Origin of the sequence: Sphingomonas sp. PL20, from assembly GCF_017875905.1 — a bacterium.
In the GTDB taxonomy this organism is placed as follows: Bacteria; Pseudomonadota; Alphaproteobacteria; order Sphingomonadales; family Sphingomonadaceae; genus Sphingomonas; species Sphingomonas echinoides.
The window spans coordinates 1,966,058-2,021,626 of record NZ_JAGINH010000002.1; the positions used below are offsets into that span (position 1 = coordinate 1,966,058).

A 55,569-nucleotide genomic window follows, 5' to 3' on the forward strand; every position below is an offset into this window, starting at 1 on the left:
CCGCGCTTGCCAGCAAACCCGCGCGGCATGATTTCGATATCGCTGCGGCCGCCCCTGCCGTCGCGCGGCATATGAGCGTCACCGGCGGATGACCTCGCTGCAGCGCCGCGCACTGGTCGCCTCGCCGACCCCACAGGCGCAAGAGGCGGCGGCCGTCCTTGCCGACGCGCACGATTGGGTGCCGCCCGAGGAGGCCGAACTGATCGTCGCGCTCGGCGGCGATGGCTTCATGCTGCAAACGCTCCACGCGATGCTGGAACGCCGCAAGCCCGTCGTGCCCGTATTCGGCATGAACCTTGGCACGGTCGGCTTTCTGATGAACGAATGGCGTCCGCACGGGCTGGATACGCGGTTGGACCGGACCAAGGCGTTCAAGGTCGTGCCGCTCGCAATGAACGCGACCACCATCGATGGGGAAACGCACGCGCTGCCCGCAATCAATGAAGTGTCGTTGCTGCGTGAGACGCGCCAGACCGCGAAACTGGAAGTGACCGTCAACGATCGTGTCGTGATGCCCGAGCTGGCCTGTGACGGCATCTTGGTCGCCACCCCGGCCGGTTCGACCGCCTATAACCTCTCGGCACAGGGCCCGATCCTGCCGCTCGGTTCCAACATGTTGGCGCTAACCCCGATCAGCCCGTTCCGGCCGCGGCGTTGGCGCGGCGCGATCCTGCCCGACAAGACGCGAATCACCTTGCGCGTGCTCGAACCCGCCAAGCGCCCGGTCAGCGCGGTCGCCGACCAGCGCGAGATTCGCGATGTCGCGGTGGTGGAGATCATGATCGATCGCACGCGCGAACTGACATTGCTGTTCGATCCCGAACACGCCCTCGACGATCGCATCACGATGGAACAGTTCCTCTCCTGACGCGGGGCGGACCCACCACCAGGCAGCAGCATTGCGTCCGACAAACAGCGTCGAAAAATGCCGTGTTTGGTAGCAAAGGCACCAAGCGCGTCAAAACGTCCGGGCCAGAGTGTTCGAGGGGGGGACACCCCGTAAGCTCCGTTTTTGTTTTCCGTAAGCAGCCCTTTATTAAGGCGATTGGTTTAGCGGCGGACTTACAAGTATCGTGGCCGATGAGTAATTTATGGTGCTCTCAAAGTTTTTTGGCAATCGTCGTCGACGAGAAGAGGACCGACCTACCCAAACGGTGATGGCCGGAATCTTTCGCACCGCCGTGGGCGATCTTGGATCGCCGGATTCTATGCCCTTGGCGCTATATTGCGTGTCCGTGATTGCCGGGCACGCCATGCAGCAAGGTGCGCTGGCGGAACGGATTGCTCAGGGGCTCTCACACCAAGCGCCGGATGTCGTTCCCGTAACGTCGTCTGCCGGGCGCACCTATGTCTTTGGCGATTCTGTCGCAGCAGCGCTTCTCCGAAAGGGAGACAAGCCAGGTTTCATCGACTGGATGGCTGTCCACGGAAAGCTCGTCGCCGATGATCAACGTCTTTCGACCTGGTTCGGAAAATCCGCAGCTACGGTTGGCGGCGAAGACTATGGTCGGCCAAGCCCTCCCTTAGATCGCTTCGGCTGGCCGACGATCGTCGATGTGATGGCTAACGCCGACGCTGTAGTGGCGTATCTCCGAAGCGGCGGATTAGTGCCCGGTCAGTTTGGAGATATTCTGACCAACGCCGCCCGGGTCGCGCTCCTTCGCGCCGCCGACCACCGACAGCTTGGCTCACTTGCAGACTTCGCAGTCCTGGCGATCGAGGCCGCGATAGCAGGCTCGCATATGGTACCCGTGCGGGGTGCTGTTAGCGCAACCTGATATTCTAGCCCGTCCTGCGGGCGGCATAACCAGGTGAGTTTGATCGGCTCAGTGGCGCTTGGCGTGCTTGCCGCCGGATACCGCAAAAAATGGCTCCCTGAGTAGGATTCGAACCTACGGCCGCTCGATTAACAGTCGAGAGCTCTACCGCTGAGCTATCAGGGAACACTGCGGAGGCGGGCCTATAGCAGCGAGATTCGCAGACGCGCAAGGCCCGTTTTCAGCTTTTATCGCGATGGGCCAAAACCACCGAGGCCATGGAGATATTGGGTCTTGATATCGACCACGGCGACACCGCTACCCACATCGATCGCGGCATCCTCCACACGCGGGCGCGCGCGACCGATCCTGGCGTTGCTGCGCAACCCGACACCGTCTTTCCAGAAATCGAATTTGTCCTGCGCGCGCCGCGAATGCAGGAACAGCACTGCGTAGCGGCCAGGGTGCGGCACGCGGATGCACAACGACACTGGCCCTGCACTCGGCGCATCGATCGTCACGCGCCGGAACGTCTTGCCCTCGGCCAGCAGATCCATGTCGGGGCGCATGAAATCCTTGTCGTTGGCGGGATAGAGTTCCAGCCGGAGCAGGCCAGTGCGGTCTTTCAAGTCCGAAACGTTGACTTGAATGGCGGGTCCGCGTCCCGAAGCGCAGTGGCTGGCGTCCGCCCCCATCACGCCGCCCGCGAGAGCCGCGCCGGGGCACGCCGCGAGCGCGACCAGCGCTAGAGAGAATGCCGATAACATCACTTTCATGATCGGTCCTGAAATCGCTCGGCCACGCAGGCCCGTTACGAAACGACACCACCGAACCCATGACCTGCGGCGAATCGCGCCTGGTGCGGCATGGTTAAAACGGTCGTATCATTCGAACGACGCCGTCCACCGGCGGAAACCACCTCAGCCGCCTTGGCCAGTGCGACGGAACGTTCCGTTATGAGGTCGAACGGAAACGCGCTCCTTTCGTCGTGCGTCAGTCTCCGTTCAGCTACAACGGTTTATGCGATTCGCGACCAGTGCGATTGTCCGGAGCCTTGCCACGGGTGGATCGTTCTGCGCTTCATGGCCTTGGCTTCGCGGCAGGGTCGGCATATCAGCCGGTCGCCGTCGCGTTTTTGGAGATCGACATGCCGCTACCTTCTTCTGCCTTACGCAAAACCCTCGCGGTAGCGCTCGGTGCCGTTACGCTGTTGACGTCGGCGTGCGCGACCGAATCGACCTATCGCCCCGCGACCGGCCATGGCTTTGAACGCTCGGGCTATAGCGATCGCCAGATCGAGGATAACCGCTTCCAGGTTAGCTTCTCGGGCAACAGCTATACCTCGCGTGACACCGTCGAGAAGTATCTGCTGTACCGCGCCGCCGAGCTGACGGTGCAGCGCGGCTATGACTATTTCATCTTTGCCGACCGCGATGTCGATCATCGCTCGCGCGTCTATTCCACGCCCAGCGTCGGCGGCGGTTATGGCTTTGGCGGCTATTGGGGCCCGAGCTGGCGCTACCGGGGTCGCGGCTTTGGCTGGCGCACCTGGGACCCGTTCTTTGGTGACCCCTTCTTCGATCGTGGCGTCGATATCGATACGATCGACAAATATGAGGCCAATGCCGAAATCATCGTCGGCAAGGGCCCCAAGCCGCGCGACAACATCAAGGCGTTCGATGCCCGCGACGTGATTCACAACCTCGGGCCGAGCATCGTCACCCCCAAATAAGCGCCCACGAAAAAGGCCCCCTTCCGGTCACGGAAGGGGGCCTTTTTTTGTGCCTGGGATCAGCGCCGTGCGGCGGTCACATCACACCGCGCCGTGGCAATGCTTGTACTTGCGGCCGGAACCGCACGGGCACGGGGCATTGCGGCTGACCTTGCCTTCCCATTCCGAGGGATCCTGCCCGAAATCGCTGCCATCGGGCAGTGGGATCGAGAGCGGTGCCAGGCGGGTGGTGATGTGGCCGCTGGTGCCGCCATCCTGGTCCATCGTGTCGTCCTCGCCCGTGAACGGGTCAAAATGCGAGGTGATGAAATCGGGCAGCGTCGGCAATTGCGGCGCTTCCTGGATCTGGAACTGCGCAAAGGCGATCGTGCGCGTCACATCCTCGCGAATGTTGGCGAGCATCCGCTCGAACAGCGAGAAGGCTTCCTGCTTATATTCGTTGATCGGCGTCTTCTGCGCATAAGCGCGCAAGTGGACGACCTGCCGCAACGCGTCCAGCGTCGACAGATGCTCTTTCCAGTGATGGTCGAGATTTTGCAGCAGGATCGACTTCTCGACCCGCACCCAGGTTTCCGGATCGAGCGAGGCGGCTTTCTCCGCAATCGCCTCGTCGGCCATCGTCTGCACGCGGCTTTCGATGATCTCGGGGTCGATCGCTTCCTCTTCCAGCCACGCCTCGATCTGAGGTTCGAGGTTGAGCGTCTCGGCCAGGGCGGCCTTCATGCCGGCAATATCCCACTGCTCGGGATAGGTGCCCGGAGGACACGCGCCGCCAACGATCGTGTTGACCGTCTCCGCGCGCATATCCGCGACCACGTCGCCCACCGTGTCGGCATCCATGATGTCGGCGCGCTGTTCGTAAATGACCTTGCGCTGATCGTTCATCACGTCGTCATATTCGACGACTTGCTTGCGGATGTCGTAGTTGCGCGCCTCGACCTTCTTCTGCGCGGTCTCGATCGCCTTGGACAGCCATTTGCTGCCGATCGCCTCACCATCGCCGATGTTGGAGCGCATCATCTTCGCGAACAGCGTGTCCGGCCCGAAGATCCTCAGCAGATCGTCGTCGAGGCTCAAATAGAAGCGGCTGAGGCCGGGGTCACCCTGACGGCCCGAGCGACCACGTAGCTGGTTATCGATACGGCGGCTCTCATGCCGCTCGGTGCCGAGCACGAACAGCCCGCCCGCCGCCAGCACATTGGCCTTTTCATTCTCGATCTCGGCCTTGATCCGCTCGATCGCGGCATCGCGCTCGGGGCCTTCCTCGAGATCGGTCAGCTCGTCATTGATGCGGAATTCGAGATTACCGCCCAGCTGAATGTCGGTGCCGCGCCCGGCCATGTTGGTCGCGATGGTGACCGCGCTCTTGCGGCCCGCCTGCGCGACGATATGCGCTTCCTGCTCATGGAAGCGCGCGTTGAGCACCTTATGCGCGACGCCTTCCTGGACCAGGAAGTCGCTGAGCAACTCCGACTTTTCGATCGACACCGTGCCAACCAGCACCGGCTGGCCGAGATCGGCGTGATGCTTGATCTTCTTGGCGATCGCGCGGAACTTGTCGGCGGTGTCCTTGTAGAATTCGTCTTCCTCGTCGATCCGCTTGACCGGCACGTTGGTCGGGATGGTAACGACGTTCATCTTGTAAATGTCGTAAAATTCCGCCGCCTCGGTCGCTGCCGTGCCGGTCATACCGGCCAGCTTGGGGTACATGCGGAAATAGTTCTGGAAGGTGATCGACGCCATCGTCTGGTTCTCGGGCTCGATCTCGACGCCCTCCTTGGCCTCGATCGCCTGATGCAGACCGTCCGACCAGCGGCGGCCATCCATCATACGGCCGGTGAATTCGTCGATGATGACGACCTTGCCGTCCTTGACGATATAATCGGTGTCGGCCTTGAACATCATGTTCGCGCGCAGCGCCTGGTTGGTGTGGTGCACCACCTGCGTGTTCTCGAAATCATAGAGGTTCGCGCCCTCGAGCAACCCGGCATCCTCGAGCATCCGCTCGACCTTCTCGGTACCGTCCTCGGTCAGGATGATCGACTTCTGCTTTTCGTCTTTCTCATAATCCTCGGGCGCGAGCTGCTTCACGACCAGGTCGACCGAGCGGTACAGGTCAGACTTGTCGTCGGTCGGCCCGGAGATGATCAGCGGGGTACGCGCTTCGTCGATCAGCACCGAATCGACTTCGTCGACGATCGCCATCGCGAACGGGCGCTGCACCATCGATTCGCGATCATACTTCATATTGTCGCGCAGATAATCGAAGCCGAACTCGTTATTGGTGCCGTAGGTGATGTCGGCGGCATAGGCCTGGCGGCGCTGTTCGTCGGACAAGTTCGGCACGATTACGCCCACCGTCATGCCGAGGAAATTATACACCTGCGCCATCCAGCCCGCGTCGCGCGCCGCCAGATAGTCGTTGACGGTGATAACGTGTACGCCCTTGCCGGGCAGCGCGTTGAGATAGGTGGCGAGCGTCGCGACGAGCGTCTTGCCCTCGCCCGTGCGCATCTCGGCGATTTCGCCGCGGTGGAGCACGATGCCGCCGATCATCTGCACATCATAATGCCGCTGGCCGAGCGCGCGCTTGGCCGCTTCACGCACGGTGGCGAAGGCCTCGGGCAGCAAATCGTCGAGCTTCTCGCCCGCCGCGAGGCGTTCGCGGAATTTGGCGGTCTGGCCCGACAATTGTTCGTCCGACATGGCCGAGATAGCGGGTTCGAAGCCGTTGATCTTGGCGACGATCGCGCCGAGCGATTTGACGTACCGGTCGTTGGACGATCCGAACAGGGATTTGGCAAGGCCGCCGAGCATGGAGAATTCCTGATAAGAAACGCATCTGCCGCAGGATGCGCGGCGACGCTGAAGGTCGATGGAAAAATCGGTTCCGCACACGCGGCGGACCGCGTCAGAACGCTATTCGCGACGCCGCGTTGCGTAGAGCGGGCTTGCGGGTGCCAGCGCAAACGCTGCCAGATCGGGCGCACGACACAGCGCCACCAGCGCGGCCATCACATTGCTTGGCCGCAATACGCTGGAGCGCGTTGGCGCGATTCGCGCCGCAGCCTGCATCACCGCCGCCGCCTGATGCAGCTGTACCCCAGGCACGCGCGTCCCCGTCGCCCCGGTCAGGGCGCTGAGCAAGGCGGAGAGGATCAGCAGCAGTTCCAAGGTCGCACGTCACCCGTCGGTGGAACGCAGCCGCTTAAGGCCATTTCCGCCGGGCGTCCAGCACCGCGCGCCAAAAGCCGAATGGTTGCAATATAGCGGCGAGCCCCCATTTCATTGTGCATCGCAGCATAAACTGCGGTACACTCCCTCATGAAAGAAACCGCGTCCCACGTAATGGGCCGGATAGAGACGTCGCATGCCTGGTTTATCCGAAACGCTGTCCCGGCTCGCCGCCGCGCGCGCCAACGCCACCCAAATGCCGATCCCCGACTCGGACCGGCTGGCGGACATTGCGAGCTTCGGCAGCGACCCCGGCAATTTGCGCGCCCGCCATTATATTCCGGCCGGATTCAAGGCCGGGGCACCGCTGGTGGTGGTGCTCCACGGCTGCACCCAGAATGCGGCGGGTTACGATCACGGCTCGGGCTGGTCGGCGCTGGCTGACCGCTACGGCTTTGCCTTGCTCTATCCCGAACAGCGCCCGGCCAATAACCCCAACCGCTGTTTCAACTGGTTCGCCGCCGACGATATCACGCGTGACCAGGGCGAGGCGCTTTCGATCCGTCAGATGATCGCGCACATGATTTCCGACTATCATATCGATCCGACGCGGGTGTTCGTGAACGGGCTGTCGGCCGGGGGCGCGATGACGATGGTCATGCTGGCCACCTATCCCGAGCTGTTTGCCGGTGGCGCGGTCATCGCTGGCCTCCCTTATGGTACGGCCACCTCGGTTGGTGCGGCGTTGCAGCGGATGCGCGGCAGCGGCCTGCCCGACGCCCCCGCCCTCGCCGAACTGGTGCGCGACGCCGCCCCGACCCCGCTGCGCTGGCCGCGTCTGTCGGTATGGCATGGCACCAGCGACCAGACCGTCGCGCCCGACAATATGGAAGCGATCATCGCGCAATGGGCGGCGCTTCAGGGCCTCTCCGTCGAGGCTGCCCAACACGACCGAGTGGATCAGCAGGCGCGTCGGCGCTGGATCGGGCCGCGCGGAACGGTGCAGATCGAAGCCTATAGCATCGCCGGGCTCGGCCATGGCACGCCGATCGATCCGGTCGGCGACGGAGCCTGCGGCACGGCGATGCCGTTCATGCTTCCGGCGGAAATCTGTTCCACCCGCCACATCGCGGCATCCTGGGGTATTGCCGACACTGCCCGCGCAAAACCCGCCCCGCGCCGGGCCGCGCCGCCTCCGCCACCGCGCGCAACCGCCCGCCCGGTCGCGCAGGGTGGTGTCGCGAAAGTGATCAGCGACGCCTTGCGCGCGGCCGGTCTGATGCGCTGATTCGGCAGCTTGTCTCGCCCGTGCTGCGGGGTATGACGGCGGCATGACCCGCTCCCCGCTCGCTCGCCCGTTCCCCAACCTGCCGTCGATTGCCGGGGTCACGCCGCACGTCGCGCGCGCGCACTATAAGACGTGGGATCGCTGCGACCTGACCTTCATCACGCTCGATCCCGGCACCGTGGTCGCGGGCGTGCTGACCCAGAGCAAATGCCCCTCGCCCGAGGTCGAATGGTGCCGCGCCGCGCTCCCGCTCGGCCAGGCGCGCGCGATGGTGGTCAATGCCGGCAACGCCAACGCCTTTACCGGCCAGCGCGGCCGCGCCGCGGTCGAGGCGATCGCCGCCCGCGCCGCCGGGCATCTGGGATGCCAGCCCTCCGACATCTTCGTCGCCTCGACCGGCGTGATCGGCGTGCCGCTGCCGATCGACAAGGCCGAGGCCGGGCTCGACGCCGCCTTCGCCGCCGAACCCTGCACCTGGGAAGACGCCGCCAACACCATCGGCACCACCGACACCTTCGCCAAGGGGGCTGTCACCACCGCCGTGGTCGATGGCCGCACCGTCACGCTGGTCGGCATCATCAAGGGCTCGGGCATGATCGCGCCCGACATGGCGACGATGCTCGGCTTCCTGTTCACCGATGCCGCCGTCTCCCCCGCTTTCCTGCAACGTGCGCTGAGCGACGCCAACCGCGCCAGCTTCTCGTGCATCACGGTGGATAGCGACACCTCGACCAGCGACAGCGTGCTTGCCTTCGCCACGGGCACAGCGGGCAACGCGCCGCTGACCAGCGACGAGGACGCCGGAGCCGACGCCTTCCGCGCCGCGCTCGCCGATCTCTGCCTGCAGCTCGCGCATCTGGTGGTGCGTGACGGCGAAGGCGCATCCAAATTCATCGAAATCGCCGTCACCGGTGCCGAGAGCGACGCCAGCGCCCACAGAGTCGCGCTCAGCATCGCCAACTCGCCCCTGGTGAAAACCGCCATCGCGGGCGAAGACGCCAATTGGGGCCGCGTGGTGATGGCGGTCGGCAAGGCCGGCGAACCCGCCGAGCGCGACCTGCTCAGCATCCGCTTCGGCGACACCCAAGTCGCCACCGGTGGCCTCGCCGTCACCGGCTATGACGAAGCCCCGGTCGCTGCCCACCTCAAAGGGCAGGAGATCGAGATCGGTGTCGATCTCGGCCTGGGCGAGGGCAAGGCGACGGTTTGGACCTGCGACCTCACCCACGGCTACATCTCGATCAACGCCGATTACCGGAGCTGACCGCCCATGCTCACCATCTGGGGACGGCTCAATTCGCACAATGTGAAGAAGGTCGCGTGGTTCGCGGAAGAACTGGGCCTCGCTTATGTCCGCCATGACGTTGGCGGGCAGTTCGGCATGAGCGACGCCTATCTCGCGCTCAACCCAAACGCTCTGATCCCGACGATCGAGGAGGACGGCTTCGTGCTGTGGGAATCGAACGCGATCCTGCGCTATCTGGCGGCGCGCCACGGCGGCACGCGCTGGTGGCCCGAAGACCCCGCGCAGCGCGCCCAGGCCGATCGCTGGATGGACTGGCAGTTCGACTATGCCGACGCGCAGCGCGGGGCCTTTCTCCACCTCATCCGCCGCCCGCTGGCGGAACGCGACACCGCCGTGATCGCGGCGTCAGCGGCGGCCTGTGCCGCCAAGATGCAGATCCTCGATCACGCACTGGCGCAGACGCCGTGGTTGTCGGGTACCGCGTTCGGCATTGGCGATATCCCGATGGGCACCTACGCCCATAGCTGGTTCACCCTCGACATCGCGCGCCCATCGCTCCCGCATGTCGAGGCATGGTATGCCCGGCTGACCGAACGCCCAGGCTATGCCGCGCAGGTGATGATCCCGCTGACTTGATCGGGGGCGGTGGCGCGGTACGCCTCGGAAAATCGCGGTCCCGCGCCACCGCAGGCCAACCCACCCCCAACCCCTCCCTTTCAGGGAGGGGAGGTAGAAGGAAAAGGCCGCGTCTCCCCTCCCTGAAAGGGAGGGGCCGGGGGTGGGTCGCTCTCCGTATCGTGAAACGGCCCGGCAACGCAGAACGCCATATCCCTCTCCCCAAGGGAGAGGCATATCCTGTCGTGAACGGATATATGCAAAGGACCGCTGGCGCCCACTAGCGAACGTTATGGCCCGCCGAACATAGGCCACTCTTTGGGGTTCCATCCCTCGCTACAGTGGGAGTATTTCGCTTTGCACATTGGAGCGCTGTCCATGATCGAACGGACCTCACTAACCCGTTGGCACGACGCTGCTGGAGATACTTCAAGGACAATCTGCGGCACCGGATTTAAACCGCTGGCTTCCACCATATAAGAATGCAGTTTCTTGTTTGAGATCGCGGTCTTGTTCCAGATGACGGTCCCGTCCGATGTCAGGAAAACTGACATCAGCGGTACGAGATGACCCACTCCATCTTTTTCTGTTTTCCAGTTAGACAAAGGAACGGCACATGCTGCGGCGTAGGTTCTCGGGGGCCTTTCGCACCCCGAAAATGTAGTTCCAATGATTAAGAGGATGATCAGACTGCGCATCATGGCTGCATGATGGTGCCGAGATGTGGTTTGGGCAATGCCAGCTTCTCACCACTTTCCCCGCTCCCAGTGGCGATCAACGTTAGATTAAGGCGGTCCGTCGGCTCCCGCCCACTTTCGGACATGCGAAATAAGTTTATGGTCGATCTATGGAGCCGAGGAAACATCGCCCTTTGCGGTTCAATCATCCCGGTGACTGGTTCGTGGAAGGGCGGGGAAAACCGTATTTCCCAGCCACATGGGAGGGCTGGGTCATATTCCTCGGTATATTGCTTGGCCCGTTCATCGCCGCCGCGTTTAGTTTAGGCGGCTGACGACCGCTTTCCACCACTTTCCACCCGTCCGAACCACCCGCGCTTCATGCCGCGCAGGGTATAGGTCCACTCACCCACCCCCCACGCGGCACCACCCGGCAATCTCAGCCCAGCGCACCTTCCAGCCACGCCTTCAACCGACCCTTCGGCTCAGCCCCCACCTTGGTCGCGGCGGGGACGCCGTCCTTGAACAGGATCATCGTCGGAATACCGCGCACGCCATATTTGCCCGGCGCGTCGGGGTTTTCATCGATGTTGAGCTTGGCGATCGTCACTTGCTCGCCCAACTCCTCCGAAATCTCTTCGAGGCTCGGCCCGATCATCTTGCACGGGCCGCACCATTCCGCCCAGAAATCGACCAACACCGGGCCGCTCGCATTGGTGACGTCGGCGGCCCAGCTGGCGTCGGTGATCTTCTTGGTAGCCATGGTAAATCTCCTGATGTTGCTGCGAAGGTAGGGTGTCGGGCGCGTCCACTCAAGCGGGTGCGTGCTAGCTTTGCTCTGCGGCGGCAAAGCCCGGCTTGTGCGCGGCCAAGAGCGGCGCTGGCAGCACGTGCAGCACCGGCCCACCAGTGTAGAGCAAGGCCGCTTCGACCCGCCGCCCGGGGAAAATCACCACCAGCGCCGCGACATACGCCGCCATCTGGCGCAGATGATAGGGTGGGATCGCATCCGGCGTGGCGGGCACGCTGCGCCCGGTTTTGAAATCGACCACACGCACCAGATCGGGCGTGACCAGCAGCCGGTCGACCGTCCCCGACACCACAAAGCCATCGGGCAGCACCGCAGCGATGGGTGCCTCGGCCAGCGCCGCTGGCCCGAACAGCCCCGCCAGATCGGGATCGCCGAGCACTGCCAGCACCGGCGCGGCAATGTCCGCGCGTGCAGCGGGTTCTGCCACTGCCCCGGCGGTCGCCAGCCAGCGCTCGGCCGCCGCCGCGCGCGCGTCGGGCGCAACCGTCGGCAAGCGTTCGAACAGCGCATGGATTAGCCGCCCGCGCTCGGCCGCCGCGCGCATCGCCGGGGTGGGCGGCGCATCGGCCACCGCATCATCGCCCAGCGATGATGGCGCGAGCGGACGCGGCGGTCGTGCCTCGACCGGTGCCGCGCGGCGTGCCCAATCAGGTACCGGCTCGGCAACCACCACCGCCCGCGCCGCCTTGCGGTCTGGCGCGACCGGTTTTTGCGGCACGCGCCCGGAGAAGTTGCGCTCCTCGCCTTCCGGCACCTCCAGCGCGGCCATCGCGCGCGCCGCGGCGGCGTACCAGCTTTGCGCGGGAGCCTCGCCCTGCGCGCGCGGGCCGACCGATCCGGCGATCACCAGTCGTTCCTCGGCGCGCGTCGCAGCCACGTAGAACAGCCGCCAATGCTCTTCCAGGTCGCGCGCCGCCGTCTCCTCGACCAGCGCCGCCAGCGGCCCGCTCGCCTCGCCCTTGCGCGGGCGGATCACCGGCAGTTCGTTCGCCATGTCGCCCGCGCGCCATTTCAGCGTGGAGCGCGGCGCGCGCGTCGGGTCCACCGCCGCATCGGCCAGGATCACCAGCGGCGCCTGCAACCCCTTGGCGCCATGCGCGGTCATCACCCGCACCGCATCGAGCGGGGCGGAAGGGTCGCGCTTGATCTCGACATCGCCGCGATCGAACCAGTCGAGAAAGCGCTGGAGCGAGGGCGTACCGAGCGCTTCGAAATCGAGCGCCGCGCTCAGCAATTCCTCGATCGGGTCGCGCGCTTCCTGCCCCAGCCGCCGCACCAGATTGCGCCGCCCGCCGAGCGGCCCCGACAGCATTTCCTCCAAAAATTGGTAGGGCGTGGCGATGTCGGCACGGTCGAGCATCGCGAACAGCGGCGCGATCTCCGCGCGCGGCTCGGCGCGGGCAATGTGCCGCCACAGGCTGACCGCGCGCTTGGGCGCGGCGTGCATCAGTCGCTCCTGGCTCCACCCGATCAGCGGCGACACCAAGAGCGACGCCAGCGACAGATCGTCATCGGGTTGCAGCACGAAGCGGATCGCGGCGAGCAGATCCTGCACCGACAGCGGCGCGTTCAACCGCAACCGATCGACCCCCGCGACCGGCACGCCCTCGGCATAGAGCCGCGCAACGATCAGCGAAGCGAGTTCGCCGCGCCGCTTGACCAGGATCATGATGTCCTCAGGGGCCAGCGTGCGCCCCTTGCTCTCCAGCATCAGCGTGCCGATCCAGCCCTTGATCGTCCGCGCGATCCTGCGGGCGAGTTCGCGGGTGGAATCGGAAATCCAGCTTTCCTCATCCTCCTCGCTGCCGCCCGCCACCACCAGCGGCCACAGCGTGACGGTGCCCGGCCCCGGCACTTCGCTCGCATGCACTTCACGGTCGGCGATAGCCCCCAGCCCCGGCTCGGGCAGCGTTTCGATGGCGGCGTCGACGAATTCGAGCACGGGTCGGGTCGATCGGAACGATTGCGTCAGCGACAGCCGGTGCCATGGCCGCGCGCGCATTGCGCCGGTCTGGCGGCATTGCTCCTCATCAGCCGCCCATGCCTCGCGCGCCAGCGTGCCGATGCGCTGTTCGGCGGCGGCGAAATAGCGCGGGTCGGTGCCCTGGAAGCCGAAGATCGCTTGCTTGAAATCGCCGACGGTGAACAGCGTGCGCAGCCGCTCGCCATGGCTTCCCTCGCCCGCGAAGAATTCCTCGACCAGCGCGCGGATGATCGCCCATTGGTCGGGATTGGTATCCTGCGCCTCGTCGATCAGCACATGCTCGGTCGCCTGGTCGAGTTTGTAGCGCACCCATTCGCCCATGCCCGGCTGGCCGAGCAACGCGATCGTCGCGCGGATCAAATCGTCGAAATCGACCGCGCCGAGCCGCCGTTTCGCTTGGTCATAGGCCGCAGCATACTCCCGCCCGACCGACAACGCCGCCGCGAGCAGATCGGCATAGGCCGCCCGCTCACGCAAACCCAGCAGATGCGCGCAGGCGTCGCCCACTTCGATCGCCAGATCGGCATAATCGGGGTCGGCGGCGAGCAGCTTTGCCGAATATTTGCGCGGCTCGCGCTTGGCGGTGAAGGGCACACCGATCAGATCCCCTAGCATCCGCGCGCGCATCTCGGGTGCCGCCTCGATCCAGCATTCGGCGATGTCGGCGTGGTTGCCGCCCGTCGCCGTGCCCCACGCACGGTTCGCCGCCGCCAGCCGTGCAACCGCATCCACATCAAAGGCGCTGTCGCCACAGGCATCGGCGATTTCCGCCTCGATCTCGCCCGCCGGCAAATCAAGCGCGCGGCGGATGAACGGGCCGATGCCCGCGCCCATCGGCAGTTCTGCCATCGCCGCCGGTGCCCGTGCGCACGCCAGCAGGAACTTCTCGGCCTCGCCCTCACCCAAGCGCAAGCTCAGCGCGCCGACGGTGGTGACGGTCGCATCGCGCCCTTCGGCCTCTGCCGTTACCAGCATTTCGGCCAGTGCATCGCGCGCCATTACCACTTCTTCGCGTGCCTCGATCGGGCGGAAACCGGGCACCAGCCCGGCCTCGACCGGGAAGGCGGCGAGCAGGCTCTGGCAAAAACCGTGGATTGTCTGAATGCGGATACCGCCCCCCGGCGCATCCAGCACCTTGGCGAACAACGTGCGCGCACGCGCGCGCAGTTGCGGCGAGGGATCCTCGCCCAGCGCCACCAGATCGGCGACCAAATCGGGCTCGGGCATCCGCACCCATGCCGCGAGCCGCTCGCCGATCCGCCCCGCCATCTCGGCCGCGCCCGCCTTGGTGAAGGTCAGACACAGGATCGCGCCGGGATCGACCCCGCGCAGCAGCAAGCGATAGACGCGCGCGGTCAGGACTTGCGTCTTGCCGGTGCCAGCCGAAGCCGACAGCCAGACATGGCCGCCCGGATCGCTGGCGCGCGCCTGCGCGTCCTTCAGGACCGGGAGGGGTCGGCGGGTGTGAGCGCCCTCACTCACGGCCATACCATTCGTCCCGCCGCATCAACTGGTCATATTCGGCATAAGGTGCATAGTCCGGGTGCAGCTTCGCCTCGAACGCGCGCGTGCCCGTCAGCCAGTCCGCCACGGCATCGCTGAAATGCCGCGCGGCGAGCGTGGTGAAATCCTCGGGCACGACCTTGTCGCCTTTCCCCTCGGCATCCACGGGCGAGGTCACATAGCCGAACGCGTCCCCTTTTTTGGACAGCGACCAATATTCAAAGCCGCGCGCCTTGCCCGCAATCCCGGCATAGCCGCCGCGCTCGGCGATCAGCCCGAGCAGCCCCAATTGCAGGCTGAACCCCTCGCGCACCGCCGCAGGCGATGGCGGCTTGCCGGTCTTGTAATCGATCACCGCCAGCGCCCCATCGGGCAGCCGGTCGATCCGGTCGAACTTGCCGGTCAGCGTAACCCCCGCAATCGCGATCTCGCCCGATTGCTCGACCGCAAGCACGGTGCGCCCCGCGTCGATGTTCCTGCCCATCTGCGCGACGATCCAGTCGATCGCCTCCATCAGACGCGGTCGCCAGAGCGCGCGCTGCATCGGATGCGCGCCGTCGAACATCGCACGCGCGCGGTCGTGCAGTTTGTCGAGCGCGCAGGCATCTTCGCGCGCCCAGCGCTCCAGAATGTCATGCACCGCCGTGCCGCGCCACGCCGCGCTCGGATCAGCATCGACCGTGTCGAACTGCGTCAGGCCGAGGATCCGCTTGGCGTAGAACGCATAAGGATCGGCCTTCAGGCGATCGACATCGGTCACGGCAATCGCCTTGGGGCGGCGTTCGGCGGGGGGCTCGGGCATCGGCTTAGCGGCGGGCACATGCTCGCCCGGATCATCAAGCGCCCGCGCCCAGCCTTCCAGCGCGGTAGCGCGCTCGAACCGGTCACCCGCCAGCGCCTGCAAGCGCAGCCAAAAGCGCGAGGCGATCGCCGGTTGCGTGCCGCCACGCCGCGCTCGCGTCATCAGCGCGGCGGGCGCGCCCAAGGCCTGCGCCAGATCATGTGCCGCCATGCCGACGCCCCGGTCCAGCCCCGGCAACCCCAATTCGGTGCGGATGCGCGGTGCCAGCCACGGGTCAGGCGCGGGCAGGCCGGGCCAGGTGCCTTCGTTCAACCCGCCCAGAATCATGACGTCGGCGGTCTGCAAGCGGGCCTCGATCAGGCCGTAAATGGCCAGACGCGGATGTCCGCCTTGCTGTGGCCGCACCGCCACCTCATCCATCAGCGTCTTGAGCAACGGGCCAAGGCTGGCGGGCTCGATCATGGCCGGGCCATGCGCGGCATGATCCTCGGCCTCGCGCAGCAGCTCGGCAGCGGCGCGCCCGGCAGGGCCGGCCCACAAAGCATCGCCACATAAGGCCTGCGCCGCCTCGCGCAGCGCGCCGAGCAAGTCGGCAATCGGTCGCGCGCCGCCATCGAACACGCGTTCGATCGGCTCGAGCAGCGTGCGCGCCTCCCCCCACCACGCCGCCGCCGCTTCGGCGCGGCGCGCGGTGCGCAGATGCAGGTCGATCCCGGCCAGCCCGGCCGCCGGACGCGGCCCGCGCAACACGCGATCAAGCGCCCGCACCCCATCGAGCCATTCCCGCCGCGCGTCGCCAAAGCGCACAAGCGGATGTTTGAGCAAGGTCAGCAGCGCGAGCGGCGCAAAACGCTGCGTCGCCGCCTCGGCCAGTGCGGTCAGCAAGGTGCCCGAAGGCAGGATCGATAATGGCCGCCCCGCCGAATCATCGATCGCGATCCCCCAGCGCGCGCAATGCGCTGCGACGCGCCGCGCAAGGCCGCGATCGGGCGTGACGAGCGCGCCGGTGCGCCCGGGCGTCTCCGCCACCTCGCGCAAGGCCAGCGCGATCGCTTGCGCCTCCTCGCCCGGCGTTGCCAGTTCGGCGGCGGCAATGCCGCCCAGCCGCCGCTGCTCGGGTCCTAGCGTCGTCCATTTCGCGGTAAATTCCGCCGAGGCCAGCGCATTGGCGACCGCCTTGCCGCGTGCGACGGTGGCGTCATGGTCGCTGCCGTCGCGCCAAAGCCGCACTTCACTGCGGTTGACGCTCATCCGTTCGAGCAGGAGCTTCAGGTGGAATTGCGGGTGCGTCTCGATCGAGCGCCGGGTGAGCCCGGTCACCGGATCGGGGGCGTGCGGCCCGAGCGCTTGCCATTCGGCCTCGTCCATTGCCGTTGCGAGATCGGCTAGCACCACCATTCCGCGCGGGCTGTCCGCCACGCAGCGCAGCAGCCGCGCAACGGCGGGCGCACTGTCGGTGATGCCCGCAGCGCATATGAAACCGGCGGGCGGGTCACGATCCCAACGCGCCGCAAGCCGCTGCAACAACAGCCCGCGCCGTTCGGCGGCGTCGATCCGGCCGATCCGCTGCAGCTCGGCCGGCCAGCGATCCAGCACCACCGCGAACAGGTCGAGCGCGCGCTGCCAATGCGCCGACATCGCTTCGTTGAGCTCAATCTCGCGCAAGCGGTGCGGCGCGATCTCCTCGACCAGCAATTGGTCGAGCGTGCGCGCCAATTCGCCCGCCAGCCGCACCGCCTCCGCCGCATCGATCGCCTGGCCCGCGCGCGCGCGCTCCTCCGAGACCAGCCGCGCGAGGATCATCCGCCGTTGCAGCGGCGCGACTGCGGGCGGGACCGGCACCGGATCATCCGCCGGATCGAACGCCGCGCCCACCGCCTCGTCGAGCGCGGGATCGCCGATCGCGATCATTCGCGGCAACAACAGCCCGCCCGCGCTTGCCCGGACAAAGGCATCGGTCAGCGCGCGCTTGGCGCGGTTGTTGGGCAGCAGCACCAGCCCGCGCGCCAAACCAAGATCGTCGCCGCCAAATTGCCGGATCAGCCCGGCGGCCAGCGCATCCGCGAAGGCGCGATGCGCAGGGATCGTGAAGAGCCTGGGGCCCTTCGCCTCAACCATCGGCGAGCATCGCCTCCGTCAGCGGAACGGCCCCCGGCGTGCCAACGTCAAACCACAGTCCCTGATGGACCAGCCCATAAGCGCGCCCGGCCGCAATCGCCCGCTCCCAGAACAGCATCGTTGAGAACGGCCCCTCGGGCCAATCCGCAATCACGCGCGGCGACAGGATTTGCACCCCGGTATAAACGAACGGCGCAAGCCGCCCAGGCGGCCGCCGCCCCAGAATGCGGCCATCGGGCGCGAGGCGGAAATCACCGCGCCCGCCATGGTGATTGGCGCGGGCCAGCGGGACCATCAGCAACAGCGCATCCATCGTCGCGTCATCCCAGCGCGCCGCCAGCATCTTGATCGCATCCGAGGGCCCGTCGACCCACAGATTGTCGCTGTTCACCACCAGAAACGGCGCGTCGCCGAGCAAGCCACGCGCCTGCACAAGCCCGCCGCCCGTTTCCATCAACCGGCCGCGTTCATCGGAAACGACGATGTCGATGCCGGTCTCGCGATTGTGCAAATAGGCTTCCAGCGCATCGGCAAGATAGTGGACATTCACCACAGCCCGCTCGACTCCGCTTGCGCGCAACCGGTCGAACACGTGGCCGATCAACGGCTTGCCTGCCACTTCGATCAACGGTTTTGGGCGCGTTGCGGTCAACGGGCGCATCCGCTTGCCAAGGCCGGCCGCCATCACCATCGCCGTCTTGGGCACGGTGCCACCCGGCTCGGGCCGGATGTTGAGCGTGCGCTTGGGCTTCATCATGCCGCCAACACCATCGGATCGCCGCGTAATTCGGGCGGAATGGTCGCGTCGAACCAGGCCTTGACCGGGGCGAGCGCGGGATGCTCGAGATCACGGTTGAGATAGCGCCAGACGCGTGGGCACAAAGCGGCATAGCGCGGCTTGCCGTCGCGCTGCCACAGCCGCGTGAAAATGCCGATGATCTTGGCGTTCCGCTGCGCGCCCAGCACGTGATAGGCGATATCGAACGCTTCGCCCGCGCCCGTCGCCGCCTTGTACCGCGTCATCATCGCCACTTCGACGCGTTCGTCGACGTCACGCCGCGCATCCTGCAGCAGCGAGACCAGATCGTAGGCGGGGTGCCCCGCCAGCGCATCCTGGAAATCCAGCAGGCCCAGCGTATCGCCGCCGATCAGCATCAAATTTTCCGAGTGGTAATCGCGCAAGACCGTAACCGCAGGACCGGCGAGAGCATGATCGAACACGGCATCCCACGCGGCCTCATAGGCGGCTTGGTCGGGCACGATCCCAAGCGCCGGGCAATACCATTCGGTCAGCAAATTGGCTTCCCGGTGCAGTGTCGCACGATCATACGGCACCGCCGTTGCCGGGTCTTCGCGGTGCAGGCGTACCAGGAGATCGATCGCAGACCCGTACAGCGCCAGTTCCCGCGAGGCATCGCCATCCACGGTCTCGCGCATCCGCACGTCGCCAAAGTCCTCGAGCAGCACCAGGCCGAGGTCTAGGTCGATCCCGTGGATCGCGGGTGCCGCAAAACCGCGTTCGCCAAGCCAGCGCGCAATGTCGATAAACGGCCGCGGATCCTCTTCGGGCGGTGGCGCGTCCATCAGGATCGCGCTGCGCCCATCCTTGATCGCACGGAAATACCGCCGAAAGGACGCATCCCCCGCGACGGGTTCGATCGTGGCATCACGCCACCCATTCGCGACCAGGAACGCGGCGGCCGCCGCCGGGGGGATCATATCTGCTGCCATCGATCCTTCCAGCCAGCGGGCACGTCGGCTGTCAAGCGGCGGGTGCCATCGGGCAGCATCTCCAGGACGAGCCGCAGGGCATCGGGCCACCAGCCGGGCGCACGTTCCGGCCATTCGACCAGCAGCACCGAATCATCGGCGGCGTCGTCCAGCCCCAATTCGGTGATCTCGTCGGGCTCCTCGATGCGGTACAGATCGATATGCAGTACCGGCATGCGCACCTCAGGCGGCGCATAAGGCTGCACGATCGCAAAACTCGGGCTCGGGGCCTCACCCTCCAGCCCGAGCGCGGCGAGGAGCCCACGCGCGATGCTGGTCTTGCCCGCCCCAAGCGGGCCCGACAGCGTCACCACATCGCCGGGGCCGAGCACCGCCGCCAATCGTGCCCCAAAGGCTTCGCTCGCGTGAGGATCGGCCAGAATCATCGCAACATCCCGTTAGAAACACATCGTCCGCATCCGCCTTAGCGACGCGGCAAGATCGCCGTGATCAACGTCCCCTGCCCCGGTTCGGAGACGAGCTCGATCGTGCCGCCATGCGCCTCGACAAACTGCTTGGCGAGCGGCAAGCCCAGCCCCAACGCCCGCTCCCCGTCGCGCGTGATCCCCGGTTGCGCGAAACGATCAAAGGCGCGCGTCACCGCCTGCGGGCTCATCCCCGCGCCGTCGTCGGACACCACGATCCGCGCGGCGGTATCGGTGCCATCGGTATGGAGCAGCACCCGCCCACCGGCCGGCGTCCCCGCCACTGCGTGGCGCAACAGATGCTCGATCACCTGCTGCAGCCGCTTGGCGTCGCCCGTTATCGCACCCGTCGTTGGCAAAATCTCGATGGCGAAATCCAGTTTTCGCTTGCTTGCCAGTGGCGTAACCACGTCGGCAGCGGCCCGCGCAACCGCGCCAAGATCGATCGACTGCCGTTCCAGTTCGGGGGCCTTGCCCTCGGCCTGGGTCAGGTCGAGCACTTCATCCACCAACATACCAAGACGTTCGACCGATTGCAGAATCGCCTCGACATAGCCCGATGCGGCAGGGGTCAGCTTTCCGGCATAGCCCTCGTTGAGCATTTCGGCGAAACCGCTGATCGAGGTGAGCGGCGTGCGCAACTCGTAACTCATCGTCGCGACGAAGGAGGTCTTGATCCGATCGGCAGCCTCCAGCGCTTCATTGCGGTCGCGCAACGCGCGCTCGATGCGACGGCTGTCGGAAATATCCAGCATCGTGAACAGGCCGTTGCCATCGGGCAAGGGAACCGCTGCAAATTCGAAATGTCGGCCATCGGCGAAACCAACGCGCCCGCCGCGCTGCTGCCGCTCGACGGTCGCGGCGCGGACGAGGTCCGCGATCAACGACGCCCGGGCCGGGTTGGCGAGCTGCCGCGATGCGGCCTCGGCGAGCACATCGACGCGAGGATGCGTCGCGAGGAATTCCTCCTCGAATCCCCATACCAGCCGGAATTTGTTGTTCCACAATTGCAGCCGCCCATCGGCGGCAAACACGCCCAATGCCTCATAGAGATTCTCGAAGGTCGCGGTGCGCACGCGCAACAAGGTGTCGCGGGCGCTGGCCAATTGTACCTGCTCGGTCCGATCTTCGAAAATCAGCAAAAGGCCGCCATCGGGCAAGGGCTGCGCCACGACGCGCAGATGCGCGCCGCCAGGCAGATGCCATTCCTCCTCCTGCCCGCCCCCTGCCGCCAGGAACCAGTCGCGTCGCTCCGCTTTCCAGCCGGGAAAGTCGCGCACCTCGGGCAAGCGCTTGGCTTCGCGCATCCGTTCGAGCACCCGGTCGAACTCGGGGCGGTCCGCCAGCCATTCCGTCTTCATCGCGAACAAGCGACGGAACGGCTGATTGCAAAAGACGAGCGAGCGGTCGGGGCCAAATTGGACGACGCCCGCCGAAAGCCGATCGAGCATCGCGCGCTGCGCATCATCAAAGCGCTTCAAGCGTGCGCGGGCCTGCTCCAGATCCTCGATGTCGATGGCAAAGCCGGCAACGCCCCCGGTGGACAGCGGGGCGTCGTAAACGCGCAGCATCCGTCGCTCACCGCGGATCGTCGCGGGCATCGTTTGCGATTGCACCGATCGCGCGTCGCGCGCCAACACGGCATTGCCGAGCGGCCCGCCAACGCCCGATCCCTCCACCAGCTCCAGCCCGCGCGCGATCACGTCTTCGGCCGAGCTCGCTTCGACGGCATGAACATATTGCGAATTGACCATGGCCAGTCGCAAGTCGGCCCCGCGATACCACATCGGCATCGGTGCCGCCTGGATGACCCCGCTCAAGTCCTCATACAGCGCCGTCGCATGGCCGATCGCCTCGCCAAGCCGCGCAATTTCGTCCTCGGTGTCGGTCGCGTCGAAAACCCACAGGATAACCCCGCCGGGTGCCTGAAACGCCTTGGGAACGCGTGCGCCACGGATCATGAGCGAGCGCGCCGAACCCTTCACCCGCAGCGCGCGCGAGAACGCCCGTCCGGATTTTTGCGCGGCCGTCACGTCTGCCGAAAGCGCGGCCAGATCTTCCGGCAACAGGCCGGCGTCGCTTGCGGCCAAATCGTCAAGGTAACGGGGCACGATCGCCAAACCCAACCAATCGGCCAGGCGTTGAGGGCATTCTACCCGACCATCGCCTCGAACGATCATTGCCAAAGCCGGGGCCGAACCGAGCATCGCTTCCAGACGGGCGTTTTCGGCAAATGCGCCCGCAGCCTCGCGCCGTGCACGTAGACCAAAAAAAAGACTCCAAGCGGCAGCACCAATCAACGCCGCCAAGGCGACACCGATCCCGGTCATGTTTGTCGCCGAAAGCTCGTTCACCGCGCGGGGTCCTGATCCATAGAGGACCCATAAGCCACTCTCGCTGCGTGCGGGAAGGCCCCATAGCAAAACGGCCGCCGCGATTTCTCGCGGCGGCCGTTTTTACTTCCATAGATTCGATATCAGTAGCGATAGTGATCCGGCTTGAACGGCCCCTCGACCGGCACACCGATATACCCCGCCTGCTTCGGCGTCAGCTTGGACAGCTTGACGCCCAGCTTTTCGAGATGCAGCGCCGCGACCTTTTCGTCGAGGTGCTTCGGCAGGACGTACACTTCGTTCTTGTAATTCTCACCCTTGGTCCACAGCTCAATCTGCGCGAGCGTCTGGTTGGTGAACGAGGCCGACATCACAAACGAAGGATGGCCCGTCGCGCAGCCCAGATTCACCAGGCGACCCTTGGCGAGGATGATGATCTGCTTGCCATCGGGGAAGGTCACCAGGTCGGTGCCCGGCTTCACTTCGTCCCATGCATAGTTGGACAAGGCAGAGATCTGGATTTCGCTGTCGAAATGGCCGATGTTGCACACGATCGACATCGGCTTCATCGCCTTCATGTGATCGGCGGTGATCACATCGGCGTTACCGGTCGCGGTGACGAAGATGTCGGCGCGCGTGACGGCCTCTTCCATCGTCACGACCTCGAAGCCCTCCATCGCCGCCTGCAGCGCGCAGATCGGATCGACTTCGGTGACCATCACGCGCGCGCCGCCGTTGCGGAGCGACTGGGCCGAGCCCTTGCCGACGTCACCGAAACCGGCGACCGCAGCGACCTTGCCGGCCAGCATCACGTCGGTCGCACGACGGATCGCGTCGACCAGCGATTCCTTGCAGCCATAGAGATTGTCGAACTTCGACTTGGTGACGCTGTCGTTGACGTTGATCGCCGGGAACGGCAGCTCGCCCTTCTTCGCGATCTCATACAGGCGGTGCACGCCGGTGGTGGTCTCTTCCGAAACGCCCTTCAGGTTCTTGACCGTCTCGGTCAGATAGCCCGGATATTTGGCGACGAACGCCTTCAAGGCGCGCTGGAATTCGACTTCCTCGTCATTTTCCGGCTCGCCCATCGTATGACCGGCTTCGAGCTTGGCACCCCAGAGCGCGAACATTGTCGCGTCGCCGCCGTCGTCGAGGATGATGTTGGCGGTTTCGCCCGAGGTGCCCGCACCCCAGTTGAAGATATCACCGACATAATCCCAATACTCAGCCAGGCTCTCGCCCTTGATCGCGAACACGGGAACACCGGTCGCCGCAATCGCGGCCGCGGCATGATCCTGAGTCGAGAAGATGTTGCAGGTCGCCCAGCGCACTTGCGCGCCGAGCGCGGTCAGCGTCTCGATCAGCACTGCGGTCTGGATCGTCATGTGCAGCGAACCGGTGATCCGCGCGCCCTTGAGCGGCTGCGACGCACCGAATTCCTCGCGCAGCGCCATCAGGCCCGGCATTTCGGTTTCGGCGATATTGATCTCCTTGCGGCCGAAATCGGCAAGGGTGATGTCGGCGACGACATAGTCGGTCGGACGGTCAAGAACGGTGGCCACGCGGGTATCTCCGGTTTGGTTGATGACGCGGCCCGTACCGTGGGTTCGTCTGCAAATCAAATATAAAGATGTCTTTATATGTTGATCGCAGAGTGCGCCTCAGCCAATCCCGCTTCTAAGTCAACAATCAGGCTCGGTCGGTTTGAGCGACGCCCGCAGATTGACGATCCGATTCAGCAAATCGAACCAGAACGGCGCTCCGAGCATAGCGGCGAATGCCGCAATCAGCCATCCGCCCAGGCTTTTCAGGAGCCCGTCCCCCTTATTATAGCAACTATTCTGGTCGGGCGTGGAAAACACGAAAATATCGGCTGGTTTACAATCGCTGCTCCATCCGATCGGCAGCCCGACAGCCTTGAACTGACCGGTGATGGCGTTCACCGCGTCCGGATCAAGCGTGCCTGTTTGATTCATATGGGGAGCAAACGCGACGACATCGGCACGCAGCTGCTGGTCGCTCGCAAGGCGATTGCCGATCAGCAGCGGATTGATGTTCATGACGGCTGCGGCGAGAAAACCGACCACGATAAACCAGAGCTGTGACTGCCGCTTATAGCTCCCGCTCACGCGGTCCATCGCGCTGTTGAACCACGCCTCAAGCCTGCTGCGAACAGCATCAGCTTCCTCATTTGCTCCCGCGATGAACGGTGCGAGCGCAGATTGGACTGGTTGTGGCAGCGATGCCGGCACCTTAACAAGGTCGATCAGGGCAGCAGCGAAATTGGCTGCCGGAATATAGGATGGAAGATTTCGCCCCTTTGCGACATAGTCCCCTGGAAAGAGAGCGTTAATAGCGGGATTTTTGTAGAAAGCGCTGAGGGCATCCGGGTCGCGCCCAAGCATTTCCTTGATCGTTTTTTCCAGCAGCCTTGCCCGCGTCTTGAGCAGGGCCTCAATCCCTTCGCGGACCGATGTCATGATAATACTGAAAAAGCTGAATATCAGTATTACGCCCAAAGCAACTTCAAGAACGACAGACCCGAACATGTTTTCGCTCCCCCGAGTCTTTGATAAACCGAAGGAGATAACATTTTCGTGTCGAATGCAATGCATCGCGCCTGCTTTGGCCAAACACCTGCAAGCAAAGCGGCACGAAAATCGTGATCAATCGCGGACGATCACATCACCCAGCATCTTAAAGCGACGTATTTTAAAATCGTTATCCAACGACCAGCTAATCAAGGGGACCTTACGCCCAGCCCGTCTCGTTCGCGAGCAGACGCGAATCGATGCCTGCGCTGGCGAACCCCGCCTCCCAACGTCCTTCGGCATCGCAGCCGTATAGCAAATCAAGGTCACCCGGCACGTTCAGCCAACCGTGCCGCGTCATCTCGCCGTCGAGTTGCCCCTCGCCCCAACCGGCATAGCCCAAAGCGACCAGCCAGCGCGACGGACCGCGGCCAGCCGCGATCGCCTTCAGCACATCGGTCGTCCCCGACAGCGCCCACAGCGCGCCCGCATGCCCGACCACCTCGATCGTATCCTGACCAGCCCAATCGAGGGCATGGACGACGAAACCGCGCCGAGGCTCGACCGGCCCACCGAAATGCACCGGAACATCGGGTGCGACGCCAAGCTCGATCTCCAACTGCTGCAGCACCGTGTGCAACCCGACCCCCGCAATCGTCGCGCCGATGCCAATGCCGAGCGCGCCCTCCGCATCATGCGCGCACATCGCAATCACCGCGCGATCGAAGCGCGGATCGCCAATGCCCGGCATGGCGAGCAGGAATTGGCCAGTGAGATTGCGCGCGGAGTCCATACTCATAGCATAACCGCGGACCGCGTCCGTCGCCACGCTTGAAATTCGAGCGCGCTTGCACGAGGTACACCGCGCCGCACCTTCCAGTCGGGCGGCCCCATCAGGAGAGATTCCCATGACGATCAGCGTCGGCGACCGCATCCCCACGATCACGCTCACCAAAGTCACCGCCGATGGCCCCAGCCAGGTCAGCTCGGACGAGTTCTTCAAAGGCCGCAAGGTTGCGCTGGTCGCGGTTCCCGGTGCCTTCACCCCGACCTGCTCGGCGCGCCATCTGCCTGGGTTTGTCGACAAGGCCGATGAGATCAAGGCGAAGGGCGTGGACGAGATCGCCTTTACCTCGGTCAACGACGCCTTTGTGATGGGCGCGTGGGGCAAGGCGAGCAACGCCGACGCCATCACCATGCTCGCCGACGGCAATGCTGACTTCGCCAAGGCGGTGGGCCTGACCTTCGACGGTTCCAAATTCGGCATGGGCGAACGCAGCCAGCGATATTCGATGCTGGTCAATGACGGCGTGGTCGAACAGCTCAACGTCGAAGCGCCGGGTGCCTTCGAAGTGTCCTCGGCCGAACATCTGCTGAGCGAGATCTGATCCGTTCGGCCCGGCTCACGCCGGGCCGACCGATTCTTGCGATTTGCAGCGGAAAGGGTGGAACCGCCCATGCCCCCAAGCGGTTGCAAGAGGACGTTCCAGGAAAGGCCCAAGCCATGACCGATACGACCCGCGATTCGACCACTCCCCCAGCTAACGACACGATCATCGAGCAGGCCGAGGGCTTGTTCGAGCAAGCCAAGGGCGCGCTCAACGATGCGTTCGAGGCGACCGTCGAGGCGGTGAAGGAGCACCCGCTCGCCGCCGTTGGCATTGCTGCCGGTGCAGCCGCCGCGGTGGCCGGTGCCGCCTTTGGTGCCAGCAAAATCCTGTCGAAGGATGAGGCGACCGCGACCACGCCGAAAAAGGCTTGATCACCCAAGGGGCGTGTCTGCGATACGCCCCTTGGTCTTGCGCGCGTAACGATAGCGGCGTAGCGGCTATCCATGACGCACGCTTCCAGCCCCGCCGCCGCCATCGTCGCCGAGCTCGACCGGCTTTATCGCGCTTCGGTCGATCGCCTACAGGCGGCGCTGACCACCTATCTCACCACCGGGACCCCGCCCCCGCCCGCAAGCCGCAGCGATGGCAGCTTTGCTTACCCTGAAATCCGCCTGCGCTATCGCGGCGGCAGTGACCGCCCGACCCCGGGACGCTCGTTCGGGCGGCTGGTGACGGAGGGCGATTACGCGATCAGCGTCACCAAGCCCGCAATTTTCGCGGATTATCTGACCGAGCAATTGACGCTGCTGATCGAAGATTATGACGTCACCGTCGAAGCGGTCGAGGGCCGCCAGGAAATCCCTTTCCCCTATGTCATCGATCCCGGCCATGCACTGAGCCTGGACCAGGTTTCCGCGCTGGAGCTGGCGCGCCACTTCCCGGCGACCGACCTGGCGCATATTGGCGACGAGATTGCCGACGGGCTCTACACCGTCGCCGACGGCGCGCGACCGCTGGCGCTGTTCGATGGCTTGCGCACCGACTTCTCGCTCGCACGGTTGCGGCATTATACCGGCACGCCGCCCGAACATGTTCAGCGCTATGTGCTGTTCACCAATTACCACCGCTATGTTGACGAGTTCGTCCGCTGGGCGTGTGCGCAACTGGAGCCCGGTGAAGACGGCAAGCCGAGCCGCTACACCGGCGTTTCGGGTGCCGGCGGCGTGGTGATGCGCGCAGGCGACGATGTCGAGGCGATGCTGGCCGATAGCAGCGCATGGCGGCGGCACCAGATGCCGGCCTATCATTTGATGGCCGAAGACGGCACCGGCATCACGCTGGTCAATATCGGCGTCGGCCCCGCCAATGCCAAGACGATTTGCGATCATCTGGCCGTGCTGCGGCCCGAGGCGTGGCTGATGATCGGCCATTGCGGTGGCCTGCGCCCGAGCCAGCGGATCGGCGACTATGTGCTGGCGCACGCTTATCTGCGCGACGACCATGTGCTCGACGATGTGCTGCCCCCGGCGATCCCGGTGCCCGCCATTGCCGAGGTGCAATTGGCGCTCGCCCGCGCCGCCGAGACGATCTCGGGCCAGTCGGGCGACGAACTCAAGCGCCGCCTGCGCACCGGCACGATCGTCACCACCGACGACCGCAATTGGGAATTGCAATATTCGCGCTCCGCACTGCGCTTCTCGCTCAGCCGCGCCGTCGGCATCGACATGGAATCAGCGACGATCGCGGCACAGGGCTACCGCTTCCGCGTGCCCTACGGCACGTTGCTGTGCGTGTCGGACAAGCCGCTGCACGGCGAATTGAAGCTGCCGGGTCAGGCCAACCGCTTCTACGAACGCGCGATCAGCGAGCATATGCGGATCGGCATCGAGGCGTGTGAGGAACTGCGCCGCGAGGGCAAGAAATTGCACAGCCGCAAGCTGCGCGCCTTCAACGAACCGCCGTTCCGCTAAACGCTTGAACCGGGCCGGGGAAACACCCGTCCCTTCGCGCGTTACGCCTGCTCAACGAACAAGGGAGCCGCTCATGGCCACGCCGCCGAAAAAACCGACCGACACCGCGACCAAGCCCGCGACGCCGCGCAAACCCGCAACGCCGCGCAAGCCTGCTGCTCCGCGCAAGGCGAACGCGAAAAAGGCTCCGGCGACGAAGATCGCCGCGACGCCGACGCGCAACCGCTGGGGCTTGGCCGCGATCATTGGCGGCGTGGCGGCAGTCGGCGCGGCTGCGGCGGCGCTGTTCACCCTGCGCAGCAGCACGCCCAAGGCCGAGGCGCTGAACCCCGGCGAACATGCGCATCAGGCCGATGGCAGCGATTCGAGTGCCTCGTTCCAGGCGGGCATCGCCGATGAAGGGACGATCCCCAACTGAGGAGACCTATCGCCCGGCCTCGCGCCGGGGGCCAAAAGGTTTGGGGGAAGGCAGACCGACCTTCCCCCCCAAGCATCACCACCCCTGCGGCTTGCCCTCATTCTGCTTGTCCAGCCACGCCTTTAGCGGCGCGAAATAATCGACCATCGCCTGGCCCGAAATCTCGCGGGAGCCGGTGAACACGGCCAGCGCCTCGGGCCACGGCTTGGACTGGCCCATTTCCAGCATGGCGTTCAGCTTCGCGCCGACCTCCTTATTGCCGTAGAAGGAGCAGCGGTGCAGCGGGCCGGTCCAGCCCGATTGCTTGCACGCCGCCTGGTAGAATTGGAACTGATAGAGCCGCGCGAGGAAGTAGCGCGCGTAGGGCACACTCGCCGCGACATGGTATTTCGCGCCGGGATCGAAGCGCGTTTCGTCGCGCGCGACCGGCGGCACGATCCCCTGATATTTCAGGCGCAGGTCGTTCCAGCTCTTTTCATATTGCCCCGCAGGCGTCGCGCCTGAGAAGACGCCCCAGCGCCATTTATCGACCAGCAGGCCAAACGGCAGGAAGGCGACCTTGTCCATCGCCTGCTTGAGCAGCAAGCCGATATCCTTGTCGGGGCTCGGCACCTTGGCCGGATCGAGCAGGCCGATCTTGACCAGATAATCGGGCGTGATCGACAAAGCGACGAAATCGCCGATCGCTTCGTGGAAGCCGTCATTCGCGCCATTCTCGTATAGGAAAGGCTGATTTTTGTAGGCGCGCTGGTAATAGTTATGGCCCATCTCGTGATGGATGGTGACGAAATCATCGCCATTGACCTTGGTGCACATCTTGATGCGCACGTCATCCTTGCTGTCAATGTCCCAGGCCGAGGCATGGCAGACCACTTCGCGGTCGGCGGGCTTCACGATTTGCGAACGCGCCCAGAAGGTGTCGGGCAGCGGCTTGAAGCCGAGCGAGGAGTAGAAGCCCTCGCCGGTCTTGAACATCTTGATCGGGTCATAGCCCTTGGCCTTGAGCAAATCGCCCGTGTCATAGCCGACATCGCCCGCGCCCGCCGGGGCCACCACATCATAGATGTTGCCCCATTCCTGCGCCCACATGTTGCCGAGCAGATCGGCACGGATCGGCCCGGTCTTGGGCTGCACCGCGTCGCCATATTGGGCGTTGAGCTTCCAGCGGACATAAGTGTGGAGCGCCTTGTAGAGCGGCTCGACCTGCTTCCACAGCGTGTCGGTGGTGGCCTCGAACTGCGCCGGGGTCATGTCATAGCCCGAGCGCCACAGCGCGCCGACATCGGCATAGCCAAGGCCCTTGGCACCCTGGTTGGCGATCACCACTTCGCGCGCGAAATCCTTGCGCATCGGCGCGCCGACCGCGTCATGCCAGCTGACCCACATCTCCTTCGACTTGGCAGGATCGCGCACCGTGCCCATCGCCGCCTCGATGTCGCTGCCGTTGATCGGCTTGCCGTCGAGCGTGCCCTTGCCCTTGCCATAGTCCGACCCCAGCTTCGTCACGATCGTCGAAAGCTCGGATGCGGCACCGGGTGTGGTCGGCGCAGGCAGCGTCAGGCCGTTGCGCAACAGGTCGATCTTGCGCTTGGTATCGAACGACAGGCCGGGCACGCCAGCATATTTCGCCGCCTCCAGTGCGAAGCGAACCCCCATCTCGGTCCCCTCGGCACCGAATTTCGCGGCGATTGCGTCGGTATCATCGGTGATGTAGGTCGCGTTGATCCACGCCGCCTGCTGCGCCGGGGTGGAGAATTCGGCCAATTCCTTTTCGGCACGCGCGACAAAGGCGTCCGCCTCGGCAGCCGTCGGCGCGGCAGTGGTGGCAGCGGGCGCGGGTGCCGGGCTGGCGAAAGCCGATGCCGCCGCCAGCGACAGAATAAGGGCGAGCGACGAAATTCCAGTGCGGATCATGTGAGTCCCCGTGTTCAACGATGGCGCAACCTGTGCGCCACCGCGCGCCCGGTCAAGCCGCTAGAAATGCCGCAATCGCCATGCCCAATTCGGGTTTGAGCACCGCGCTCATATGGTTGCCGGGGACAGCCTGATAGCGCGCATCGGGCAGCGCCGCCGCGAGGTCCTGCGCCGAGCCGTTGTCATCATCGTCCTCGCCGGTCAGGATCAGCGTCGGCGTGGTGATGTGGCCCAGCGCATCGCGCGGCGTATCGACGAAGGTGTCGAGAATGTGCAGCAACGCCACCGGATCGCCCCCGGTCGTCTTGAGGAATGCCTCGGTCAGCCATTCGCTACTGCCGCGCGCAAAGCTGCCGAGGTTGGTCAGGACATTGTGGAAATAGCTGCCGCGCCCGGCGGTATCGACAATGCCCTGCAACCCCATGCCGGAGATGACCGCGCGGCGTGGCGTCGCGCTATTGGCGAGCATCCGCATCGCTGTGCGGCCACCGAGCGAATAGCCAGCGAGATCGTAGTCGCTGAGGCCAAGATGCGCGATCAACGCAAAGCCGTCGCGCATCAGCACGTCGGGCGGATAGGCGGCAGCATCGTGCGGCTTGGCGCTGTCACCATGCGCGCGCAGATCGGGCATGATCACCCGGAAACCCGCCTCGGCGATGCGCGCGGCATGGCCGTATTTGATCCAGTTGATCGTCGCGTTGGAGAAATAGCCGTGGATCAGCACCACGGGCTGCCCCTCGCCCATCTCGCGCCACGCCAGACGCGTGCCGTCGAAACTGTCGAAGAACTGCGGTTCAGTCGGGGAGTTTGCCAATAGCTTTCATCCAGCGCTCGACCGTCGACGGATTATCCGCCACCCGCGTCGTCGGCAGGTCCTTAGTGTCGAGCCACGCCTCATGCCAAGTCTCGGGCGAGAAATGATGCATCGGACGGAAGCGATACGGATCATCGAAGCTGCCGACCGTCAGATCCATAGTCTCACCGGGCTCGAGATATTCGAAGGTCAGCGGCGTGCCGCACGCAGCGCAAAACCCGCGCTGCGCGATCGGCGAGCTTTGATAGCGATCGGGTTCGCGCTCCCAGGTGACATTGGCGATCTTGACACCCTTAAGCGCGATCGACACGCCCCCGGTCGCACGCTGGCACATCCGGCAGTGGCACAGATACGCATCGTCAGTGTCGATCGCGACGCTGTAGCGGATCCGACCACATTGGCAGCCGCCGGTGACGGTTTCGGTCATTCCAACCTCCCAGTCTACGCGGTCATGCCTCATCGGCTAATGACCGCGTTCGACCGGAGGCTAACAGGCGGTCAGGGGGCGCTCAATCCGCCTTCTTCAAATAGCGCCGCCCTAGCAATTCCGCGATCTGCACCGCGTTCAGCGCAGCACCTTTCCGAAGATTGTCCGACACGCACCACAAGGACAGGCCGTTCTCCACGGTCGAATCCTCGCGCACGCGGCTGATGAAGGTGGCATATTCGCCGACGCATTCGACCGGCGTCACGTATCCGCCGTCCTCGCGCTTGTCGACGAGCATCACGCCCGGTGCCTCGCGCAGGATCTTCTGCGCCTGGTCGGCCGAAATTTCATTCTCGAACTCGATGTTGATCGCTTCCGAATGACCCACGAACACCGGCACGCGCACGCACGTCGCGGTAACCTTGATCTTGGTGTCGAGGATCTTCTTGGTCTCGACCACCATCTTCCACTCTTCCTTGGTCGACCCGTCGTCGAGGAAGCTGTCAATGTGCGGGATCACGTTGAAGGCGATCTGCTTGGTGAACTTCTTGGCTTCCGCCGAATCGCCGACGAAGATGTTGCGCGATTGCTCGAACAACTCGTCCATACCCGCCTTGCCCGCGCCCGACACCGACTGATAGGTCGCGACGACGACGCGCTTGATCTTGGCGAAATCGTGCAGTGGCTTGAGCGCCACGACCATCTGCGCGGTCGAGCAGTTCGGGTTGGCGATGATGTTGCGCTTGGTATAGCCCGCGATCGCATCGGGGTTCACCTCGGGCACGATCAGCGGCACATCCGGGTCCATGCGGTAGAGCGACGAATTGTCGATCACCGTGCAACCGGCGGCGGCAAAACGCGGCGCGTGGATCTTGGTCGCGTCAGACCCGATGGCGAACAGCGCCATGTCCCAGCCGGTGGGATCGAAATTGTCGATATTCTGCACCTTGAGCTTGCGCCCGGTCTCACCGAAATCGACTTCGTCGCCCTGGCTGCGCGACGATGCCACCACCGCAATGTCCGCCAGCGGGAATTCCCGCTCCGCCAGAATATTGAGCATCTCGCGCCCGACATTGCCCGTCGCGCCCGCGACCACGATCCTGTAACCCATGTAATCCTCCAATTCGGACCGCGCCCGTAGCGACATTACGCGCGGACGTCCAATCGCTTTGCTAATCGTGCGTGCGCGCTTGCCACGTCGCATGGGAAATTCCATGAACGGTAGCGAGATGATCGGTCAGCGCGTCGAGCTCGCTGCCTGCAATATTGGTACGCACTAGCTTGGCTACAATCTCCACGCGATCTTCGCCGCGTGCGACCACGTCGAGTTCGGCCACCGGGAGTTGCGCGGCTTCCAGATGCTCGGTCAGCAGATCGCCCATCGGCCCTGCTTCATCGGCATCGGTGGTGATCGTCACGGTATAGGTCGCCTCGACGCTGCGCCCTTCGATCGGGATGCGGTTGATCGCATCGACCAGCGGGCGCAGCATCGTGTTGGCGAGGATGACAAAGCCGGTCAGCAGCACCGCTTCGGCGATCAGGTCGCTCCCCGCGATCGCACCAACCGCGGCCGAGCACCACAAAGTCGCCGCGGTGTTGAGCCCGCGGACGTTCATCCCCTCCTTCATGATCACGCCCGCGCCGAGGAAGCCGATCCCCGACACGACATAGGCAATGATCCGGATCGACTCGACGTCGCCGCCGAGCCGCTGCCCGAGATCGACGAACGCCGCCGACCCCAAGGCGACCAGCGCATTGGTGCGCAGCCCCGCGGTGCGCTGACGATATTGCCGCTCGGCCCCGATCAGCGTGCCGAGCAGGAACGCCGCCAGATAGCTGACGACCGTGTCCAGGAACGGCCAAAGATGAAAGGTGGTGAGGAAGCGCATGATGCTCGCGCTTTATGGGAGCGCGGTGGCCGAGGCTAGAGGGCGGTGGCAAGACGGCACTAAACTACCCGTCACCCCGGGCTTGTCCCGGGGTCCACCGCGATCCCATCCTCCCAGCGTTGATATAGCCGCCGAGTGGACCCCGGCACGAGGCCGGGGTGACGGAAGCGGCATAGGACAGCCCGGCATCCGCCGGGGAAGCGCATTGCGTTACCGCACCGGCTTGTCCTTCACGTTCCGGTCGAGAAACGTCAAAATCGTCCCCCACAGATGCTCGCTGATGCCGGGCCCGCCAACGCGGTGGGTGTAGCCGGGGTAGAACATCATCTCAAACGGCGTGTCGGTCGACTGCATCCGCGCGGCGAGCGCGGTCGAGTTGGTGAACACGACATTGTCATCCGCCATGCCATGGATCAGCAGCAGCGGATCCTTGATCTTGGGCGCGTTTTCCAGCGCGGCCGAGGCGGCATAGGCTTTGGCGTCGCTCACCGGCGAACCCATATAGCGCTCGGTATAATGCGTGTCGTACAGGTTCCACTGCGTCACCGGCGCGCCCGAAACGCCTGCGGCATAGACGCCCTGGTTCGCCTCCAGCATCTTCAGCGTCATATAGCCGCCATAGGACCAGCCATAAATCGCCACCTTGTCGGGATCGACGAAGCGCTGGCTCTTGATGAACTTCGCGCCCGCCAGTTGGTCGGCAACTTCGACCGTGCCCATCGCGCGGTAGATATGGTCCTCAAACGCTTTGCCGCGATTGTACGACCCGCGATTGTCGATCTGGAAGAAGATGTAGCCATGCTGCACCAGATATTGCGGCAACGCCCCACCCCAGCCGCGCGTCACCTGCTGACCGGTGCCCGGACCACCATAATGCTGGAAGAACACCGGATACTTCTTCCCCGGCTCCAGCGGCGGCGTGATCATCTCATAATAGAGATCGGTGCCGTCCTCGGCCTTGATCGTGCCGAAGGTGGTTTGCTGGTGGCTCGCGAGATAGGGATAATAAGGGTGCCCCGGCTTCACCGCATTTTCGTTGATCCACGACAGCCGCTTGCCGCTCGCGTCGGCCAGATAGACTTGCGTCGGCTGGGTCGGGTTTGAGCGGCCCACAATCATCCGCGTCGCCGCGTGATCCATGCTGGCACCGTTCCACCAGCCGGTCTCGGTCAGCCGCGTGACGACGCCCGGATGCGCGATATCGACCGAATAGACATGCTGCTCCAGCACGCCATCCTTATTGCCAGTGAAGAACAGCCGCCCCTTGGCTTCATCGACACCGATCAATTGCTGGACGACCCAGTCGCCCTTGGTCAGTGCGGTCCACTTGCCCTTGGCAAAGCGATAAAGATGGCCATAGCCGGTCCGCTCCGAACGCCAGATCAAGCTGCCATCCTTCATCGGGCGATAGGCCTCGGTGAGGTTGAGCCAGCTCCGCGTGCCGGATTTCTCGGTGAACAGGATGCTGCTCTTGCCCGTTTCGGGATCGACCGTGAGCATGTCGAGCGTTTTCTGGTCGCGGCTTTCGCGCTGCACCAGCAACGTCTTGCCATCGGGTGTCCAGTCAACCCGGGCGAGATAGATGTCGGGGTTTTGGCCGAGATCGACCTTCACCTTGCCCGAGCCATCGGCCTTCATCACATACAGTTCGACCGCGACATTGGGCGTGCCCGCCGCCGGATAGCGCTGGTCATAGACCTTGGTGCCGCTCGCGCCGATCGCGGCGCGGGTGACGATGCCGACCTGAGCTTCGTCGAAACGCTCGACCGCGATGTGGGTGTCCTGCGGGGACCACCAATAGCCGGTGCGCCGGTCCATTTCTTCCTGCGCGACGAACTCGGCCTCGCCCCAATGTACCGTGCCCGCACCGTCCTGGCTGATCTGGCGCGCGTCGCCGCCGCCAAGCGGCTGCACGAACAGGTTCTGCCCCCGCACGAAGCTGACGAACCCGCCCTTGGGGCTGATAATCGGGTTGAGCGCGCCGCCAGGCGAATTGGTCAGCCGACGGATCGCGCCGTCGAGCGTCGCCAGATACAGGTCCCCGTCCAGCGGCACGAGGATGGTCTTGCCATCGGGGGCCCAGTCATAGGCCACGATCCCCTTCGATCCGGCGATGCGGGCGCGTTCGCGCTGCATCTTTTCGGCCTCGGACAATTCCGCGCCGGAACCGACCTTTTTGGAATCGACCAGCATCCGCTCCTGCCCGGTGCGCGTGTCGAGCGCCCACAGGTCAAAGCGCTCTTTCTCGTCGGCGCGCGGGCGCAGCGAGGTGAGCAGCGTCCCGTCCGGCGACAGGCGTACCCCGCGCGGTTGCACGCCCGACAGATCGGGGCTGCCGAACACGCGCGACAGCGTCAGCTTGGCGGGTGCGTCAGCCGCCATCACGGGCACCGCCGCACAAGCGAGCATCACGCCCGCAAAAGCCCAACTCGCCCGCATCCTTCATCTCCAATCCCGCGTTTTTCCTCGCCCGACGAACGCGGGCGGCGTCGGCGCTTATCGCGGCGCGCGGGGACTGCGTAAAGAGGGCAAGCGCGCCGTGGGGAATCGCATCCGAATTGCAGCAAAATTTGCTCGGCTGCGAATGCGTCGATCGCGCCGACACCCGGCTTGCCGTCGTTACGGATCAACTTCGGCCTGCGCTTTCCCCATTGGTCGCTAAGCTGACCGGGCAACGCGCGCTGCACCACAACAATAGACATCTCAACTTTCCCCTTTCAGGAGAAGAGCAATGCCGTTGGAAACAAGCCGCTTATCCCCGCGCGAAGCCGCGCTTGAAATCATGGACGGTTACAAGGCGCGACTGGGCATCGACCTGGCCGGAATCGCCGGCAACGAAGCGCTGACGGTCGAGCAACGCCGCCGCAAGATGATCGCCAAGCTGTTGGAGGCGACGCTCGCGGGCATCGATGAGTATAACCGCGCCGAGGGCATTGAACTCGCGTCGCACGAAGACGACGCGCTGATCACCGCCGCCTTGGCCGAAGAGGCCACGGAGATCGAACCAAATATCAGCCTGACCCAGCACAATTTCGAGATCGTGCGCGGCTATCGCGGGCAGGAAGTGACCGACTATGTGTACGGGCTGTCCAAGCGGCTCGAAATGATGCAAAACGCCAAGACACCGGGCCAACTCGCCATCGAGATCAGCGTGAGCAGCCTGTTCAGCATCGGCGTGTCGATGGCCAAATTGACCTGGACCGCATGGCGCGGCGGGGCGACCTTCCTCAACGCGCTGCGCTCCGGCATTACTTCGATGGGCATGAAAACGGCGATCGCCGTGATCGTGATCGTGCTGGTCGCCTTCCTGCTCTATCTGTTCCTCGAAAACCCGAAAAAGGTGCTGGCGCTGGTGTTCAACGACACCGAGGAAAATCTCGTCGTCACCAATTGGCGCGCCGGGGTCGACGGCGGTACGGGCAGCAACCTCTATGTCGCGCACGGGCACATGGAGAATTTCATGCAGGATTTCGCCGACGGTGATCTCGCTTCACCGATCATACAGATCCGCCAACGCTTCTTCTTCGAACCGAATGATCCCGACAATGTCGTGTTCGGTGGGATCTATTTCGCCGATCGCAACTTCGGCCTGCGCGGCAGCGAGGGCGTGATGCTGTTCACATCGCTGAACAGCACTTTCTCCGCCGCGCATCTCTATGCCGTGCCCTATGTCAACGATAACGGCACCAACATGCGTTTGATGACCGGGCAGAAACCCAATCTGGAAGCGCTGTTTCGCAACATGTACGATACGCGCAAGGTGCGGGTCGATTTCGCCGAGGGCGGGTATCGCTTCACCTCGACCGTCAACAGTGCAAGCGGCGGCGTGGTCGCGTTGATCGGCACGATCTCGAAGACCTGATCGAAAAGCGGCAGGGCAGGTCGGACGCAGTCCGGCACGCCCTGCTGTCTGGTCGCGGCGCGATCCGCTTGATCCAATCAAGCGAGCGCCGGGCTTCCCTCGGCGTGCGGTTTCACCCGCGCCCCCTTGCGCCATGGCAGCACGCGACGTTCCACCAGCGACCGCCACGCCCATTCGACCGGTGCGATATCGAAATGCCGCACCCACAGATTCGCTCCGACCAGCAAGGCCGCGTTGATGAGGAACGCCGTCACCATCAATGGCCCCCATGTCATCTTGCCATACAGGCCAAGCATGAACGGCGGGTACAGCACCCACAGGCAGATCAGCGTCTGCGCGATATAGATGGACAGCGCGGTCCGCCCGGCCGCGACGAACGGCCGCAACAGTCGCGCCCCGAAGGCGCTGCCGACGAGCAGGTTGATCAGCGCGACATGCCCCAGCGTCATCGCCTGCCGCGCAAACTCGTAACTCGCCCAAAAGGTATAGGGGCCGTCGCCAAACTGCATCTGTTCGGACGCCCCAATGACGCGAAGCGTGATGCCGACGGCATAGGCGATCAACGCGGTCCAGGCATAGAAGCGCCGAGAGCGCCGCCCCTGCAGGATGCCGAGCTTGTAAAGCGCGGCACCGATCAGCATCACGCTCGCCGCTTCCCATACGAACAGAATCTCCAGGAACTGCGATTCTATATCGAGGAAGGACGCCCATTGCGCCTTGGTCCAGGAGCGGAAATTGCCCTCGCGCGCTTTGTCCTCGGCGGCAATGTCGTTGTGCGATTTGGCGCGGGCCTCGGCGCGCTTCTTGTCCTTTTCGGCTTTCTCCTTCAGCAGTTTGCGCTCTTGCGCCGTTGGCTTGGCCCCAGCCGCCACCTTGGACTCGATCGCGGCGACCTGCGCGCGCGTCTGCAGCGTCAGATAATAGCCGAAATACCCCCCGCCCCCCAATTGGAACAAAGCGAGCGTCAGCCCGATCATGATCAGCCATTGCGGGCGCAACCGCCGGAACAGGAACGCGACCAGCGCCGCAATGCCATAGGTGTGGAGGATGTCACCCGGCCACAGCAGGATGAAGACATGCACCAACCCAAAGGCGAACAGGATGAGATTGCGGACATAATAGCGCCGCATCACCACCCAGCCATTGGCCTTGTCAGCCGCACGATCGGTCAGGATCACCATCCCCGCGCCGAACAGCATTTCCAGCATGCAGCGGGCGGTGCCATTGGCAAACACTTCGCGCAGCCACCAGGCGATCCGGTCGGTCTGCGACCAGCCGAGATGCCGGATATCGTCGAACGACGCGTAAATCGACTGCCCCATGTCGTTGATGTTCATGAACAGGATGCCAAGGATCGCCACCCCGCGCAGAATATCGAGCACCGCGATGCGCGGCGCACCATCGGGTTCGGCGGCGGTGGTCATGGTGACGTCGGACATATTTCCCCCCGGAATAGTCGGCGGCCGACCATAGCGAATCATGGTGTATCGTGCAAACATGACACTTAGGTCGAGAATGGATGCGCGGGGATAGCGAATGCGACGGATCGGGCCGGCACAGAGAGGCTTCGCGGCGATCGTTTTGACGATCCTGCTTCTCGCGGGGGCGACCCCGGTGCTGAGCCAATCGATCCACGACCGCATCTATCCAGCGCCGACCACGCCGATCGCGACCGCTGCCCTCCCCGCTGGGGCCGAGCGCGTCGCCGTCCACACCAGTGACGGCCTGTCGATCACGGGTGCCGCAATCGCCGCCGCGCCGGGCAAGCCGACGCTGCTGGTGTTCCACGGCAATGGCTCCAGCGCGATGAGCACGCTCGACTGGTTCGCCCCCGCCATCGCCAAGGGCTATGGCGTGGTGGCGGCGGAATATCGCGGCTATTCGGGCAATCCCGGCCGCGCCGACGAAGCCGGGCTCGCGCACGATGCAGATGCTTTCTATGCCGAGGCTCGGCGACGTGCCGGCGGCGGGCGGGTGATCGTGGTTGGTCACAGCCTTGGCGGCGGCGTCGCCTTCGGCCTCGCATCGCGCCAAAAGCTCGATGCGCTGGTGACGATCGGCACCTTCACCAGCCTGCGTGCGATGGTGCCAAAGATCGCCCGCGCGTTTGTCAGCGACCGATATGACAATCTCGCCACCGTGCCGACACTGGATGAGCCCTATTTCCTGATCCACGGCCTCGCCGATGACACCGTGCCTGCGGCGATGGGACAGGAACTGCACAAGGCGGCTTACGCGGCGAAGCGCACGGGGTTCAGCCTCGTGATCCAGGGGGCCAACCATCATCCCGATGGCGCGTTGCTGGCCGCGATCCTGGAAATGATCGTCGCGCATCTCGATCATCCCGATGCGGCACCGCTGGCCTTGCCGGATACGGTGAAGATGTACGGCTTTGGTTGAGCTGATCGCCGCGATCGTCGGCACCCTATCTTGACTGTCCTCCGAATGTCGTCAGTCTCCCTCGCTCTGATTGGGAGCGGACAATGGCAGGAAATCGGTTCGTTTTTATAGCCTTGTCCCCGCTGCTCCTCGGCGCGCAGAGTCCACCCCAATCGCCCGCAATCGATGCCGCAGATACGGCTTTGTCCAAAGGGCGTTATCTCGAAGCTAGTGACGCCTTGGCCGCCGCAGCCTTTGGCCCTGACGGCAAAGTCCGTGACGACTTCGCCTTCCAGATGTGGGAACAGATCAGCCCAACCATAACGAACGAACTCGACCCAGCCGTACTGGCCCGCGCAGAACCTGGCTCACCTCCCGACCCCAGTTGGGCGACGCGCGTAGCAGCGGCCACTCCACACGATGCGATTGAAGAGATCGTCCGACGCGCGCGCGACACCAGCATCGTTATCTTGAATGAAGCCCATAATAGTCCCCGAGATCGTGCCTTTGCTTTGCAAGTGGCGCGTGCGTTAAAACCACTCGGTTACTCGATCCTGGCCGCAGAAACGTTTGATAACGATCCGGCGGAACCCGGCCACGCCTCGATGATCGACAAGCTCAGGCAGGACGGTTTTGTCCGGATCAGCACCGGCTATTACACGCGAGACCCTGTTTTTGCGGGCTTTGTGCGCGAAGCAATGGCGTTAGGGTATCGCCCCGTTGGCTATGAAGAAACCAGCAAACAGCGCCCGAAAGAGGGTGGCATTGCCCCGCGCGAGAAAGCGCAAGCCGAGAATCTAGCAGCAGTGCTTGCGGCTCAACCGACGGAGAAAACGCTGGTTTATGTCGGTTATAGTCACGTCGCCGAAGCTCCGCTTCAGTCCCATACAGGCAAGATCGACTGGATGGCGACCCGCCTGAAACGGCTGACCGGCATTGATCCCCTTACCATTGACCAGACGACCTTAACCGATCTCTCGCCGCACGAACGCCCGGCTTACGCCACTGCCTCGGCGCGTATCGGGAACCGACCGAGCGTTTTCCTCGAGGGCAGCAATCCGCTCATTCTCGGCACCTATGCGGGTGCGGTTGACCTGCAAGTGGTCCACCCGGCCAGAGCGTATCGCTACGGACGTCCCCAATGGCTGGTCGAAATGGGCGGCAATCCACTCGCAATCCCGAAAGAACTGGTGCCGACCTCGGGGCGTCGCCTGATCCAGGTTTTTGCCGCAGATGCGCCGCCGGATGCCGTCCCGCTCGACCAAGTTGTGGTACAGGCGGGTGCCCCCTTGCCGATGCTGTTCGCGCCCGCCGTACCGGTGCGCTTTGCCATCGGTTCATAGCAAGCCGCTTTGGCACAAACAAAAAGGGCGCGGGGGCCAAAGCCCCCGCGCCCTCCTGTTAGCCTGATGGCCAGCCGTCCGATTACTCGGCAGCGGCGCCCTTGGCCGGACGGGTGTCGCGGCGCTCGGCGATGCGTGCCGACTTGCCGGTACGACCACGCAGATAATAGAGCTTCGCACGACGCACCGCGCCCTTGCGGACGACTTCGATGCTGTCGACGTTGGGCGAATAGAGCGGGAAAACGCGCTCCACGCCTTCACCGAACGAAATCTTCCGCACGGTGAAGTTCGAGCCCATGCCCTTGTTGGAACGCGCGATGCACACGCCTTCATAATTCTGAACGCGGGTGCGCTCGCCTTCGACCACCTTCACGCCGACCTTGAGCGTATCGCCAGGGCGGAATTCGGGGATCTTCTTGGTCTCGAGAAACTTGGCAATGTTCTCGGCTTCGATCGTCTGGATGAGATTCATCTCATGCGTCCTTGTCTGTCTGTCGCGCGCCAGAGGGCGACTGGACCCGAGCACCCTCATGGCGCTCCCACAGGTCCGGCCGCCTTAGCCGTGTTTCGGTCTCGGCCATCGACTTGCGCCATGCCGAAATCCTCGCATGATCCCCCGATCGCAACACTTCGGGGATCGTGCGCCCTTCCCATTCAAATGGTCGGGTATATTGCGGATATTCGAGAAGCCCCGTTTCGAAGCTCTCGTCCACGCCGCTATAAGCCGCGCCCATTACGCCGGGGAGCAGCCGAATGCAAGCGTCGAGCAGCACCAGCGCCCCCATCTCGCCGCCCGACAGAATGTAATCCCCGATCGACACTTCCTCGATGTCGCGCGCGGCGAAGATGCGCTCGTCAAACCCCTCGAAGCGGCCGCACAGGATGGTGACGCCTGGCCCCTCCGCCAGGCTGCGCACGCGGGCCTGGGTGAGCGGGGCGCCGCGCGGCGTCATGGCGAGCAGCGGACGTCCGGTCGGCACGCTGTCGATCGCGGCCGCCAGCACATCAGGGCGCAGCACCATCCCGGCCCCGCCGCCCGCCGGGGTTCCGTCGACGGTGCTGTGCTTGTCGGTCGCGAAATCGCGGATGTTGCGCGCGTCGAGGCTCCATCGCCCCTCGGCCAGCGCCCGCCCGGCAAGAGAAATGCCGAGCGGCCCGGGAAACATGTCGGGGTAAAGCGTTAAGACGGTGGCGGCGAACGGCATTGGGCTCCTTCCCCCGCCCGCCTCCGAAAGGCAAGACGCGTGGACGACTGCATCATCATCGGCGCTGGCCCGGCCGGGCTCACCGCCGCCATCTATCTCGCGCGCTTCCATTTGCGCATCCGCTTGTTCGATTGTGGCAGCAGCCGCGCCGCGTTGATCCCGCGCACGCATAATCATGCCGGTTATCCCGGCGGGGTGAAAGGCACGGAATTGCTGCGCTTGATGCTGGAGCAAGCCCAGGAATTCGGCGCGACGCGCGAACAGGCGGACGTCACCGAAATCATTCCAACAGGCGACACGTTCGACGTGCGTGTGGGTGACAGACGCTATCCGACCCGCTCTGTCCTGCTGGCAACCGGCGTGGTCAACAACCGGCCAGACATGGCCGCGGAGGTGCATGACGAAGCGCTCTCGCGCGGGCTGCTGCGCTATTGCCCGATCTGCGACGGCTATGAAGTCACCGACAAACGGGTCGGCGTAATCGGCACCGGCGACCACGGAATGAAGGAAGCGCTGTTCCTGCGCGGCTTCACCCGCGATGTTACTTTGATCGCACCCGGTGCCGCGCATGAGCTCGACGCGTCCTGCCGCGCCAAACTGGAAGACGCGGGCATCGTTCATGTCGACGGCCCCTGCACGCCGATCCGCATTGCCGGGGACGCGATCGAGGTGACCACGCCCAGTGGCGCGCTGCGCTTCGACAGCGTCTATCCAGCGCTGGGATCAACGATCCGCTCCAGCCTCGCGGTTGCAGCCGGCGCGCGGGCGACCGCCGATGGCTGCCTCGAAGTCGACGATCATCAGCGCACTACGATCCCGGGCCTGTTCGCCGCGGGCGATGTCGTGAAGGGGCTGGACCAAATCAGCCATGCGATGGGCGAAGCCGGAGTCGCGGCCACCACCATTCGCAACTTGATCGACGAACGAAGCCCGATCAGGCGCTGACCGACCAGTTTTCCACGCGCAGGCCCGGCACATCGGCGAAATCGGCTTCGTTATTGGTGACAATCGTCGCGCCGAGGCTCAGCGCATGCGCGGCGAGCAAACGGTCAAAGCGGGCGCGTTTGAAAGGCAGCCGCGCATATTCACGCGCGGCGCCGTCGTCGAACGGGATGATCGGGATCACGCGGACAAACGCATCCAGCACATCCTGCCGCGGCGGTTTGCCGTTCCAAGTGCCGAGCGCGACCTCAGCGAAACTGATCGCCGAGATCGCGACGTCGCCCGGATAGCAGGCAGCAAGACGCTGGTTAAGCAAGGAATCGGCCTCGCCGCCCATCGCGTAGATGGCGAGGTCCGAATCGATGAAATACCGCGTCACTCGCCCGACAGTGCCTTGCGTCGCGCCACGGCACTCGGCCGTTCCTCGAAATCTTCCCGGGGAGCAGGCGTGAAGCCAGGCATTTTCCCGGCAAAACCGCTAATGTCGATCGTGCGTCCGGGCGCGTCGACGGGTTCTACGCGAAACGACATCGGCGCCTCCTTGACCATGCGCACTTCGGTGCCTTCCGGAATGCCCATGCCCTTGGGCAGCCGCAACGCGACCGAATTGCCCGACTTGAATGTGGTGCCCTGATATTCGTCGTCCGGCATCGCAGCCTCCGTATACACGTTACGTATATACTAAACCACAAACGCCGCGTCAACCACCAGTCGTTCCGCATTCCAATCGGGCACCGCATCGGCGTTCATCGGGACCATGAAGCGCTTCTTGTCGGGCCGTTCGACTTCGATGACGTCGCCCGCGCCGAAATCATCGATCGCGACGACCTGCCCCAGCGCCTCGCCTTCCAGCGAGACGACAGGCAGGCCCAACAGATCGGCATGATAATATTCGCCCGGCTCCAGCGGCGGCAACGCCGAGCGCGGTACGGTCAGTTCGGTGCCGCGCAATGCCTCGGCGGCGTTGCGATCGGTCACTTCGGCAATGCGCGCAATCGCGCCATTGCTGCCGTGGCGCACCGACTTGAGCGTCAGTGCGCCGCCATTGAACACCTTGTAGCTGCTCAGATCCTCGGTGAAGACCTTGAGACGGACTTCCCCCGTCACACCGTGCGCGCCGATGATGACGGCGAGCGTGACGGGGGAATCGGGTCGCATCAGCCGTTCGCCGGGGTTTCTTCAGCGGTCGCCTCGGCGACGGCTTCGGCTTCCGGGGTCGGGGTTTCGGTTGCGGCTTCTACCTCAGCGGCCATGACAGCTTCGGCTTCAGCAACTGCGGCAGCGGCCTTAGCTTCTTCCTCAGCGGCGGCAGCAGCGACCTTCGCGGCCTCAGCATCGTCCAGCTTCTTCTGGCGCTCTTCCAGACGCTCCGTCGCCTTTTCGCCGGGCTTGCCCTTGTTCGGGTTGTTGCGGGCTGCACGCTCGCGCACGCCGGTCACGTCGAGGAAACGCGCAACGCGGTCGGTCGGCTGCGCGCCGACGCCCAGCCAATAGTTTGCACGCTCGGTGTCGAGCACGATGCGCTTCTCGTCATCCTTGGCGAGCAACGGGTTGTAGGTGCCGATCTTCTCGATGAACTTGCCGTCGCGCGGGTTGCGCGCATCGGCAACGACGATGCGATAGTAAGGGCGCTTCTTGGAACCACCGCGCGAGAGACGAATGCTGACTGCCATTTTCTGTACCTTCTTCTTTTAATACGTTGATTGGGTTAAACTTATTTCTTCTTGAGCAAATTCTCGAAGCCCGGTGGAAGCTTGGTCTGGCCGCCGCCGAGGCCGGGAAGGCCACCGCCGCCGCCACTGAGCATCTTGGCCGGATCGATCCCGCCGCCCAGCGCGCCGCCAAGTCCCCCAAGACCGCCGCCACCGCCGAACATCTTGGCCATGCCGGCCAGGCCGCCCATCTTTTTGATCTTCTTCATGGCATTCGCCATTTCCTGATGCATCTTGATGAGCTTGTTGACGTCCTGCACCGTGGTGCCGGATCCCTTGGCGATGCGGATCTTGCGCTTGGCGTTGAGCAATTCGGGCTTGCGGCGTTCCTTGGGCGTCATCGAGGTGATGATCGCATCCATCCGTACCAGCACCTTTTCGCCGCCGACCTGGTCGACTTGCGCCTGTGCCTTCTTCATGCCGGGGATCATGCCCGCCAGCGCGCCGATGCCGCCCATACGCTGCATCTGCGCAAGCTGCGCGCGCAGATCGTCCATGTCGAACAGGCCCTTGGCGAGCTTGGCCGCCATCTTCTCGGCATCTTCGACCTGGATCGCCTCGGCCGCGCGCTCGACCAGGCCGACCACGTCGCCCATGCCGAGGATGCGCCCAGCGACGCGCTTCGGATCAAACGCCTCCAGCGCATCGAGCTTTTCGCCCATGCCCGCGAACTTGATCGGCTTGCCGGTGACGGCGCGCATCGACAGTGCCGCACCGCCGCGCGCATCGCCGTCCATACGAGTCAGCACGACACCGGTCAGCGCGACCTGATCGGAGAAATTCTTGGCGACGTTGACCGCGTCCTGACCGGTCAACGCATCGACCACCAGCAGGATCTCGGTCGGCTTGGTCACCTCGGCGACCGCGCGCATTTCGTCCATCAGCGCCTGATCGACGTGCAGGCGACCGGCGGTATCGAGCATCAGGACATCATAGCCCTGCAGCTTCGCCGCCTGCAGTGCGCGCCGTGCGATATCGACCGGCTGCTGCCCGGCGACGATCGGCAGGGTCGCAACCTCGGCCTGCGTGCCGAGCACCGCCAACTGCTCCTGCGCATTCGGGCGGTTGACGTCGAGCGACGCCATCAACACCTTCTTGCCCTGCTTCTTGGCGAGGCGCAGCGCGATCTTCGCGGTCGTCGTGGTCTTGCCCGAGCCTTGCAGACCGACCATCATCACGATCGCAGGCGGCGTCACATCGAGTTCGAGATCCGACGCTTCGGACCCGAGCATTTCGACCAGCGCGTCGTTGACGATCTTGACGACTTGCTGGCCCGGCGTGACCGAACGCAGCACGTTCTGGCCGACCGCCTGTTCGGTCACCTTGTCGACGAAATCGCGCGCCACCGGCAGCGCGACGTCGGCTTCGAGCAACGCCACGCGCACTTCGCGCATCGCCGCGCGCACGTCGGCATCGGTGAGCGCACCGCGCCCCCGCAACCGATCGAACACACCGCCAAGACGGTCGCTCAGGCTCTCGAACATCCGAAAAAACCCTTCTCAAAAGTCGCTTTTGCCCAGTAACGCAAAGAACGCCGGCGGACGAAACCTCGTCGGCCGGCGTAGCCCCGTGGGGCAGCCTTCACGCACCTGAACAGGAGCGATCGAGCGTGCCTCTACCGCAACACAAGCAATTGCGCAACCATCCGGCTTAACACGATCTACACGGCTGGCGTGGGATGGACACCAACCGGGAAAGCGTTGGGGCGAAAGACAGCATGATGGCCGAGTCGAGGATTGGCGAAACGATCGAGCAAGGCACGCGCGCGCCCGCCGAACGCAGCGATATCCTGAACGGCGCAATCACCGTGGCGGCGATCCTGTTGTTCGTCGGCACCGGCAGCGCAGCGCTATCATCGACGATCCAACGCTATTTCAACGATGGCCCCGGCCCCGACCAAACGCTCGTCATCGCCTTGCTGCTCAACGTCGCGCTGATTCTGTTCGGCTGGCGCCGCCATCGCGAGTTGGCGCATGAAGTGCAGATACGGACCGCCGCCGAGGAACGTGCACAATTGCTCGCCTCCAAGGATCCGCTGACCGGCTTCCTCAACCGCCGCAGCTTGGCCGAGGAAGGGGCGGCCATGTTCGTCCGGGCGCAGGCGCGCCACAAGGCGATGGCGTTGCTCATGCTCGACCTCGACCATTTCAAGACCGTCAACGACATGCACGGCCACGCGACTGGCGATGCCCTGCTGCAGCAAGTCGCCGTGCAAATTGCCGAAGCGATGCCAAGCGTCGCGCTGACCGCACGCTTCGGCGGCGACGAATTCGCTTGCGCCTTCCTGTTCGACCCCACCGACCCATCCACTGTCGAGCGTATCGCCGAGAAGCTCGTCAGCCGTCTGGCGCAGCCATTTCAGGCGGGCGGGTTGCAGCTGCACATCTCGGTATCGGTCGGTATTGCGCGTTCGGACTTCGATTGCACCAGCATCGATGCGCTGATGCGCGCTGCCGATATCGCGATGTATTCGGCCAAAAATTCCGGCCGCAACCGCTTCGCCTGGTTCGACCAGTCGATGGAGCGCGAACTCCAGGTCCGCAACGATCTGGAAGTGGGCCTGCGCAGCGCCATTCCGCGTGCCGAAATCGTACCCTATTTCGAGCAGCAGATTCACCTCGCCACGGGGCGGCTGAGCGGCTTCGAAGTGCTGGCGCGGTGGGACCATCCGACGCGCGGGTTGATCGGCCCCGACGCCTTTATCCCGATCGCCGAGGAAACCGGCATGATCGCCGATCTGTCGTTGTCGGTGATGCGTCAGGCCTTTCTCGCCGCCAAGGACTGGGATGCCAGCCTGTCGCTATCGGTGAACATCTCGCCGTGGCAGTTGAAGGATGCCTGGCTCGCCCAGAAGATCATCAAGGTGCTGACCGAGACCGGTTTCCCCGCAAGTCGGCTCGAAATCGAGATTACCGAGACCTCCCTGTTCCACAATCTCGCGCTCGCGCAATCGATCGTCGGGAGTCTCAAGAATCAGGGCGTACGCCTCGCGCTCGATGATTTCGGCACCGGTTATTCGTCGCTCGCGCATTTGCGCGCGCTGCCCTTTGACCAGATCAAGATCGACAAGAGCTTCATTATGTCGATCAACGAAAATAGCGAGAGCGCAGCGATCGTCACCGCGATCACGCGGCTGGGCGAGAGCCTCAACTTGCCGATCACTGCCGAGGGCATTGAGGATGCGAGCATTGAGGAACGGTTGCGCGCGCTCGGCTGCGCCAAGGGACAGGGGTATTTTTACGGCCGGCCGACCAGCATCGCCGTTACCCGGCGGCTGTTGGCCGAGCGGCGCCTGTTGCAGGTGGTGACGGCCGATCCGGCCTTCCAACCCACAGAGGAACACCGCCGGGCCAGCTGACGTCGTCACCAACGTCGGGCGGGGCAGTGCATGGACTTCGCCCGCATCCGCTCCTAGATCGCCCGCAATGCCCGATCCCCAGATCATCAGCCTTGGCTGCCGCCTGAACATCGCCGAGAGCGAAGCGATCCGCGCGCTTACTGCGGGGCGGGATATGGTCGTCATCAACAGTTGCGCGGTCACCAACACCGCCGTCGCCGAAACGCGCAAGGCCATCCGCCGCGCCCGCGCCGACCGGCCCGGTGCCGAGATCGTCGTCACTGGGTGCGCGGCGCAAATCGACCCCGCAGCCTTTGCTGCGATGGCCGAGGTTGACCGTGTACTCGGCAATACCGAAAAACTTTCGGGCGACGCCTGGGCCGCGCCCGATCGCGTGCTGGTCGGCGATATCGCGATGGTGCGCGAAACCGCCCCCCACCTCGCCCCCGCTTTCAGCGCGCACGCCCGCGCCTTTGTCGAAGTTCAGAATGGCTGCGACCATCGCTGCACCTTCTGCGTCATCCCGCAGGGGCGCGGCAACAGCCGCTCGGTCCCGGCCGGGGCCGCGATCGATCGCATCGCCGCACTGGTCGAGGCTGGTCACCGCGAAGTGGTGCTGACCGGGGTCGATCTCACCAGTTATGGCCCCGATCTGCCCGGTGCGCCGACGCTCGGCCAATTGGTCGAACGCATTCTGCACCATGTGCCCGCGCTGGAGCGGTTGCGGCTGTCGTCGCTCGACGGGATCGAGATCGATGACCGTCTGTTCGCGCTGCTGACGCAGGAAAAGCGGATGATGCCGCATGTCCACCTCTCGCTTCAGGCGGGCAACGACCTTATCCTCAAGCGCATGAAGCGCCGCCATGACCGCGCACAGAGCGTTGCGCTGGTCGAACGGCTCAAGACCGCGCGGCCTGACATTGCGATCGGGGCAGACCTAATCGCGGGCTTCCCGACCGAGGATGATGCGATGGCCGCCGACACGCTGGCGCTGATCGACGATTGCGACGTGGTCCACGCGCACATTTTCCCCTATTCCGAACGCAGCGGCACGCCTGCCGCGCGTATGCCCGCCGTGCCGGTGCCCGTGCGCAAGGCCCGCGCAACCCGGCTGCGCGAGGCGGGTGCACGGCGCAAGGCAGCGTGGCTGCGCAGTCTGGTCGGCACGAAGCAAGACGTGCTGGTCGAACGGCCCGGCGATCGCGGGCATACGCCCGGCTTTGCCGAAGTGCGCTTCCCCCTGCCCCCCGTTCGCCCTGAGCCTGTCGAAGGGCAGGCATCACCACAAGCGGCGTTCTCCTTAGAGAGCGGTGCTTCGACAAGCTCAGCACGATCGGTGGAGGGGGCAGCACGAGCGCCGGGAAGTATATCCACCATCCATATCCTCGCCACCGACGGCAAAACCCTCACCGGAATCCCCGCATGACATCCTGGCACGAAAAACTCCTTGGCGGATTCAAACGCACCTCGGATCGGCTGATCGGCAATCTCGCCGGGCTCGGCACCGGCCCGCTCGACAAGGCGACGCTCGACGAGATTGAGGAAGCGCTGATCGCCTCCGATCTCGGCCCCGAAACCGCCGCGCGCATTCGCCAGCGCCTGTCCGTCGGCACGTTCGAGCGCGGCATGGAGGAGCTCGGCATCCGCCTGGTCGTCGCCGAGGAAATCGAGAAGGTGCTCGATACCGTTGCGACCCCGCTCGAGATCACCGGCTTCCCGCGTCCGCACGTCATCCTCGTCATCGGTGTCAACGGCTCGGGCAAGACGACGACCATCGCCAAGCTCGCGCATTGGCTGAAGGAACAGGATTACGGCGTCATGCTGGCGGCGGGCGACACCTTCCGTGCCGCCGCGATCGGCCAGCTCGCCACCTGGGCCGAGCGCGCGGGCGTGCCGATCATCAGCGGCAAGGAAGGCGGCGACGCGGCGGGCATCGTCTATGAGGCGGTAAAGCAAGCGACCGCCACCGGCATCGACGTGCTGATCGTCGACACGGCCGGCCGCCTGCAGAACAAGCGCGAATTGATGGACGAACTGTCCAAGATCCGCCGCGTGCTCGGCCGCCTCAACGTCGATTCCCCACATGACGTGCTGCTCGTGCTCGACGCCACCACCGGACAGAATGCGCTCAACCAGATCGAGGTGTTCAAGGAAAGCGCCGGGGTCACCGGCTTGGTCATGACCAAGCTCGACGGCACCGCGCGCGGCGGCATGCTGGTGGCGGCGGCGGAGAAATATGGCCTGCCGATCCACGCGATCGGGGTGGGCGAAGGCATGGGCGATCTGCGCCCGTTCGATGCGAATGAAGTTGCGCGGATCATCGCCGGCGTGGAAGGCGTGCGCAAATGACCACCACCCCCACCAAAAAAGCGCCGCTCGGTGCGGGCCAGCGCCTCGCCATCGACATCGGTCCGATCGCGATCTTCTTCCTCGTCAATTTCCTGACGCCCGGGCTCGACATGGTCAAACTGATCGCCGGGACCGCCGCGTTCATGATCGCGAGCATCGCCGCGATGATTTATTCGCTGGTCCGCGCCGGACGCATCTCGCCAATGTTATGGCTCACCGGCACGCTGGTGCTCGTGTTCGGCGGGCTGACGCTCTATTTCCACAATAAGGATTTCATCCAGATCAAGCCGACCGTCATCTACGCGATGCTGTCGGCGATCCTGGTGTTCGGGCTGGTGACCGGACGTCCGCTGCTCAGCCTGTTCCTGGAGGCGGCCTATCCCGGCCTGACCGAGACCGGCTGGCGCAAGCTAACGATCAACTGGGCGATTTTCTTCGCCGTTCTGGCGGTGCTGAATGAGATCGTCCGGCATGAATTCAGCTACAGCTTTTGGCTTGGTTTCAAGCTGTGGGGGGTCATCCCGCTGACGCTGATTTTTGCGTTTGCGAACGTGCCGATGCTGATGAAGCACGGCTTCAGCATGAACGACGAACCGCCGATTCCGCCGCAAGAATGATGCGTGCGGCGCGTCGCTTAACCCTGATGGGCTGCGCACTCACCGTCCGTTTGGGCTGAGCCTGTCGAAGCCTATGTTCGTCCTGCAACGGCGTACCGCGTGGAGCGCTGCCCTTCGACAGGCTCAGGGCGAACGGAATAACGAGCCGATTGCAGCAAATCGCGGGGGAGAGCAGGCTCTGCTCGATCCCCCGCACGATCGTGTCGCCGATGCCGGTCTTTCCGGCGGCCTACCTCTTCCGTCGTTTTTGTTCTGATGCGGCGCTACGACAGCGTGGAGCGGTATAGCAGGCGCGCAAACAAAAAAAAGGCCGGTCTCGCGACCGGCCGTGAAAGTTTTAGGAGAGGATGCCTGAAAGGCACGCTCTTTGTGCAGTGCAGCAGAGATTTACGCAACTGCAATATACGATTTTACGATTGCATATTGCGCAACTGCTCTCCGGACGTCCGCTCTCAGGCCGCGTCGAACCGCTTGCCCGCTTCGTCCCAGTTCACGACGTTCCACCACGCCTTCAGATAGCCGGGGCGATCGTTCTTGTAGGTCAGGTAATAAGCGTGTTCCCACACGTCATTGGCCAGGATCGGCGTGCCCTTGTCCTTGGCATCATCCATCAGCGGATTGTCCTGATTGGGGGTCGAGACGACCTTCAGCGCGCCGCTCGCATCCTTGATCACCCAGGCCCAGCCCGAACCGAACTGGCCAGCGCCCTTGCCGTTGAAATCTTCCTTCAGCTTGTCGAGGCCGCCATAGGCTTCGATCGCCTCGGCCAGAGCGCCCGATGGCTGGGTGGTGCCGGCCGGGGCCATGATCTTCCAGAAGAAATCATGGTTCCAGAACCCACCGCCATTGTTGCGCACCAGCGGCGGCAGCGTGGAGATGATGTCGAAAATCTCCTCGATCGTCTTGCCTTCGAGCTTCGGGTCGGCCGCAACCCCCTCGTTCAGCTTCGCGGTGTAAGCCGCGTGATGCTTGTCGTGGTGGAGGGTCATCGTCTCTTTCGAGATCGTCGGCTCCAGCGCGTCATAGGCATAGGGCAAAGGGGGAAGTTCGAAAGCCATGGGTCTTCTCCTTGAAAAGCTCGCGAGACGCTAACGTCAGGCCCAGCAAATGGGTCCGCGCGGCTCGTTACGCAACCGATTCCGCATTGGTACCCGAAATCAGCCCGTGCCGCTTCAGCGCGTGCCGCAATTGATCGTAACTGAGGCCCAACGCCTCCGCCGTGGCGCGCTGGTTGAAGCGGTTCTCGGCCAATGCCGACTGCAGCATTTCGCGCTCAAACCGCGCCAGCCGCGTTTTGTAATCCATGGGACCGCTGGCCTCGCTTGGCGGTGCCGCTGCGGCGGGCGGTGCGGTGTCTGCGACGGGTTCGGCCAGCGGTTGCACCGTTGGCGGGCGGTGTGGCGAATGGAACGGATCGAATTGGATCGCATCGATCGGCCCCTCCATCTCCCAGCGATACACGGCGCGCTCCACCACGTTGCGCAATTCGCGGACGTTGCCCGGCCATTGATAGGCCACCAACGCCGCCTGTGCCGCCTTGGTGAAGCCCGGCCAGTCGTCGCGCCCCAGTTCGGACGCCATGCGCCGCCCGAAATGCTCAGCCAGCACCAGCACATCGCCGACGCGCGCGCGCAGCGGTGGCAGCGTCACCACTTCAAAACTCAGCCGGTCGAGCAGATCGGCGCGAAACTGGTGGCGCGCGACCTTGTCGGGCAAATGCTCATTGGTCGCCGCGACGATCCGCACATCGACGCGCATCGGCCGCGACGACCCGATCCGCGTCACCTCGCCATATTCGACCGCGCGCAGCAGCCGGTCCTGCGCCGCCATCGACAGCGTGCCGAGCTCGTCGAGGAACAGCGTCCCGCGATGCGCCTCCTCGAACCGCCCTGCCCGCGCCTTGGTCGCGCCGGTGAAGGCACCCGCCTCGTGCCCGAACAGCTCGGCCTCGATCAGCGTCTCGGGCAGCGCCGCGCAGTTCATGATGACGAGCGGCTGGTCCCAGCGCGGGCTCAGGCGATGCAAACGCTCGGCCACCAGTTCCTTGCCGGTCCCGCGCTCGCCAATCACCAGCACCGGGCGGTCGAGCGCGGCCGCGCGGCTGGCGAGTTCCAGCGCATCGAGGAACGCGCCCGATTGGCCAATGACGTGGGTTGTCCGCTCCATTGCCAAGGCTTGGCGTAAAATCCCAAGGCTTGGCAAGTGCGATTTTCGTTCATCTCCCAGAAAGGCACGGAAATCCGCCATTTCTGAAACTGGCACGCTCCCTGCAAAGCTGTTGGCATCGCCCCACCGGGCACCACGATTTCAAGCTTCAGGAGACTAACAATGAACAGCGAATACAAATCGGGCAACTCGCTTCCGCAGATCCTCGTCGCCCTGGTCGCGACGGTTCTGATCGGCTCCGTCACGCTCGTCGGCACGGTTGGCCCCGCCACCGCTGCCCCCGTCCAGATCGCCGCCCAGCCCCACGGGTAAGGCGACGCCGGGGCGGTGCCCTCACATCCGCCCCGGCACACCTCTTCACACCAATACAGCGTACCCTCGAAGGAGTTACACCATGGGCATCTTCAGCCGCACCCGCGATATCATCGCCGCCAACTTTACCGACCTGCTCGACAAGGCCGAAGACCCCGCCAAGATGATCCGCATGATCATCCTGGAAATGGAGGAGACGCTGGTGGAGGTTCGCGCCTCTGCCGCGCGCACCATCGCCGACCAGAAGGAAATGCGCCGCCACATCAGCAAGCTCGGTGCGTTGCAGGAAAGCTGGACCGAAAAGGCCGAGCTCGCGCTGTCTAAGGGCCGTGAAGACCTTGCCAAGGCTGCCCTGGTCGAAAAGCAGAAGGCCGCCGACATGGCCGACCAGCTCGGCCGCGAGATCGCCGTGCTCGACGAGGCGCTGCATGCGTCGGAGGAAGACATCGCTAAGCTGACCGGCAAGCTCCGCGAAGCGCGCACCCGCCAGAATTCGATCGCGACCCGGCTCGAAAGCGCGCAGAACCGCTTCAAGCTGCGCGAAATGTACGCTGGCCCCAAGATCCAGGACGCGTTCAGCCGCTTCGAGATCATGGAACGCCGCGTCGATCTGGCCGAAGGCCGCGCCGATGTGATGGGCATGGGCCAGCCGCCCAAGACGCTCGAAGAGGAAATCGCCGAGCTCAAGTCCAGCGACAAGGTGGAAGCCGAACTCGCCGCGATGAAGGCCCGCTTCGGCAAGGAAGGCTGAGATGGAGGAAATTCTGGTCCCCATCGCCGTCTGTGGCACGCTCTTCATCGGCATGCCCTGGGTGATCCTGCACTATGTCACCAAATGGCGGCAGGCCCCCAAGATCACCAACGAGGACGAGAAGCTGCTCGATGAGCTCTACTCGCTCGCCCGCCGCCTCGAAGATCGGCTCGGCACGGTCGAACGCATCATCGCCGCCGATCATCCCGAATGGCGCGCCAGTATGCCACTCGCCGAGCCGACCCCCACCAATTACGACATCACCCGGAGGAACTGAAATGTCCGCCAGCCGCACCAAATTCTACCTCGACAAACAGAACAGCAAATGGCTGGGCGTTTGCTCGGGGATCGCCGATTACACCGGTATCGACGTCACCTGGGTTCGCGTGGGTACCGCCCTGCTGACCTTCGCCACCAGCGGATGGACGCTGCTCGCCTACATCGTCATCGCCTGTGTCGCCGAAAAGAAGCCGCTCGGCCTCTATGACAGCGCCGAGGACGCGAAGTTCTGGCAGGGTGTGCGCACCAATCCGACTCGCTCGACTGCCGAAGTCCGCAGCAAGTTCCGCGACATCGACCGCCGCCTGGCCGACATCGAAATGATGTACACCAGCCGCAACAGCCGCCTTGCCGACGAGATCGACAGCCTGCGCTGATCGGATCCGGGCACAACAGGGGACACTATCATGAGCAATTCTCTCGGACTTCTGATCCCGCTCGCGGCGATCACCGTCGGGCCGATCGCCTGGGCCTTCAACAACTGGGTCCGCGCCAAGCACGGCTACCCGATCGAAACCAAGAAGGGGCAGTTGATCAGCCGCGACGGCGAACTCAGCACCACCCGCCAGACCGAATTGCTGGTCGCCGAGAATGAGAAGCTGCACGGCCAGATCAGCCGGTTGGAGGAGCGCCTCGCCGTCCTCGAACGCATCGCCACCGATCCCGCCGAGCGTGTCTCGCGCGAAATCGACGCGCTGCGCTGAGCGCTTCGGGCTAAAAGGGGAAGATTTGCAATGTCGAGCCATCAGGTTTTCGTACTGGGGATAATGGCGATTGCCGCCTGCT

At 64.3% G+C, this 55,569-nt stretch carries 54 protein-coding genes and 1 tRNA gene (2 of these 55 only partly in view); 25 read left to right on the plus strand and 30 right to left on the minus strand.

Annotation, left to right across the window (positions count from 1 at the left end; translation table 11 throughout):
- From moaA to H4W01_RS09030, 3 genes are all read left to right on the plus strand, one after another.
- Window positions 1-92, plus strand: the 3' portion of a protein-coding gene (moaA, locus tag H4W01_RS09020) for a GTP 3',8-cyclase MoaA (RefSeq protein WP_209610751.1). The gene continues 916 nt to the left of window position 1, outside the view; only the last 92 of its 1,008 coding nucleotides appear in the window; its start codon lies beyond the left edge, outside the window; its stop codon occupies window positions 90-92.
- Window positions 89-868, plus strand: coding sequence for an NAD kinase (locus H4W01_RS09025; RefSeq protein WP_010402837.1), 780 nt, complete (start codon window positions 89-91; stop codon window positions 866-868). The genes moaA and H4W01_RS09025 overlap by 4 nt, the downstream gene beginning before the upstream one ends.
- 223 nt (window positions 869-1,091) lie before the next feature.
- Window positions 1,092-1,778, plus strand: coding sequence for a hypothetical protein (locus H4W01_RS09030; protein WP_209610752.1), 687 nt, complete (start codon window positions 1,092-1,094; stop codon window positions 1,776-1,778).
- 90 nt (window positions 1,779-1,868) lie between these two features.
- Here the strand turns inward: H4W01_RS09030 and H4W01_RS09035 are convergent.
- Together H4W01_RS09035 and H4W01_RS09040 are read right to left on the minus strand one after the other, a co-directional pair.
- A tRNA-Asn gene (locus H4W01_RS09035) sits at window positions 1,869-1,943 on the minus strand.
- A gap of 62 nt (window positions 1,944-2,005) precedes the next feature.
- Window positions 2,006-2,533, minus strand: coding sequence for a DUF2141 domain-containing protein (locus H4W01_RS09040; protein WP_209610753.1), 528 nt, complete (start codon window positions 2,531-2,533; stop codon window positions 2,006-2,008).
- A 371-nt stretch (window positions 2,534-2,904) separates the two neighbouring features.
- Here H4W01_RS09040 and H4W01_RS09045 point away from each other — a divergent pair, with 371 nt between their 5' ends.
- Window positions 2,905-3,489: a CC0125/CC1285 family lipoprotein gene (locus tag H4W01_RS09045; RefSeq protein ID WP_029622346.1), complete on the plus strand. Its 585-nt coding sequence runs from the start codon at window positions 2,905-2,907 to the stop codon at window positions 3,487-3,489.
- 81 nt (window positions 3,490-3,570) lie between these two features.
- Here H4W01_RS09045 and secA read toward each other — a convergent pair whose 3' ends face one another.
- Complete coding sequence (secA, locus tag H4W01_RS09050; protein WP_209610754.1) at window positions 3,571-6,306, minus strand: preprotein translocase subunit SecA; 2,736 nt, start codon at window positions 6,304-6,306, stop codon at window positions 3,571-3,573.
- 102 nt (window positions 6,307-6,408) lie between these two features.
- Window positions 6,409-6,663 carry a hypothetical protein gene (locus H4W01_RS09055; protein WP_209610755.1) on the minus strand — a complete coding sequence of 85 codons (255 nt, stop codon included), beginning with the start codon at window positions 6,661-6,663 and terminating at the stop codon, window positions 6,409-6,411.
- 196 nt (window positions 6,664-6,859) lie between these two features.
- Between H4W01_RS09055 and H4W01_RS09060 the strand changes: the two genes are divergently transcribed.
- Genes H4W01_RS09060 through H4W01_RS09070 form a run of 3 tightly spaced genes read left to right on the plus strand, consistent with a single transcriptional unit; the run spans window position 6,860 to window position 9,833 of the window.
- The gene (locus H4W01_RS09060; protein ID WP_209610756.1) at window positions 6,860-7,951 is read left to right on the plus strand and encodes an extracellular catalytic domain type 1 short-chain-length polyhydroxyalkanoate depolymerase; all 1,092 of its coding nucleotides are present in this window, start codon (window positions 6,860-6,862) and stop codon (window positions 7,949-7,951) included.
- 43 nt (window positions 7,952-7,994) lie between these two features.
- Window positions 7,995-9,215: a bifunctional glutamate N-acetyltransferase/amino-acid acetyltransferase ArgJ gene (argJ, locus tag H4W01_RS09065; protein WP_209610757.1), complete on the plus strand. Its 1,221-nt coding sequence runs from the start codon at window positions 7,995-7,997 to the stop codon at window positions 9,213-9,215.
- Between the two features lie 6 nt (window positions 9,216-9,221).
- The gene (locus tag H4W01_RS09070) at window positions 9,222-9,833 is read left to right on the plus strand and encodes a glutathione S-transferase family protein (protein ID WP_209610758.1); all 612 of its coding nucleotides are present in this window, start codon (window positions 9,222-9,224) and stop codon (window positions 9,831-9,833) included.
- Between the two features lie 1,095 nt (window positions 9,834-10,928).
- Here H4W01_RS09070 and trxA read toward each other — a convergent pair.
- From trxA to H4W01_RS09120, 10 genes are all read right to left on the minus strand, one after another.
- Window positions 10,929-11,252, minus strand: a complete 324-nt coding sequence (trxA, locus tag H4W01_RS09075) for a thioredoxin (RefSeq protein ID WP_010402847.1) — start codon at window positions 11,250-11,252, stop codon at window positions 10,929-10,931.
- Window positions 11,253-11,316: 64 nt separating this feature from the next.
- On the minus strand, window positions 11,317-14,772 hold the full coding sequence (addA, locus tag H4W01_RS09080; RefSeq protein ID WP_209610759.1) for a double-strand break repair helicase AddA: 3,456 nt from the start codon (window positions 14,770-14,772) through the stop codon (window positions 11,317-11,319).
- Window positions 14,759-17,707, minus strand: coding sequence for a double-strand break repair protein AddB (gene addB, locus H4W01_RS09085; RefSeq protein ID WP_209610760.1), 2,949 nt, complete (start codon window positions 17,705-17,707; stop codon window positions 14,759-14,761). Before addB ends, addA begins: the two co-directional genes overlap by 14 nt.
- Window positions 17,700-18,464: a nucleotidyltransferase family protein gene (locus tag H4W01_RS09090; RefSeq protein ID WP_209610761.1), complete on the minus strand. Its 765-nt coding sequence runs from the start codon at window positions 18,462-18,464 to the stop codon at window positions 17,700-17,702. Before H4W01_RS09090 ends, addB begins: the two co-directional genes overlap by 8 nt.
- Window positions 18,461-19,426, minus strand: a complete 966-nt coding sequence (locus tag H4W01_RS09095; RefSeq protein WP_209613301.1) for an aminoglycoside phosphotransferase family protein — start codon at window positions 19,424-19,426, stop codon at window positions 18,461-18,463. Before H4W01_RS09095 ends, H4W01_RS09090 begins: the two co-directional genes overlap by 4 nt.
- Entirely contained in the window at window positions 19,423-19,863 is a 441-nt protein-coding gene (tsaE, locus tag H4W01_RS09100) for a tRNA (adenosine(37)-N6)-threonylcarbamoyltransferase complex ATPase subunit type 1 TsaE (protein ID WP_209610762.1), read from the minus strand. Before tsaE ends, H4W01_RS09095 begins: the two co-directional genes overlap by 4 nt.
- 38 nt (window positions 19,864-19,901) lie before the next feature.
- On the minus strand, window positions 19,902-22,232 hold the full coding sequence (locus H4W01_RS09105) for a sensor histidine kinase (protein ID WP_209610763.1): 2,331 nt from the start codon (window positions 22,230-22,232) through the stop codon (window positions 19,902-19,904).
- A 146-nt stretch (window positions 22,233-22,378) separates the two neighbouring features.
- The gene (ahcY, locus tag H4W01_RS09110; protein ID WP_010402859.1) at window positions 22,379-23,797 is read right to left on the minus strand and encodes an adenosylhomocysteinase; all 1,419 of its coding nucleotides are present in this window, start codon (window positions 23,795-23,797) and stop codon (window positions 22,379-22,381) included.
- Between the two features lie 120 nt (window positions 23,798-23,917).
- Window positions 23,918-24,784, minus strand: a complete 867-nt coding sequence (locus H4W01_RS09115; protein WP_209610764.1) for a hypothetical protein — start codon at window positions 24,782-24,784, stop codon at window positions 23,918-23,920.
- 202 nt (window positions 24,785-24,986) lie between these two features.
- Complete coding sequence (locus tag H4W01_RS09120) at window positions 24,987-25,559, minus strand: YqgE/AlgH family protein (RefSeq protein WP_010402861.1); 573 nt, start codon at window positions 25,557-25,559, stop codon at window positions 24,987-24,989.
- A 115-nt stretch (window positions 25,560-25,674) separates the two neighbouring features.
- On the opposite strand from H4W01_RS09120, the gene H4W01_RS09125 reads away from it, so the two are divergent.
- The 4 genes from H4W01_RS09125 (at window position 25,675) to H4W01_RS09140 (ending at window position 28,485) form a co-directional block, all read left to right on the plus strand.
- Window positions 25,675-26,154: a peroxiredoxin gene (locus tag H4W01_RS09125; RefSeq protein WP_209610765.1), complete on the plus strand. Its 480-nt coding sequence runs from the start codon at window positions 25,675-25,677 to the stop codon at window positions 26,152-26,154.
- 116 nt (window positions 26,155-26,270) lie between these two features.
- Entirely contained in the window at window positions 26,271-26,528 is a 258-nt protein-coding gene (locus tag H4W01_RS09130) for a hypothetical protein (RefSeq protein ID WP_010402865.1), read from the plus strand.
- 72 nt (window positions 26,529-26,600) lie between these two features.
- Window positions 26,601-28,067 (plus strand): AMP nucleosidase, encoded by a 1,467-nt coding sequence (locus tag H4W01_RS09135; protein ID WP_209610766.1) that lies wholly within the window; start codon window positions 26,601-26,603, stop codon window positions 28,065-28,067.
- 73 nt (window positions 28,068-28,140) lie between these two features.
- Complete coding sequence (locus H4W01_RS09140) at window positions 28,141-28,485, plus strand: hypothetical protein (RefSeq protein ID WP_209610767.1); 345 nt, start codon at window positions 28,141-28,143, stop codon at window positions 28,483-28,485.
- Between the two features lie 75 nt (window positions 28,486-28,560).
- On the opposite strand, the gene H4W01_RS09145 is transcribed toward H4W01_RS09140, so the two are convergent.
- The 6 genes from H4W01_RS09145 to H4W01_RS09170 form a co-directional block, all read right to left on the minus strand.
- Window positions 28,561-30,399, minus strand: a complete 1,839-nt coding sequence (locus H4W01_RS09145; RefSeq protein WP_209610768.1) for a M2 family metallopeptidase — start codon at window positions 30,397-30,399, stop codon at window positions 28,561-28,563.
- A gap of 52 nt (window positions 30,400-30,451) precedes the next feature.
- Window positions 30,452-31,213 carry an alpha/beta fold hydrolase gene (locus tag H4W01_RS09150; protein ID WP_209610769.1) on the minus strand — a complete coding sequence of 254 codons (762 nt, stop codon included), beginning with the start codon at window positions 31,211-31,213 and terminating at the stop codon, window positions 30,452-30,454.
- Entirely contained in the window at window positions 31,194-31,640 is a 447-nt protein-coding gene (locus tag H4W01_RS09155) for a GFA family protein (protein WP_209610770.1), read from the minus strand. The genes H4W01_RS09150 and H4W01_RS09155 overlap by 20 nt, the downstream gene beginning before the upstream one ends.
- Before the next feature lie 82 nt (window positions 31,641-31,722).
- On the minus strand, window positions 31,723-32,751 hold the full coding sequence (locus H4W01_RS09160) for an aspartate-semialdehyde dehydrogenase (protein WP_010402873.1): 1,029 nt from the start codon (window positions 32,749-32,751) through the stop codon (window positions 31,723-31,725).
- Between the two features lie 61 nt (window positions 32,752-32,812).
- Window positions 32,813-33,529 (minus strand): MgtC/SapB family protein, encoded by a 717-nt coding sequence (locus tag H4W01_RS09165; protein WP_209610771.1) that lies wholly within the window; start codon window positions 33,527-33,529, stop codon window positions 32,813-32,815.
- Between the two features lie 210 nt (window positions 33,530-33,739).
- On the minus strand, window positions 33,740-35,968 hold the full coding sequence (locus H4W01_RS09170) for a S9 family peptidase (RefSeq protein ID WP_209610772.1): 2,229 nt from the start codon (window positions 35,966-35,968) through the stop codon (window positions 33,740-33,742).
- A 292-nt stretch (window positions 35,969-36,260) separates the two neighbouring features.
- Here H4W01_RS09170 and H4W01_RS09175 point away from each other — a divergent pair, with 292 nt between their 5' ends.
- On the plus strand, window positions 36,261-37,391 hold the full coding sequence (locus H4W01_RS09175) for a hypothetical protein (protein WP_209610773.1): 1,131 nt from the start codon (window positions 36,261-36,263) through the stop codon (window positions 37,389-37,391).
- Window positions 37,392-37,468: 77 nt separating this feature from the next.
- Here the strand turns inward: H4W01_RS09175 and H4W01_RS09180 are convergent, their stop codons facing one another.
- Window positions 37,469-38,830, minus strand: coding sequence for a DUF418 domain-containing protein (locus H4W01_RS09180; RefSeq protein ID WP_209610774.1), 1,362 nt, complete (start codon window positions 38,828-38,830; stop codon window positions 37,469-37,471).
- A 142-nt stretch (window positions 38,831-38,972) separates the two neighbouring features.
- Here H4W01_RS09180 and H4W01_RS09185 point away from each other — a divergent pair, with 142 nt between their 5' ends.
- Both H4W01_RS09185 and H4W01_RS09190 read left to right on the plus strand, forming a co-directional pair.
- Window positions 38,973-39,791 carry an alpha/beta hydrolase gene (locus tag H4W01_RS09185; protein WP_334685212.1) on the plus strand — a complete coding sequence of 273 codons (819 nt, stop codon included), beginning with the start codon at window positions 38,973-38,975 and terminating at the stop codon, window positions 39,789-39,791.
- A gap of 83 nt (window positions 39,792-39,874) precedes the next feature.
- The gene (locus H4W01_RS09190; protein ID WP_209610776.1) at window positions 39,875-41,113 is read left to right on the plus strand and encodes a hypothetical protein; all 1,239 of its coding nucleotides are present in this window, start codon (window positions 39,875-39,877) and stop codon (window positions 41,111-41,113) included.
- A gap of 82 nt (window positions 41,114-41,195) precedes the next feature.
- Here H4W01_RS09190 and rplS read toward each other — a convergent pair whose 3' ends face one another.
- On the minus strand, window positions 41,196-41,585 hold the full coding sequence (rplS, locus tag H4W01_RS09195) for a 50S ribosomal protein L19 (RefSeq protein WP_209610777.1): 390 nt from the start codon (window positions 41,583-41,585) through the stop codon (window positions 41,196-41,198).
- Window position 41,586: 1 nt separating this feature from the next.
- A complete protein-coding gene (trmD, locus tag H4W01_RS09200; RefSeq protein ID WP_209610778.1) occupies window positions 41,587-42,318 on the minus strand; it encodes a tRNA (guanosine(37)-N1)-methyltransferase TrmD in 732 nt (243 codons plus the stop codon).
- A gap of 39 nt (window positions 42,319-42,357) precedes the next feature.
- On the opposite strand from trmD, the gene H4W01_RS09205 reads away from it, so the two are divergent.
- A complete protein-coding gene (locus tag H4W01_RS09205) occupies window positions 42,358-43,263 on the plus strand; it encodes an NAD(P)/FAD-dependent oxidoreductase (RefSeq protein WP_209610779.1) in 906 nt (301 codons plus the stop codon).
- On the opposite strand, the gene H4W01_RS09210 is transcribed toward H4W01_RS09205, so the two are convergent.
- The 5 genes from H4W01_RS09210 to ffh are packed head-to-tail and all read right to left on the minus strand — an operon-like array spanning window position 43,253 to window position 46,456.
- Window positions 43,253-43,639 carry a type II toxin-antitoxin system VapC family toxin gene (locus H4W01_RS09210; protein ID WP_209610780.1) on the minus strand — a complete coding sequence of 129 codons (387 nt, stop codon included), beginning with the start codon at window positions 43,637-43,639 and terminating at the stop codon, window positions 43,253-43,255. The genes H4W01_RS09205 and H4W01_RS09210 overlap by 11 nt on opposite strands.
- Window positions 43,636-43,911 (minus strand): AbrB/MazE/SpoVT family DNA-binding domain-containing protein, encoded by a 276-nt coding sequence (locus tag H4W01_RS09215; RefSeq protein WP_209610781.1) that lies wholly within the window; start codon window positions 43,909-43,911, stop codon window positions 43,636-43,638. The genes H4W01_RS09210 and H4W01_RS09215 overlap by 4 nt, the downstream gene beginning before the upstream one ends.
- Window positions 43,912-43,941: 30 nt before the next feature.
- Window positions 43,942-44,418, minus strand: coding sequence for a ribosome maturation factor RimM (gene rimM, locus H4W01_RS09220; RefSeq protein ID WP_010402887.1), 477 nt, complete (start codon window positions 44,416-44,418; stop codon window positions 43,942-43,944).
- Window positions 44,418-44,933: a 30S ribosomal protein S16 gene (gene rpsP, locus H4W01_RS09225; RefSeq protein WP_209610782.1), complete on the minus strand. Its 516-nt coding sequence runs from the start codon at window positions 44,931-44,933 to the stop codon at window positions 44,418-44,420. The genes rimM and rpsP overlap by 1 nt, the downstream gene beginning before the upstream one ends.
- A gap of 41 nt (window positions 44,934-44,974) precedes the next feature.
- A complete protein-coding gene (gene ffh / locus H4W01_RS09230) occupies window positions 44,975-46,456 on the minus strand; it encodes a signal recognition particle protein (protein ID WP_010402891.1) in 1,482 nt (493 codons plus the stop codon).
- Between the two features lie 233 nt (window positions 46,457-46,689).
- Between ffh and H4W01_RS09235 the strand changes: the two genes are divergently transcribed.
- The 4 genes from H4W01_RS09235 to H4W01_RS09250 all read left to right on the plus strand — a co-directional run bounded on the left by H4W01_RS09235 (window position 46,690) and on the right by H4W01_RS09250 (window position 51,275).
- A complete protein-coding gene (locus H4W01_RS09235) occupies window positions 46,690-48,330 on the plus strand; it encodes a putative bifunctional diguanylate cyclase/phosphodiesterase (protein WP_209610783.1) in 1,641 nt (546 codons plus the stop codon).
- Window positions 48,331-48,397: 67 nt separating this feature from the next.
- A complete protein-coding gene (gene mtaB / locus H4W01_RS09240; RefSeq protein ID WP_209610784.1) occupies window positions 48,398-49,735 on the plus strand; it encodes a tRNA (N(6)-L-threonylcarbamoyladenosine(37)-C(2))-methylthiotransferase MtaB in 1,338 nt (445 codons plus the stop codon).
- The gene (ftsY, locus tag H4W01_RS09245; protein ID WP_033963804.1) at window positions 49,732-50,658 is read left to right on the plus strand and encodes a signal recognition particle-docking protein FtsY; all 927 of its coding nucleotides are present in this window, start codon (window positions 49,732-49,734) and stop codon (window positions 50,656-50,658) included. The genes mtaB and ftsY overlap by 4 nt, the downstream gene beginning before the upstream one ends.
- On the plus strand, window positions 50,655-51,275 hold the full coding sequence (locus tag H4W01_RS09250) for an inner membrane-spanning protein YciB (RefSeq protein ID WP_209610785.1): 621 nt from the start codon (window positions 50,655-50,657) through the stop codon (window positions 51,273-51,275). Before ftsY ends, H4W01_RS09250 begins: the two co-directional genes overlap by 4 nt.
- Window positions 51,276-51,727: 452 nt before the next feature.
- On the opposite strand, the gene H4W01_RS09255 is transcribed toward H4W01_RS09250, so the two are convergent.
- Together H4W01_RS09255 and pspF are read right to left on the minus strand one after the other, a co-directional pair.
- Window positions 51,728-52,333, minus strand: coding sequence for a superoxide dismutase (locus H4W01_RS09255; protein WP_209610786.1), 606 nt, complete (start codon window positions 52,331-52,333; stop codon window positions 51,728-51,730).
- Between the two features lie 67 nt (window positions 52,334-52,400).
- Window positions 52,401-53,441 carry a phage shock protein operon transcriptional activator gene (pspF, locus tag H4W01_RS09260; protein ID WP_209610787.1) on the minus strand — a complete coding sequence of 347 codons (1,041 nt, stop codon included), beginning with the start codon at window positions 53,439-53,441 and terminating at the stop codon, window positions 52,401-52,403.
- Window positions 53,442-53,603: 162 nt separating this feature from the next.
- Here pspF and H4W01_RS09265 point away from each other — a divergent pair, with 162 nt between their 5' ends.
- From H4W01_RS09265 to H4W01_RS09290, 6 genes are all read left to right on the plus strand, one after another.
- Window positions 53,604-53,753, plus strand: a complete 150-nt coding sequence (locus tag H4W01_RS09265; RefSeq protein WP_154651262.1) for a hypothetical protein — start codon at window positions 53,604-53,606, stop codon at window positions 53,751-53,753.
- 82 nt (window positions 53,754-53,835) lie between these two features.
- Window positions 53,836-54,504 (plus strand): phage shock protein PspA, encoded by a 669-nt coding sequence (gene pspA, locus H4W01_RS09270; protein WP_010402904.1) that lies wholly within the window; start codon window positions 53,836-53,838, stop codon window positions 54,502-54,504.
- Window position 54,505: 1 nt separating this feature from the next.
- A complete protein-coding gene (pspB, locus tag H4W01_RS09275) occupies window positions 54,506-54,781 on the plus strand; it encodes an envelope stress response membrane protein PspB (RefSeq protein WP_010402905.1) in 276 nt (91 codons plus the stop codon).
- Window position 54,782: 1 nt separating this feature from the next.
- Window positions 54,783-55,160: an envelope stress response membrane protein PspC gene (gene pspC / locus H4W01_RS09280; protein ID WP_010402906.1), complete on the plus strand. Its 378-nt coding sequence runs from the start codon at window positions 54,783-54,785 to the stop codon at window positions 55,158-55,160.
- Window positions 55,161-55,190: 30 nt separating this feature from the next.
- On the plus strand, window positions 55,191-55,487 hold the full coding sequence (locus H4W01_RS09285; protein ID WP_209610788.1) for a hypothetical protein: 297 nt from the start codon (window positions 55,191-55,193) through the stop codon (window positions 55,485-55,487).
- A 30-nt stretch (window positions 55,488-55,517) separates the two neighbouring features.
- A protein-coding gene (locus tag H4W01_RS09290) for a hypothetical protein (RefSeq protein ID WP_209610789.1) crosses the window boundary here: on the plus strand, window positions 55,518-55,569 show its beginning. Its footprint extends 257 nt past the window's final position; 52 of the gene's 309 nt are visible here — the first part of the coding sequence; the start codon lies at window positions 55,518-55,520; its stop codon lies beyond the right edge, outside the window.

Excerpts from the sequence above, each read along its gene's own strand:
- ffh (WP_010402891.1), bottom strand. The coding sequence starts at position 46,456 with ATGTTCGAGAGCCTGAGCGACCGTCTTGGCGGTGTGTTCGATCGGTTG.
- pspF (WP_209610787.1), bottom strand. The coding sequence starts at position 53,441 with ATGGAGCGGACAACCCACGTCATTGGCCAATCGGGCGCGTTCCTCGAT.
- secA (WP_209610754.1), bottom strand. The coding sequence starts at position 6,306 with ATGCTCGGCGGCCTTGCCAAATCCCTGTTCGGATCGTCCAACGACCGG.
- H4W01_RS09090 (WP_209610761.1), bottom strand. The coding sequence starts at position 18,464 with ATGATGAAGCCCAAGCGCACGCTCAACATCCGGCCCGAGCCGGGTGGC.
- trmD (WP_209610778.1), bottom strand. The coding sequence starts at position 42,318 with ATGCCGTTCGCCGCCACCGTCTTAACGCTTTACCCCGACATGTTTCCC.
- rplS (WP_209610777.1), bottom strand. The coding sequence starts at position 41,585 with ATGAATCTCATCCAGACGATCGAAGCCGAGAACATTGCCAAGTTTCTC.
- pspC (WP_010402906.1), top strand. The coding sequence starts at position 54,783 with ATGTCCGCCAGCCGCACCAAATTCTACCTCGACAAACAGAACAGCAAA.
- tsaE (WP_209610762.1), bottom strand. The coding sequence starts at position 19,863 with ATGATTCTGGCCGATCCTCACGCGAGCGAAGCCTTTGGGGCACGATTG.
- mtaB (WP_209610784.1), top strand. The coding sequence starts at position 48,398 with ATGCCCGATCCCCAGATCATCAGCCTTGGCTGCCGCCTGAACATCGCC.
- H4W01_RS09265 (WP_154651262.1), top strand. The coding sequence starts at position 53,604 with ATGAACAGCGAATACAAATCGGGCAACTCGCTTCCGCAGATCCTCGTC.
- H4W01_RS09175 (WP_209610773.1), top strand. The coding sequence starts at position 36,261 with ATGCCGTTGGAAACAAGCCGCTTATCCCCGCGCGAAGCCGCGCTTGAA.
- H4W01_RS09025 (WP_010402837.1), top strand. The coding sequence starts at position 89 with ATGACCTCGCTGCAGCGCCGCGCACTGGTCGCCTCGCCGACCCCACAG.
- argJ (WP_209610757.1), top strand. The coding sequence starts at position 7,995 with ATGACCCGCTCCCCGCTCGCTCGCCCGTTCCCCAACCTGCCGTCGATT.
- H4W01_RS09105 (WP_209610763.1), bottom strand. The coding sequence starts at position 22,232 with ATGACCGGGATCGGTGTCGCCTTGGCGGCGTTGATTGGTGCTGCCGCT.
- ftsY (WP_033963804.1), top strand. The coding sequence starts at position 49,732 with ATGACATCCTGGCACGAAAAACTCCTTGGCGGATTCAAACGCACCTCG.
- H4W01_RS09040 (WP_209610753.1), bottom strand. The coding sequence starts at position 2,533 with ATGAAAGTGATGTTATCGGCATTCTCTCTAGCGCTGGTCGCGCTCGCG.
- H4W01_RS09135 (WP_209610766.1), top strand. The coding sequence starts at position 26,601 with ATGACGCACGCTTCCAGCCCCGCCGCCGCCATCGTCGCCGAGCTCGAC.
- H4W01_RS09255 (WP_209610786.1), bottom strand. The coding sequence starts at position 52,333 with ATGGCTTTCGAACTTCCCCCTTTGCCCTATGCCTATGACGCGCTGGAG.
- H4W01_RS09155 (WP_209610770.1), bottom strand. The coding sequence starts at position 31,640 with ATGACCGAAACCGTCACCGGCGGCTGCCAATGTGGTCGGATCCGCTAC.
- H4W01_RS09095 (WP_209613301.1), bottom strand. The coding sequence starts at position 19,426 with ATGATCCCCCCGGCGGCGGCCGCCGCGTTCCTGGTCGCGAATGGGTGG.
- pspA (WP_010402904.1), top strand. The coding sequence starts at position 53,836 with ATGGGCATCTTCAGCCGCACCCGCGATATCATCGCCGCCAACTTTACC.
- addB (WP_209610760.1), bottom strand. The coding sequence starts at position 17,707 with ATGGTTGAGGCGAAGGGCCCCAGGCTCTTCACGATCCCTGCGCATCGC.
- H4W01_RS09070 (WP_209610758.1), top strand. The coding sequence starts at position 9,222 with ATGCTCACCATCTGGGGACGGCTCAATTCGCACAATGTGAAGAAGGTC.
- H4W01_RS09030 (WP_209610752.1), top strand. The coding sequence starts at position 1,092 with ATGGTGCTCTCAAAGTTTTTTGGCAATCGTCGTCGACGAGAAGAGGAC.
- rpsP (WP_209610782.1), bottom strand. The coding sequence starts at position 44,933 with ATGGCAGTCAGCATTCGTCTCTCGCGCGGTGGTTCCAAGAAGCGCCCT.
- H4W01_RS09160 (WP_010402873.1), bottom strand. The coding sequence starts at position 32,751 with ATGGGTTACAGGATCGTGGTCGCGGGCGCGACGGGCAATGTCGGGCGC.
- H4W01_RS09045 (WP_029622346.1), top strand. The coding sequence starts at position 2,905 with ATGCCGCTACCTTCTTCTGCCTTACGCAAAACCCTCGCGGTAGCGCTC.
- H4W01_RS09115 (WP_209610764.1), bottom strand. The coding sequence starts at position 24,784 with ATGTTCGGGTCTGTCGTTCTTGAAGTTGCTTTGGGCGTAATACTGATA.
- H4W01_RS09060 (WP_209610756.1), top strand. The coding sequence starts at position 6,860 with ATGCCTGGTTTATCCGAAACGCTGTCCCGGCTCGCCGCCGCGCGCGCC.
- H4W01_RS09120 (WP_010402861.1), bottom strand. The coding sequence starts at position 25,559 with ATGGACTCCGCGCGCAATCTCACTGGCCAATTCCTGCTCGCCATGCCG.
- H4W01_RS09180 (WP_209610774.1), bottom strand. The coding sequence starts at position 38,830 with ATGTCCGACGTCACCATGACCACCGCCGCCGAACCCGATGGTGCGCCG.
- H4W01_RS09145 (WP_209610768.1), bottom strand. The coding sequence starts at position 30,399 with ATGATCCGCACTGGAATTTCGTCGCTCGCCCTTATTCTGTCGCTGGCG.
- H4W01_RS09140 (WP_209610767.1), top strand. The coding sequence starts at position 28,141 with ATGGCCACGCCGCCGAAAAAACCGACCGACACCGCGACCAAGCCCGCG.
- H4W01_RS09250 (WP_209610785.1), top strand. The coding sequence starts at position 50,655 with ATGACCACCACCCCCACCAAAAAAGCGCCGCTCGGTGCGGGCCAGCGC.
- addA (WP_209610759.1), bottom strand. The coding sequence starts at position 14,772 with ATGGCCGTGAGTGAGGGCGCTCACACCCGCCGACCCCTCCCGGTCCTG.
- trxA (WP_010402847.1), bottom strand. The coding sequence starts at position 11,252 with ATGGCTACCAAGAAGATCACCGACGCCAGCTGGGCCGCCGACGTCACC.
- H4W01_RS09130 (WP_010402865.1), top strand. The coding sequence starts at position 26,271 with ATGACCGATACGACCCGCGATTCGACCACTCCCCCAGCTAACGACACG.
- H4W01_RS09285 (WP_209610788.1), top strand. The coding sequence starts at position 55,191 with ATGAGCAATTCTCTCGGACTTCTGATCCCGCTCGCGGCGATCACCGTC.
- H4W01_RS09170 (WP_209610772.1), bottom strand. The coding sequence starts at position 35,968 with ATGCGGGCGAGTTGGGCTTTTGCGGGCGTGATGCTCGCTTGTGCGGCG.
- rimM (WP_010402887.1), bottom strand. The coding sequence starts at position 44,418 with ATGCGACCCGATTCCCCCGTCACGCTCGCCGTCATCATCGGCGCGCAC.
- H4W01_RS09190 (WP_209610776.1), top strand. The coding sequence starts at position 39,875 with ATGGCAGGAAATCGGTTCGTTTTTATAGCCTTGTCCCCGCTGCTCCTC.
- H4W01_RS09215 (WP_209610781.1), bottom strand. The coding sequence starts at position 43,911 with ATGCCGGACGACGAATATCAGGGCACCACATTCAAGTCGGGCAATTCG.
- pspB (WP_010402905.1), top strand. The coding sequence starts at position 54,506 with ATGGAGGAAATTCTGGTCCCCATCGCCGTCTGTGGCACGCTCTTCATC.
- H4W01_RS09235 (WP_209610783.1), top strand. The coding sequence starts at position 46,690 with ATGATGGCCGAGTCGAGGATTGGCGAAACGATCGAGCAAGGCACGCGC.
- H4W01_RS09165 (WP_209610771.1), bottom strand. The coding sequence starts at position 33,529 with ATGCGCTTCCTCACCACCTTTCATCTTTGGCCGTTCCTGGACACGGTC.
- H4W01_RS09125 (WP_209610765.1), top strand. The coding sequence starts at position 25,675 with ATGACGATCAGCGTCGGCGACCGCATCCCCACGATCACGCTCACCAAA.